This window comes from Alteromonas sp. KS69 (assembly GCF_003989595.1).
In the GTDB taxonomy this organism is placed as follows: Bacteria; Pseudomonadota; Gammaproteobacteria; order Enterobacterales; family Alteromonadaceae; genus Alteromonas; species Alteromonas naphthalenivorans.
The window spans coordinates 1-57,671 of sequence record NZ_PYHU01000031.1; the positions used below are offsets into that span (position 1 = coordinate 1).

Consider the following 57,671-nt stretch of genomic DNA (forward strand, 5'->3'; position numbering starts at 1 on the left):
CCATTCTGCATCGCCTTCAAGGGCTTTAAGTGCAGAACCTTGGATAACTGGAAGGTCATCGCCTGGGAATTCATATTCGCTAAGAAGTTCACGAACTTCCATTTCTACTAGCTCTAGAAGCTCTTCATCATCAACCATGTCACATTTGTTCATGAATACGATGATGTAAGGAACACCAACCTGACGACCAAGTAGGATGTGCTCACGAGTCTGAGGCATAGGGCCATCAGTCGCAGCTACTACTAGGATAGCTCCATCCATCTGTGCAGCACCGGTGATCATGTTTTTAACGTAATCAGCGTGTCCTGGGCAATCTACGTGAGCGTAGTGACGAGTAGGAGTGTCATACTCTACGTGTGAAGTAGAGATGGTGATACCACGAGCTTTTTCTTCAGGCGCGTTATCGATTTGATCGAAAGCCTGAGCTGAACCACCGTATGTCTTTGAAAGAACAGTAGTGATAGCTGCAGTAAGGGTTGTTTTTCCGTGGTCAACGTGGCCGATTGTACCCACGTTTACATGGGGTTTCGTACGTTCAAACTTTTCTTTTGCCATTTTTCTCGTTTCCTAAGTTAAAAGTCCGACCCAAACATAGACCGGACCGAACCTTCATTTAGATTAAATTCTAGATTCAATAATAGCCTGCGCCACATTGTTAGGCGCCTCAGAATAATTGAAGAACTCCATAGAGTATGATGCGCGACCCTGCGTTTGAGAACGCAAGTCGGTAGCATACCCGAACATTTCTGAAAGCGGCACCTTAGCACGTATTATTTTAATACCTGCTACGCCTTCTTCCATACCTTCGATCATGCCGCGACGACGATTTAGGTCACCAACCACATCACCCATCCAGTCTTCTGGAGTAGTTACTTCAACTTTCATCATGGGTTCAAGCAACACCGGATTTGCTTCTGCGGCGCCTTTTTTGAAACCCATAGAGCCGGCGATCTTAAACGCCATTTCAGAAGAGTCAACATCATGGTAAGAACCGTCGAACAAAGTAACCTTTACATCTAGTACCGGATACCCTGCTACAACACCACTTTGCAACTGCTCCTGAATTCCTTTATCAACCGCTGGTATGAACTCTTTTGGTACCACACCACCGACGATGTCATTAACAAATTCGTAGCCTGCGCCTTCTTCTGCTTGTGGCTCAATACGAAGCCACACGTGACCAAATTGACCACGGCCGCCAGACTGACGTACGAATTTACCTTCAACTTCTACTTTCTTGCGAATAGTCTCACGATAAGCAACCTGAGGTTTACCTACGTTACATTCAACTTTAAATTCGCGTTTCATACGATCAACAATGATATCAAGGTGAAGCTCACCCATACCAGAGATAATCGTTTGGCCCGACTCTTCATCAGTCTTCACCTTGAATGACGGGTCTTCAGCGGCTAGTTTACCTAACGCGAGTCCCATCTTTTCTTGGTCAGCCTGAGAGCGAGGCTCAACTGCGATAGAAATTACCGGGTCAGGAAATTCCATACGCTCTAGTGTAATGACATTATTCGGATCGCAAAGCGTATCACCTGTGGTCACATCTTTAAGACCAATAGCTGCGGCGATATCGCCTGCACGAACTTCTTTAATTTCTTCACGGTCTTTAGCGTGCATTTGAACGATACGTCCAAAACGCTCGCGTTTACCTTTCACTGGGTTGTATACCGTATCACCAGTATTAACAACGCCAGAGTAACAACGGAAGAAAGTTAGCGTTCCTACGAATGGGTCGGTAGCGATTTTAAATGCAAGGGCCGAGAATGGCTCGCTGTCGTCTGCATGACGCTCAGCTTCAGTTTCATCTTTATCGTCTAAAACACCCGTAATAGCTTTTACTTCACTTGGTGACGGTAAGTATTCTACTACCGCGTCTAGTACTGCCTGAACACCTTTGTTTTTGAAGGCACTGCCACAGGTGGCAAGAACAATTTCGTTGTTCAGTGTACGGGTACGTAAACCAAGTCGGATTTCAGCTTCAGTTAGCTCTTCGCCTTCTAAATACTTATCCATAAGCTCGTCAGAGGCTTCAGCAGCAGCTTCAATCATCTCTGTACGATACTTTTGTGCGTTGTCTAAATATTGCGCTGGAATATCTTCATAGGTAAACGTCATACCCATGTCTTCGGCATTCCAGTTTATGGCTTTCATCTTAATAAGATCGATTACGCCATGGAACTCTTCTTCAGCGCCCATGTTCAATTGAATAGGAACACAGTTTGCGCCTAAGCGTTTACGGATTTGACCCACAACACGCTCAAAATCGGCGCCAGCTCGGTCCATCTTATTGATGAACACGAGACGTGGCACCTCATATTTGTCAGCCTGTCGCCAGACTGTCTCTGATTGAGGTTCAACCCCAGAAGACCCGCAAAAAACCACTACAGCCCCGTCCAGTACCCGTAATGAACGTTCTACCTCAATGGTAAAGTCCACGTGTCCTGGCGTGTCTATAATGTTTATACGATGCTGATCGAACTGCTTTTCCATGCCTGACCAGAAACAAGTGGTTGCAGCAGACGTGATAGTAATACCACGCTCCTGCTCTTGTTCCATCCAGTCCATGGTTGCAGCACCATCATGCACTTCACCGATTTTATGAGACAACCCTGTATAAAACAGGACTCTCTCTGTGGTCGTGGTTTTACCCGCGTCCACATGAGCCACAATACCAATATTGCGGTAACGCTCAATCGAGGTCTTACGAGGCATACATCTCTCTCAGTTATATTACGTTTATTACCAACGGTAATGAGCAAACGCTTTGTTTGCTTCGGCCATACGGTGAACGTCTTCACGTTTCTTAACCGCAGAACCTTTGTTTTCTGATGCATCAATCATTTCAGCAGCCAGGCGTTGAGCCATTGACTTCTCGCCACGTTTACGAGCAGCATCTACCAACCAACGCATACCTAGGGCATTACGACGAACTGGACGAACTTCTACTGGTACTTGATAAGTTGAACCACCTACACGACGAGATTTAACCTCTACAGTAGGACGGATGTTATCAAGTGCTTCTTCGAATACATCTAGGTGAGCTTTGCTGGTTTTTTCAGCAACAATATCGAGCGCACCGTAAACGATTTTTTCAGCGACTGACTTCTTGCCGTCAAGCATTACGACATTCATGAATTTTGCAAGCAGTTGTGAGCTAAATTTTGGCTCTGGTAGGATTTTACGTTGACCTACGACTCTTCTTCTTGGCATTTCTATTCTCCGTATGAATTCAGGAATTACCCAAAACTCTTAAACTTCAGTTTGGCCTTACTAACGGAGAACCGTTAAGACTTAGGCTTCTTCGCACCGTACTTAGAACGGGCTTGCTTACGATCGTTTACACCTGCGCAGTCTAATGTACCGCGAACTGTGTGATAACGAACACCTGGTAGATCTTTAACACGACCACCACGGATAAGTACTACACTGTGCTCTTGTAGGTTGTGACCTTCACCACCGATGTATGAAGAAACTTCAAAACCGTTAGTTAGACGTACACGACATACTTTACGTAGTGCAGAGTTTGGTTTCTTAGGCGTAGTAGTATATACACGAGTACATACACCGCGTCTTTGAGGACAAGCTTGCAATGCAGCTACGTTGCTTTTTTCAACGGGCTTTTTGCGCGGCTTGCGGACTAACTGGTTAACTGTTGCCATTAACTAGCTCCTGATTAAAAACTACAAAAACCCAATCACTCTGATTGGGTCCATTAAAGCGACTTTTCTAACGTCACTCATTTAATGTTAATACTGTGCTTGTCAGCATTAACTGAGCTCTGATACAAAAAACCGCGCCCATTTTCTTCTGCCTTTTAGAGGTCATCCAAAATCGGGTCGCGGAATATTAATGATCATAGCTCGGCGTGTCAAGCTGTACAAAGGTTAAGCAGGCATTTAACTGCAATCTGTCAGCTTAACATGCCAATTTGTTAGGAGTACGTTAACGTACTCCTACGATCATGCCTTATTCGGCTGAGTCGTCACCGGCGTTAAGTGCTTCGGTTAGTGCCTGTTCTGCATCAGCAGCAGAAACTGACATTTCTTCGATTTCTTCTTTACGACGTTGTGCACGACGTTCATGGTAAGCGAAACCTGTACCCGCTGGAATCAATCGACCCACGATTACGTTTTCTTTCAGACCGCGAAGGTCATCTTCTTTACCTTGAACTGCAGCTTCGGTAAGAACACGTGTTGTTTCTTGGAACGATGCAGCTGAGATGAACGACTCAGTAGATAGCGACGCTTTAGTGATACCAAGCAGTTGTGTTTCATACTGCGCTGGGATCTTACCGTGTTTTTCAACTTCACGGTTGGTCACTTTCACGTTAGACACTTCAACTTGTTCGCCTTCAAGGAACTGAGTATCACCTGAATGGGTAATAACGCACTTACGCAACATCTGACGAATAACAACTTCGATGTGCTTATCGTTAATTTTTACACCCTGTAGACGGTAAACTTCCTGAACTTCGTTCACGATGTAGTTTGCTACAGCAGAGATACCACGTAGACGCAAGATGTCATGCGGTGACTCAGGGCCATCTGCAATAACTTCACCACGTTCCACTTTCTCACCTTCGAACACGTTAAGCTGACGCCATTTTGGAATCATCTCTTCGTATGCATCACCCTCTGGCGGCGTGATAACCAAACGTTTCTTACCTTTGGTTTCTTTACCGAAACCAATAGTACCTGAAACTTCAGCAAGGATAGCTGGCTCTTTAGGCTTACGTGCTTCAAACAAGTCGGCTACGCGAGGTAGACCACCCGTGATATCACGTGTCTTCGAGCTTTCTTGAGGTATACGTGCTAACACGTCACCTTCGTTAGCAACCTTACCTTCTTTCGCTTCGATAGTCGTAAAGCTTGGCAGGCGAATCTCTTGAAGACCGAACTCATCACTTTCTAGGATAAGTTTAGGTTCTTTAGAGTTACTCTTCGCAAGATCTTTAACTACGATACGCGTAAGACCAGTTAGTTCGTCTTGTTGCATCTCGGTGTTAGAGTCGTCGATGTCGGCGAAGCTAATCTTAGCTGCACGTTCAGTAACGATTGGGTGACTATGCGGATCCCAGTTAGCAACAACGTCGCCAGCTGCAATAGTTGCACCGTCATCCACGCTAAGTACAGCACCGTAAGGTACTTTATAGCGCTCTTTCTCACGACCTTGTTCATCGATAACAGTAAGTTCTGTTGAACGAGAAACAATAACCACTTTGCCGTCTGAGTTACGTACTGATTTTTCATTGTGTAGCTTAAGGCTACCCGCAGTTTTAACCTGAACGCTGTTCTCAGCAGAAGCTCGTGATGCCGCACCACCGATGTGGAACGTACGCATGGTAAGCTGTGTACCTGGTTCACCGATTGACTGTGCGGCAATAACACCCACAGACTCACCGCTTCCAACCATATGTCCGCGAGCAAGGTCACGACCATAACAGTTTGCACACACACCGAAGTCGTTATCACAGGTGATAACCGAGCGTACTTGAATTTGGTCAACAGAGTTAGCTTCAAGCATGTCTACTAGCGCTTCGTCTAGTAACACATTACGCTCAACCAATACTTCTGTAGTACCTGGTTTAACTACATCTTCTGCAACTACACGACCTAGTACACGCTCACGAAGTGGTTCTACAACGTCACCACCTTCAATTAGCGGTGTCATCTGAACACCACCGAAGGTGCCACAGTCGTCGTTAGTAATAACCAAATCTTGTGCAACATCTACTAGACGACGAGTTAGGTAACCCGAGTTCGCAGTCTTAAGTGCTGTATCGGCTAGACCTTTACGCGCACCGTGAGTAGAGATGAAGTACTGAAGTACGTTAAGACCTTCACGGAAGTTAGCCGTGATTGGCGTTTCGATGATTGAGCCATCTGGCTTAGCCATCAGACCACGCATACCCGCTAGCTGACGAATCTGAGCGGCACTACCACGAGCACCAGAGTCGGCCATCATATAAACAGAGTTAAATGAGGTTTGCTCTTCTTCTTCGCCATCGCGGTTAATTACGATGTCAGTCTTAAGGTTATCCATCATGGCCTTGGCAACTTTTTCGTTGGCATTTGACCAGATATCGATAACTTTGTTGTAGCGCTCACCGGCGGTTACAAGACCATTTTGGAACTGTTCCTGGATCTCGATAACTTCGGCTTCTGCAGCGTCGATAATATCTTTCTTCGCAGCTGGGATTACCATGTCATCGATACCAACAGATGCACCCGCAATCATTGCGTAGTGGAAACCGGTATACATGATTTGGTCAGCAGCGATTACTGTGTCTTTAAGACCCAGTGTACGGTAACAAGCGTTAAGCAAACGTGAAATCTGCTTTTTGCCCATTGCCTGGTTGATAATTTCAAACGGCAAACCTTTAGGTAGCATCAATGAGAAAATTGCACGACCAACAGTAGTATCTGTTAGCGTTACTTTCTCAGTTTTCACGCCATCTTCGTCAATGTCGTATTCAGTGATACGTACTTTAACGCGTGAGTGAAGTTCTGCGTTACCTGTGCGGTATGCTTTTTCTGCTTCATTCGGGCTGGTAAATACCATTGCCTCGCCTAAGCCGTTCACTTTGTCACGGGTTAGGTAATAAAGACCCAATACAACGTCCTGTGAAGGAACGATGATAGGTTCACCATTTGCAGGTGACAGAATGTTGTTGGTCGACATCATCAACGCACGTGCTTCAAGCTGAGCTTCAATAGTCAGCGGCACGTGTACAGCCATTTGGTCACCATCGAAATCGGCGTTGTAGGCCGCACATACTAGTGGGTGAAGCTGAATCGCTTTACCTTCGATAAGGGTTGGTTCAAATGCCTGGATACCCAAACGGTGAAGTGTTGGTGCACGGTTAAGCATAACAGGGTGTTCACGGATAACGTCATCTAGTACGTCCCATACCTCTGGTGCTTCACGTTCAACCAGCTTCTTCGCTGCCTTGATAGTTGTTGCTAAACCACGACCTTCAAGTTTTCCATAGATAAACGGCTTGAATAACTCAAGTGCCATTTTCTTAGGAAGACCACATTGGTGAAGACGTAATGTAGGACCAACGGTAATTACAGAACGACCAGAGTAGTCAACACGCTTACCAAGTAGGTTCTGACGGAAACGACCTTGCTTACCTTTAATCATATCGGCAAGTGATTTAAGAGGACGTTTGTTAGAACCTGTGATAGCGCGGCCACGACGACCGTTATCTAGTAGTGCATCTACCGCTTCCTGAAGCATACGTTTTTCGTTACGCACGATAATGTCAGGCGCCGCAAGGTCTAGAAGACGCTTAAGACGGTTGTTACGGTTGATAACACGACGGTATAAATCGTTCAGGTCAGACGTTGCAAATCGACCACCATCCAGAGGTACCAACGGACGAAGATCCGGCGGAAGTACTGGAAGTACAGTCAAGATCATCCACTCTGGCTTGTTGCCAGACTGTTGGAATGATTCAAGCAACTTAAGACGCTTGGTGATTTTCTTACGCTTAGTTTCAGAGTTGATTGAAGGCAACTCTTCACGCATGGAAGCTACGTCAGCATCTACATCTAACACTTTTAAAAGGTCAAATACGGCTTCAGCACCCATTTTTGCGTCAAACTCGTCACCGTGCTCTTCAAGTGCATCCAAGTAATCTTCTTCGTTAAGAAGTTGGCTGCGCTCAAGGGTAGTCATACCCGGCTCGGTTACTACGTAAGATTCAAAATATAGTACACGTTCAATATCACGAAGTGTCATATCAAGCATTAAGCCGATACGAGACGGAAGTGATTTAAGGAACCAGATGTGTGCAACTGGGCTTGCCAGTTCAATGTGACCCATACGCTCACGACGTACTTTAGTTAGGGTTACTTCAACACCACATTTTTCACAGATAACACCACGGTGCTTCAGACGCTTATACTTACCACAAAGACATTCGTAGTCTTTAACTGGTCCGAAAATACGCGCACAAAACAGGCCGTCACGTTCTGGTTTGAACGTACGGTAGTTAATTGTTTCTGGCTTCTTAACTTCACCAAAAGACCATGAACGAATCATGTCAGGTGAAGCAAGACCGATTCGAATATTATCGAATTCTTCAGTCTTGTTTTGTTGCTTTAGAAACTTTAATAAGTCTTTCACATTACTCTCCCAGCGGAGTCAGTCTCTAGAACCCGGCGCAAGCGCCGGGCCATCTCTTGTCATAACGTGGCGATTGCCGTGTTACTTCTCTTCCAACTCGATGTTGATACCCAACGAGCGGATTTCTTTAAGTAATACGTTGAATGATTCTGGCATGCCAGGTTCCATTCTGTGGTCACCATCGACGATGTTCTTGTACATCTTAGTACGGCCGTTAACATCATCCGACTTAACAGTAAGCATTTCCTGAAGGGTATATGCTGCACCGTAAGCTTCAAGGGCCCACACTTCCATCTCTCCGAAGCGCTGACCACCGAACTGAGCTTTACCACCCAGCGGCTGTTGTGTAACAAGGCTGTACGAACCAGTTGAACGAGCGTGCATTTTGTCGTCAACCAAGTGGTTCAGTTTCAGCATGTACATGTAACCAACCGTAACAGGACGCTCAAACTCGCGACCAGTACGACCGTCGAACAACGAAATCTGACCGCTTTCAGGAATGTCAGCTAACTTCAACATTTCCTTAATTTCAGATTCACGTGCACCGTCGAATACAGGTGTTGCAATTGGAACACCCTTACGTAGGTTGTTTGCAAGACGTGTAATTTCGTGGTCGGTGAAGTTATCGATGTCCACTTCTTGGTGATTCTCGCCAAGCTCATAAATTTCTTTCAAGAAATTACGAAGCTTCTGCATCTCTTCATGCTCTTTGAGCATGCGGTCGATTTTCACACCAAGACCGTGAGCAGCCATACCCATATGTGTTTCTAGGATCTGACCGATGTTCATCCGCGATGGTACACCTAGTGGGTTCAATACGATGTCTACCGGCGTACCGTTAGCATCATATGGCATGTCTTCCACAGGCTGAATCGTTGAAATTACACCTTTGTTACCGTGACGACCGGCCATCTTATCACCAGGCTGGATGTGACGCTTAACAGCTAGGTAAACCTTAACAATCTTAAGGACACCAGGTGCTAGGTCATCGCCTTGTGTGATCTTGCGACGCTTAGTTTCAAACTTCTTATCGAAGTCTTCTTTGATTTCTGCGTGCTGATCAGCAATTTGGTCGATCTCAAGCTGAACGTCTTCGTCGTTTAATGCAATTTCAAACCACTTCTCACGCGGTAGGCTGTCAAGCTTAGCTTGTTCAACACCAGAGCGTAGTAATGCGTTTTGTGCACGAGCAAAGATACCGTCTGCAAGAATTTCAAATTCGTCAGTAAGGTCTTTCTTAACCTGACGAAGTTGCATGTCTTCAATTTCAAGCGCACGTTTGTCTTTCTCTACGCCGTCACGGGTAAAGACTTGAACGTCGATAACCGTACCGTGAACAGAGTTAGGCACACGTAGTGACGTATCTTTTACGTCAGACGCTTTTTCACCGAAGATTGCTCTTAATAGTTTTTCTTCTGGCGTAAGTTGAGTTTCACCTTTAGGTGTTACTTTACCTACCAGAATGTCGCCGCCTTTCACTTCCGCACCAATGTAAACAACACCTGATTCATCAAGTTTGCTTAGTGCAGATTCGCCAACATTCGGAATATCAGAAGAAATCTCTTCTGGCCCAAGCTTAGTATCACGAGCAATACAGCTTAGTTCTTGAATGTGGATAGTGGTGAAACGGTCTTCCTGAGCTACACGCTCAGAGATAAGGATTGAATCCTCGAAGTTATAACCGTTCCAAGGCATGAACGCGATACGCATGTTCTGACCAAGCGCAAGATCGCCCAAGTCAGTAGATGGACCGTCAGCCAATACATCGCCAGCAACAATCGGGTCGCCCACACTACAAGTAGGACGCTGATTGATACAGGTGTTCTGGTTAGAACGTGTGTATTTAGTCAGGTTGTAGATGTCGATACCTGCTTCACCAGGAAGCATTTCATCTTCTTCTACTTTAATAACGATACGGCTAGCGTCAACATAGTCAACTCTACCACCACGCTTAGCAACTACAGTAACACCTGAGTCAACAGCAATGGTTCTTTCCATACCGGTACCAACAAGCGGCTTATCAGCACGTAATGTAGGTACAGCCTGACGTTGCATGTTCGCACCCATCAATGCGCGGTTAGCATCATCGTGTTCTAGGAACGGAATGATACTCGCAGCGATTGAAACGATTTGCTGTGGAGAAACGTCCATGTACTTGATGTCTTCTTTCGGCATCAAGGTGGTTTCACCACGGTGACGACATGGAATAAGGTCGTCTACTAGCTCACCGTTTGCGGTTAAAACAATGTTTGCCTGTGCAATTGCGAATTGACCTTCTTCAATTGCAGACAAGTAATCGATTTCTTCACTTACCACACCATCAACAATGCGACGGAACGGCGTTTCAAGGAAACCAAAGTCATTGGTACGCGCGAAGCTTGCCAATGAGTTGATCAAACCGATGTTTGGACCTTCAGGCGTCTCGATAGGACACAGACGACCGTAGTGCGTAGGGTGTACGTCACGTACTTCGAAGCCTGCACGCTCACGCGTAAGACCACCCGGGCCTAATGCAGAAATACGACGCTTATGCGTTACTTCTGATAACGGGTTGTTTTGGTCCATGAACTGAGAAAGCTGTGATGAACCGAAGAACTCTTTAACCGCAGCCGAAATAGGCTTAGCGTTAATAAGGTCTTGCGGCATAATGCTATCAAGGTCGCCTAAGCTTAGACGCTCTTTAACAGCACGCTCAACACGTACTAAACCAACACGGAATTGGTTTTCAGCCATTTCACCCACAGAACGGATACGGCGGTTACCCAAGTGGTCGATATCGTCCACTTCATCTTTACCGTCACGAATCTCGATAAGTTGCTTCATTACTGAAACAATATCGTCTTTATCTAGGGTGCCTGAACCAATCAATTCTTCACGGCCTAAACGGCGGTTGAACTTCATACGACCTACAGAAGATAGGTCATAACGCTCATCTGAGAAGAAAAGGTTTTGGAATAAGGTTTCTGCTGCGTCTTTTGTTGGTGGCTCACCAGGACGCATCATGCGGTAAATTTCAACAAGCGCTTCTAGGCGGTTTGTTGAAGAGTCGATACGCAATGTGTCAGAAATGTATGAACCATGGTCCAATTCATTAATGTACAAAGTTTCGAACTCTTTAATACCAGCTTGGCTTAGTGCCGCTAAGTTCTCAAGCGTTAACTCTTCGTTAGCGCTAACGATAACTTCGCCAGTATCTTCATTTACGTATGTTGCCGCGAATACGCGACCAATTAGGTAATCTGCTGGAACTTCAAGTTCAGATAAACCCGCTTTTTCAAGCGCACGGGTATGACGTGCAGATACACGACGACCGGTTTCAACAACAACATTACCTTCACCGTCAATGATATCGAATGCTGCGGTTTCGCCACGAAGACGATCTGGCACCACTTCCATCATTAACTTGTCTTTATCGATACGTACACTGACTTTCTCGAAGAACGTATCCAAGATTTCTTCTGATGTCATTTCAAGCGCGCGTAAGATGATTGTTGCTGGCAACTTACGACGACGGTCAATACGAACAAACAGGTTATCTTTTGGATCGAACTCGAAGTCAAGCCAAGAACCACGGTAAGGAATTACACGTGCATTATAAAGCACTTTACCTGACGAGTGAGTTTTGCCTTTATCGTGATCGAAGAACACACCAGGTGAACGGTGTAGCTGTGACACGATAACACGCTCTGTACCATTGATAACGAACGTACCGTTCTGAGTCATCAATGGGATTTCGCCCATGTACACTTCTTGTTCTTTAATGTCTTTTACGGTACCTGGCGCAGCGTCTTTATCAAACAATACTAACCGTAGTTTTACTCTTAATGGAGCAGAGAATGTGACGCCACGAATTTGACATTCTTTAACGTCGAATACTGGCTCTCCCAAACGGTAGCTAACATATTGAAGCTCCGAGTTACCTGAGTAGCTTTTTATCGGAAAAACGGAACGAAATGCTGCTTCCAAGCCGTATTGAGCATCGGCGTCGATCTCAATAAACTTTTTGAAAGAATCAAGCTGAATTGAAAGAAGGTATGGAATTTCCAATACCTGTGGGCGTTTGCCAAAATCCTTACGGATACGTTTCTTTTCGCTATAAGAGTAAACCATGGGTTCCTCAGCCTGCTGATTTATGACCCAACCTGCTGCATTATGCATCGCGACGAGTGCTTCAAGCTATGAGCTTCGTGTTGAATTGCGCATAAGCAACAAACTTCCACAACCCTTTTTCGGGGCAATTCCACAGCATACAACAAAATTTAACCAATTATTAGTTAACTTGTTGGTTTTATGCTTTTATGTGTCATTTCCGAGGTGCGCATTTAGTAGTGTAGTCAAGGGTTAGAATCTACACACTGTACAGCGCAAAAAGGCTGGTGGTTTAAAAAACCACCAGCCTTGCCGTCTCAGGCAAATAATCTAAACAAATAGATTACTTAACTTCAACTTCAGCACCAGCTTCAGTTAGCTGTGCTTTAAGTTCTTCAGCTTCTTCTTTGCTTACGCCTTCTTTGATAGCTTTAGGAGCAGATTCAACTACTTCTTTAGCTTCTTTAAGACCTAGGCCAGTCGCTGCGCGAACTGCTTTGATTACTGCAACTTTGTTTGCGCCGAATGAAGTCATTACAACGTCAAACTCAGTCTTTTCTTCAACTGCTGCTGCTTCGCCCGCTGCTGGACCAGCTACAGCTACTGCTGCAGATGCGTCAACACCGAATTTTTCTTCAGCTGCTTCGATAAGCTCAACCAATTCCATAACTGGCATTTCAGCAATCGCGTTTAAGATATCTTCTTTAGTTAGAGCCATGTGGTCTAAACTCCTGGGTTTTTAAAATGTTAAAAAAATCAATATGCCAAAAACGGGAATTACTTCTCGTCTTTGATCGCCGCCAATACGCGCACAAACTTGGTAGGTACTTCGTTGATAGTACGAACGAATTTCCCAACCGGTGCTTTGAAGGTTGCAAGAAGTTTTGCAAGCGCTTCGTCGCGAGTAGGAAGTGAAGCAACTGCGTCCAATTTATCTGGACCAAGAAGACCACTACCAATAGATAGAGCGGTTACGTTCAACTTATCGTTTTGCTTCGCAAAGTCTTTGAAAAGACGTGCTGCACCACCAGGTGCCTCAACTGAGAAGCCGTAGATAAGAGGACCAGTAAGGGCGCTATCTAAGTCTGCAAATTTACTGTCTGCCAATGCACGCTTAGCTAGAGTGTTACGTATAACCTTAAGGTATACGCCTTGCTCACGAGCTTTTACGCGAAGGTCAGTCAGTTCTGCAACTTCCATCCCACGGTATTCAGCGACGGCAACGGATAGAGCGCGAGACGCAACTTCAGAAACTTCTGCTACGATCTCTTTTTTTGCTGCTAAACCTAGTGCCACTGAGTTCACCTCTTTGTATCTGACTTTGTATACAGTTACCTGTTTACGCCATCAGGGTTCACAGATTGATATCAACATAATTGATGATACCGCTCTACGGTGTTTGTTACCCCAGAGAGTCTGAGTCAAACCACCGTCTGCGCAGGTTGTTCTATTAAGCGATATGTTTAATGTGAAAGTTCTCTTACCTCAATCACCACATCGCACCTGCGGTCTTGGACGGGAGTTGCCAATCAGCACTGCTGTATTGACGACTCCAACCCATTACCTTTACAGAGAAGCCGAGTTGCCTCGGCAGGCTATTAAAGACCTACTGAAGCTTTATCTAGAGATACGCCAGCGCCCATAGTGGTGCTTAGGCTGATCTTCTGGATATAAGTACCTTTAGCAGAAGAAGGCTTAGCTTTCTTCAATGCTTCTAGTAATGCTTCAAGGTTCTCTTGAATTTGGTTTGTTTCGAACGCAATCTTACCAATGCTAGCATGGATGATACCGTTCTTATCGTTACGGTAGCGAACCTGACCAGCTTTAGCGTTCTTAACAGCAGTAGAAACGTCTGGCGTTACTGTACCCGTTTTAGGGTTAGGCATTAGGCCACGTGGACCTAAGATTTGACCCAGTTGACCAACAACACGCATAGCGTCTGGGCTGGCAACAACAACGTCAAAGTTCATTTCGCCTTTCTTCACTTGCTCAGCAAGGTCTTCCATACCAACGATATCAGCACCAGCTTCTTTAGCGGCTTCAGCGTTAGCACCTTGAGTAAATACTGCAACGCGAACGTCTTTACCAGTACCGTTAGGTAGTACAGTAGCACCACGAACGTTTTGGTCAGATTTCTTAGCGTCGATACCAAGGTTTACTGCAACATCAACGCTTTCAGCGAATTTAGCTGTCGCTAATTCTTTAAGCAAAGCAACTGCTTCGTTGATTTCGTATTCTTTAGTCGCGTCTGTTTTTTCGCGGATAATGCGAGCGCGTTTAGATAATTTAGCCATTCGATTAGTCCTCTACGTTCAAGCCCATTGAGCGAGCAGAACCCGCGATAGTGCGAACCGCTGCATCTAGGTCAGCTGCAGTTAAGTCTGGTTCTTTAGTTTTGGCGATTTCTTCCAACTGAGCGCGAGTAACAGTACCCACTTTTTCAGTGTTAGGACGGCCAGAACCGCTCTTGATGCCCGCTGCTTTCTTAAGCAGGTAAGACGCAGGAGGAGTCTTAGTTTCGAATGTGAAAGAACGATCTTCATAAACCGTAATTTCTACAGGTACCGGAGCACCTTTCTCAAGGCTATCTGTTTTTGCGTTAAACGCTTTACAGAATTCCATGATGTTCACACCGTGTTGACCTAGTGCAGGACCAACTGGTGGACTTGGGTTAGCAGCGCCTGCTGCAACCTGAAGCTTAATAATACCGCTTACTTTTTTAGCCATTTTAAATGCTCTCTTGTTTGGGTATAGCGCCTTGCAAGTACAGAGATTACCTGCTCAATCGGCTTCCCGTTTCCGTTTAAAAGGGCGCGCATTATATAAGGTGTTCAAATGGTATGCAAGCATAAATGTGACTAAAAAACGATCTCATGGCCAGTTTTATTAAATATTCAGGGTTGTCAAAATTAACGCGGCTTTGGTGTAAGTTGCACTAAGCCTTAATTTTAACAAATAAGGCTTATTTAATACTATGAGAGAACTAATCGAATTAAACAAAGAAGAAGTGTCCCAAGTGTCTGGAGCGTTGTGGGGAGTTGGAGGGGGTGTGGCTTCAGGTGCAATTGTCAACGTACTTTCAGACGCCGAAGATGCAGCAACAACAGATGAATAAAAAAAATGGAACATGCCACTAAATTTCTAGTCTGGATGGTTTGCCTTATCATAGTCAACTGCATTTTAAAGCGCGCTTTAAATGTCGGATTTTGGGACTCTTTTAGTAGTAGCAAAAAAATATCCCAAAACACGAGCCTAATTCTGCAATTTATATTTTCATTTTTTGCTTTTTTGAGCGTGTTTGTGTGGGTGAATTAACAACCTATTTTTTACAAAAAAAGAAGTAATGATGTTTCACCCATTACTATCTGAATAACACAAAAGCTCCTCATACAAAAAAGCCCCTATTAAGGGGCTTTTTTATATGAATTTAGAGATAGATAAAAAGACCTAGCCTTTTTCTACCTGTCCGAATTCTAGATCTACCGGTGTAGAACGACCGAAGATAAGTACCGACACTTTTACGCGGCTCTTTTCGTAGTCTACTTCTTCTACCACACCATTGAAGTCTGCAAATGGACCGTCTGTAACGCGAACCACTTCGCCTGGCTCGAACAATGTCTTCGGCTTAGGCTTATCAACTGATTCTTCAAGACGGTTAAGAATGGCGTCTGCTTCTTTTTGGGTAATTGGCATTGGGCGGTCAGAAGTACCACCGATGAAACCAAGTACACGAGGAACGCTTTTCACTAAGTGCCAAGATTCTTCGTTCATTGCCATTTCTACCAATACGTAACCTGGGTAGAACTTACGCTCAGATTTACGCTTTTGGCCAGCACGCATTTCAACAACTTCTTCAGTCGGAACTAGAATCTGACCGAAGTGCTCTTCCATACCGTGCATCTTGATATATTCAAGTAGCGTTTTTTGAACGCGACCTTCGTACTGAGAATATGCTTGTACTACGTACCATCTTTTTTTAATTTCTTCTTCAGACATACGTTATGCTCCTATTCCAGTAATGTATCCAACAACACGAACGATAATACCATCTAATCCCCAAAGGATTAATGCCATTACCAACGTAGCCGCTAGTACGATGATAGTAGTTTGGTTTGCTTCTTGACGGGTCGGCCATACTACTTTGCGAACTTCAGTGCGCGACTCTTTAGCAAAGCTAAGGAAAGTGCTGCCTTTAACCGTTGATGCTGCAATAAAACCAGCAACAACCACTACCACTACTGCGGTAACTGCACGGTATAATACTGAAATTTCACCGAACACTGTGTTGGCCGTAACCAATCCAGCAAGTAGGGCAAATACCACTACCCATTTAAACATGTCCAATGCATTGGACTGATTTTCCGTCTTTTCGCTCATGTCACGATCCTAGCACTACAGCGTCGTTTTGCTCGCGCTAATACGCGAACTTGTAATTTGGCAGGGGTGGAGGGACTCGAACCCCCAACCATCGGTTTTGGAGACCGCTGTTCTACCAATTCGAACTACACCCCTGTGGTGTTTAACTCACAAATTTTACTTACACTACCCTTGGGAATTCAGCGTCATTTCAATGGAAAGTGCGGTATCGCAAGGGAGGGAGGCGTATTATACTCAAGATAACAAGCGGCACAAGGTTTTTGTTAACCATGTTGGTGGTAATTCCCTCAGTGCAAGTTGTTCTGCAACTTACTGTGCCGTTAAACTCGTTATCTCAGTGAAAAACTATTCCACGCCAATAAAGCCGCCTGTTTGATGTGCCCATAACTTGGCGTAAATACCATTATGTGCAATCAATTCGGCATGTGTCCCCTGCTCTACTATCTGCCCTTTTTCTAACACTAATAATCGGTCCATTTGCGCAATCGTTGAAAGCCTATGCGCGATAGCCAATACGGTTTTACCTTCCATCACTTTATCTAGACTTGCTTGAATAGCGGCTTCAGCTTCTGAGTCTAAGGCAGAAGTGGCTTCATCTAAGATTAATACTGGCGCGTCTTTCAGTAGCACGCGAGCAATCGCAATACGTTGTCGTTGCCCGCCCGATAGCTTCACGCCTCGCTCCCCAACATGGGCGTCGTAGCCTGTTCTTCCTTGGCTGTCAGTGAGCGTGAGAATAAACTCGTGAGCTTCTGATAGCTTGGCGGCGTTTATCATTTCTTCTTCGCTGGCATTGGTGCGCCCGTAAAGAATGTTGTCACGTACTGACCTGTGCATAAGCGAGGTATCTTGCGTCACCATGCTAATTTTAGCCCGCAGGGTTTCTTGGCCAACTTGGGTTATATCTTGCCCATCAATAATAATGCGCCCCGATTGGGTATCGTAAAATCGCATCAGCAAATTAACCAATGTTGATTTACCCGAACCTGAACGCCCTACCAAGCCCACTTTTTCACCCGGGTGTATGGCAAGCTCTAGATTAGAAAATACATCGATGGGTTGGTTATCTGCACCTGCGTAGGCAAAGTCCACGTTATCAAACTTAATACCACCACCCTGCACACTTAGCGCTGTGGCTTTAGGCTTATCTTTCACTGCGATAGGTTGGGCTAGGGTATTCATACCATCTTGCACCGTGCCTAGGTTTTCAAACAAGCCCGATACTTCCCACATGATCCAATGCGACATTCCATTTAGGCGAAGAGATAAACTAATCGCAATGGCAATATCGCCAGGTGTGGCCAAATTTTCCATCCATAAATACACAGACAATGCGCCAATGGTAAACACCAATATGGCATTCGACATTTCAACGCAAAACTCTAGTACCGTCACTAAACGCATTTGTGGATAAACAGTTTTTAAGAAGCCATCCATGCTTTCTCTGGCGTAGTCAGCTTCCCGGCGGCTATGAGAAAATAACTTTACTGTCGTGATATTAGTGTAACTATCTACAATTCGACCCGTCATCATAGAGCGCGCGTCGGCCTGCTTTTGTGACACTTCTTTAAGCTTGGGTACCAACATGCGCAAGATGAACATGTACACAAAAAACCACACCACAAGCGGCACCGCTAAGCGCCAATCAGTACTGAACACCAGTACCACCATAGAAATAAAGTAGACGCTGATATACACCAGTAAATCGAGGACTTTGGTTACGGTTTCACGTACCGATAGCGCGGTTTGCATGACTTTTGTAGCCACGCGACCCGCAAATTCATCGTGGAAAAAGGTTAAGCTTTGGCCGAGTAAATAGCGGTGGGCTTGCCAGCGAATACGCATGGGGAAATTTCCCATAAGCGACTGGCGTGAAAACAATGAACGTAACAGGATAAAGCCTGGAATCAGCACTAGCACGGTAACGGCCATGCCAATTAAGGTCCATTTTTGCTCGGCTAAAAAAGTTTCTCGGTTTTGTTCTGAAAACCAATCTACTAATTGGCCCAAGAAACCAAACAGCGCCACTTCTAGCACCGCAACAATGGCACTTAAAATAGAGACGGTGGCAATAACACCCCACATTCCTTGGGTGTAGTACTTACAAAAGGCAACAATACCTGTTGGAGGTTGCCCTGGTGGGGCTTTTGGGAAAGGCTGTGTTAATCGTTCAAAAAATGAAAACATGCAACAAAACTCGTGTCGTTCTACATCAACTTCGTTTAATTACGTCATTCTACACGATATGTTCAATGCTCGGGTTTAAAACATCGGCTTACTCATCGTTGTAGCCTAAGTTTCTCAGAATACTCTCTACCTTTTCGCTATGCTGCGCTTGCCACTGCTGAAGTGTCATGGCTGCATCTTTTTCACCACGGGCAAAGGCTATATCAAAAGCTTCTTGTGCTTGTGCTTGCGGAATTACCACAATACCTTCTTCGTCAGCCACGATGATGTCACCGGCATTCACCGTCACGCCACCACATTGAATAGGCTGATTGAGGGGCGATATACACTTTTTAGCGCCCGGCTTAGGAATTACACCGCGAGCAAAGACAGGGAATTGATTTTCTCGGGTTTCAGCCAAGTCTCTTATGACACCGTCAATAATAAACCCTTTAATACCTCTAGACTGTGCAATTGCACACACGTTACCGCCCGCCACCGCGAATTTCTCATCCGCCTCAACCACGATGATATCGCCAGCGTTAGCGCGATAAATAGCCGCATGAAGCATAAGGTGATCTCCTGCCTCGCATTTCACTGTAAAAGCAGGCCCAGCAATACGGGGGATCGGTTGCCACAATGGCTTAATTCTATAATCCATAAACTGCTTGCGAGGCAATGCGTCGGCGTACTCGCAAGGTGACACGGTATCGAATTGAATCATGTTAATTCCTTCAATATTAAGTGAAGTGCAAAAGTGATTTTGCCAGCCCAATGTAGTCAATATATCGAAATTAGACACAGAAGTTGTTACAAGCTATGTATTTTCACTATAAGTGCTTTTTCTAATGGAAGGAGCGTGATAAATATTAGGGTAAGAAAATACTGTCTTTTGCGCCTTATTTTTAAAGACACTTATTTTAAAGGCTCTAATTTTAGAGAGCATACACTCACCCGTGCATCACCAAATAGCAATAAAGGCCATAGTCGGTATTCAGCCAACGAGATATGCACTTAACGACACAATTTAATCACGACTTGGTTCACACCAGCTTATAAAAATAGGAATTACAATCAATGTTGAAAAGCGTAGTTAGCTTAAGCGTTGCATTAGCACTCACTGCATGTAGCCCACAAAATACACAACCTGAAAGCCAAGCCCCAACCGCGGTAACGCAACAAAAAGAATTAAAGTCTGGCGTGAACAAAGAAAACATGGATTTAACGGCCGATCCAGGCAACGACTTCTTCCAATACGTGAATGGCACGTGGGTGGATAACCTTGAAATCCCAGCCGATAAATCGAGTTACGGCGCTTTCACCATTTTGCGTGATGAATCTCAAGATCATGTGATGAAGATTATTAAAAGTTCTGCCGAAGGCGACTTTGCAGATGGCACCGATGAACAAAAAGTGGGCGACTTCTATCGTGCTTACATGGATACGGATACGCTAAATGAGTTGGGTATAAGCCCAATTAATGCCGACATTGAAAAAATTGAAGCTATCACAAATTACGATGAATTAGCGGCATACTTTGCCTATGCCATTCGGTACGGCTATGTGACCCCATTCAACGTTGGCCAAAATGCAGATTTCAAATCGCCAGAGTCTTATATGATTTATACATGGCAGTCTGGCCTTGGTCTGCCTGAGCGAGATTACTACTTTAAAGACGACGCAAAATCACAAGAAATTCGCGATGCCTACGTTAAACATATTGAAACTATGTTTACCCTCGCTGAATTTGATGCGCCATCAGATAACGCACAAATGTTGTTTGATATGGAAAGCCGTATTGCCGAGCTTCATATGAAGAAAGAAGAAGTACGTAATTGGGCGGCTAACTACAATAAAGTGCCTGTGTCAGACCTAAGCACTCTTATGCCTAACTTCCCGTGGTCACTTTTTCTTAATGAAATGGAATTGGACGACGTAGACAGCATTGTGTTTTTACAAACTGATTTCATGAAGCAAATGGATACGTTCATCACTGAAACCTCTCTGGAAGATTGGAAAGTATTTCTAAAATGGGGCTTACTTAATGCCTCAGCCAGTCGTTTGAGTGAAGATTTTGACACCGCTAATTTCAACTTTTACAGCAAAACACTCCGCGGTGTCGAAGAGCCTGAGCCACGCTGGCGCAGGGCTGTTAGCCTTTCTAATGCGCATGTTGGCGAAGTTATCGGTAAAGTTTATGTGAAACAATACTTCCCGCCTGAAGCCAAAGAGCGTATGACCGACATGGTGAGCAATCTTTTACTTGCCTACAAGGACAGTATTGAAAAGCTAGATTGGATGACAGATGAAACCCGTGAGCAGGCGTTAGATAAGCTCTCTAAATTCACGGTTAAAATTGGTTACCCCGATACGTGGAAAGACTATTCTCAGCTGGTAGTGAAAGGCAGCGATTTATTTGGCAACTTAAAGCGTTCAGCCGATGTTGCTTACGAAGAAATGCTTAAGAAACAAGGCGGCCCAGTGTGGAAGCATGAGTGGGGTATGACGCCTCAAACCGTTAATGCTTACTACAACCCAACGGCGAATGAAATTGTTTTCCCAGCAGCCATACTTCAACCGCCATTTTTCGATATGAATGCTGAAGACGCAGTAAACTACGGTGGTATTGGTGCCGTTATCGGACATGAAATTGGTCATGGTTTTGATGATGCAGGTTCGACGTTTGATGGCGATGGCGCGTTACGAAACTGGTGGACTGATACTGACCGACAAGAATTTGAAGCGAGAACGGCGAAACTTGTCGAGCAATTCAATGAATTCGAAGCCCTGCCAGAACTCTTCGTTAATGGTGAATATACCCTGGGTGAAAACATTGGAGACTTGGGCGGCATTAGTATTGCGCTTAAAGCCTATCACTTAACCTTAGAGGGTGAAGAAGCCCCTGTTATTGACGGTTACACTGGCGATCAGCGCGTATTTATTGGTTACGGCCAAGTATGGGCAAGCAAGTATCGTGATGAAGCCTTACGCAACCAAATTCAGACCGACACCCACTCGCCAACTAAATTCCGTACTAACGGTGCACTGCGCAACGTTCCTGAATTTTACGAGGCGTTTGATGTTACCGAGGAAAATGATTTGTATTTACCGCCAGAAGAGCGCGTTAAAATTTGGTAATAGGTATTTGCTAATGTCATTAACGAGGCGACAATTCATTGTCGCCTTTTTTATATCTGCATTGAATGTGTGAATCGTTTGGAAATTGATAGCCTAATTCGCTAGCCACGTTTATGTACTTAGACAGAGTGCATTAGGCTTATGAAGGGTTGGCCAATTCAAACAATACAGCAATGGCTTCGTCGGCTCGGCCAGCCGGAACGAAAATATGGTCATGATAATAACCGGCTACCACATTCGCGCTAATATTAGCCTGCGTAAGTGCAGCGGACATTACTGCGGTCATACCTACTGCATCTAAACTTGAATGGACATTACATGTAATACGCTTAAAGGTGCTATCTACTGCAAAACCTTCGTTACTTGCAAAAGATGATTCAAGAATAAGAGTTGTACCTTCATCTTCTTTATACACCATTAATGCATTGGCCAATTGAGTTGGCGAAACAGCGTACGGCACACTAACAAATACAAACGCTTCAGCGCTTAGCTCTGGCTATAGTGTTTGTAATAAGGTAGTTAAATCTGTTTCGCCTGACATCTAATCGCCTTTGCTCTGCCTATCCAACTCGTTAAACATATTGACACAATCTTTGTGTAATGCGCTTAAGCTGTTATAGGTGATACCACCTATAACTTACGTGCTCTCACACGTTTGCCTTTAATTTTACCTTCGCGGAAGTGATTCATAGCACGCTTTACACTACGCAATTTAACCGCAATAAAGCTTTGGCTATTTTGCACAGCAATTTTGCCTACATCATCACCTGGTATGCCTGCGTCTTTAGTCAGCGCACCAACTAAGTCCCCAGGACGAAGCTTTTGCTTTTTACCCGCACTCAGTGAAATACAGCTAAATTCAGGTTCGATGATGCGGTTTTTATGGAAACGTAAGCCTTGTGCGCCTTTTAGCGGAATATCAGTGCCTTGTAGCACTTCAATTTTACGCAAGAAATGCTCTTCCTCGTCGCCCACTAACGTTATTGCTGTACCTTCAGCGCCCGCACGAGCAGTACGACCAATACGGTGAATATGCGTTTCCGGCTCTTCGCTCACGGTGTAGTTAATCACACATGGAATATCATCAATATCAAGCCCACGTGCAGCTACATCGGTAGCAACCAGCACTTGTAGTGCGTCACTAGCAAACTGGTTAAGTACAGCTGTACGCTCGTACTGCTCCATTTCTCCCTGTAAACCTGCAGCACTAAAGCCATCTTCAAGTAACGACGCGACCACTTCAGTCACCTGTACCCGGCGGTTACAAAACACGATAGCTGTTTTAGGCTGAGAATCGGTCAGAATGGCTTTCAGCGTTTGTATTCGTGTGTGCGGAAGTACGTTGTAACCGATTTGAGTAATCGACGGTTTGTTCGACTCATCACTTTCAACCTTACAAATTACAGGTTCGGTTAAATACTGATCGGCAATACGCTCAATTTCTTCTGTATAGGTAGCAGAAAACAGTAAGGTTTGTACGCCCTTCTTCATCGGTGAAAAAATGACTTTTAAGTCATCTTCAAAGCCCATGTCTAGCATTCGGTCGGCTTCATCAAGCACGCGTAAACGTACATCTTTTAACATCAGCCTGCGTTTCTCTACGTGCTCCATCACGCGACCAGGCGTGCCCACTACAATATGAGCGCCGTGCTTAAGCGATTGAATTTGAGGGCCCATAGGTTGACCGCCGCAGATGGTCATCACTTTAATATTGCCAATTTGCTTTGCGGCGTTTCTATACTGCACGGCCACTTGGTCTGCCAACTCTCGCGTAGGGCACAATACCAGTACTTGAGTGGCAAATAATGTCGGGTCAATCTTTTCAAGCGCCGGTATTACAAAGCAAAGCGTTTTACCACTGCCTGTTTGCGCTTGTCCAATAATGTCGCTACCTGCTAATGCATGAGGTAAAGACTGTGCTTGAATGGGCGATAAGGCAAAAATACCCTGTGCATCTAACGCTTTTGTGATAGCTGGATTTATTTCCAACTGCTTTACAGTTTCAATTGTCATTTCTGTTTTTTCCAAAGATGCATATACGTAGCGTTAGTCAGCCGAGCGTGTTTGGAAAGTATCTTGTAGTTTCCATTGAAGCGTCTGCCCTGCATAGAAAGGCACCATATCGGTACCATCAGCCAACGTGACCTGTTCAGGTACTGTCCACGCTTCTTTTACTAACGTCATTGTTGTGTTGTTTCTTGGTAGTCCGTAAAAGTCTGCGCCGTAGTTACTGGCGAACCCTTCTAGCTTGTCTAATGCGCCCAACTGCTCGAACACTTCAGCATAAAGCTCGATGGCAGACCATGCGCTATAGCAACCGGCACAACCACACGCGTTCTCTTTTTTGTGTTTGGCATGAGGTGCTGAATCAGTCCCTAAGAAGAATTTAGTATTGCCGCTGGCTACCACATCTTGCAGAGCTTTTTGATGTGTATTTCGCTTTAATACAGGTAGGCAGTAATTGTGTGGTCGAACCCCACCAACCAGCAAATCATTGCGATTTAACAATAAATGCTGCGGCGTAATTGTCGCGCCCACGTTGGCGCTAGCATCTACCACAAAAGCTGCTGCGTCTGCGGTAGTAATATGTTCAAACACCACTTTTAAGTTCGGAAAAGCCGCCACGATAGGTGACAAATGCGTATCGATGAACACTTTTTCACGGTCGAAGATATCAATATGCGATTCGGTAACTTCACCATGGATAAGTAGTAATAACCCGTGAGCCTCCATGGCTTCAAAAACAGGGTATAACGCCTCGATACCTTTTACAGCAGCATCTGAATTGGTCGTTACGCCAGCCGGGTATAGCTTACACGCCGTTACGCCAGCGGCCTTCGCATCAGCAATATCTTGTACTGATGTGGTGTTAGTCAAAAAGAGAGTCATTAGAGGTTCAAAGCTGCTACCCGTAGGGCGAGCCGCTTCTATCCGCTGTTTGTAAGCAACCGCCATACTTGCATTCACCACAGGTGGAACCAAGTTAGGCATTACGATGGCTCGCTGGAAACAACGGGCTGTAGCGGGAACAGTTTCTGCTAACATTTCGTTGTCACGAAAATGTAAGTGCCAATCATCGGGGGTTCTAATCGTTAGCGTTTGCATAACCGAAAGCTCTCTTCTTTAAGACCAATTAAGATTTTTTTGTATATGCCGCAATAATAACAATGCGGGTACCATTCACTTTACCTTCAATATGCAAAGGGTTATCGCTTAGGCTAATGCCTCTTACTGGTGTGCCGCGCTTCGCTGTGAAGTTAGCCCCTTTCACAGTAAGGTCTTTAACTAGGTGTACATTATCGCCAGGTTGCAGCGCAGTGCCGTTACAATCAAGCGTCGCTTCTTGCTCGATAAGTCCCGCTTCAGCCCACTGTTTAACATCGTCTTCTAAATAGGCCATGTCTAACAAATCTTGTGCCCAGCTTTCACCGCTTATTTTATTAAGCATACGATAAGCCACCACTTGAACGGCGGGTGTGGGTGACCACATGGCGTCGTTAAGACAACGCCAGTGGTTGGTGTCTATGTCGGCTTCACTGTTAAGTTGCATGCGGCAGGTTTGGCAAGTAAGTACCGCGCAGCCAGCAGTTTCATCTGGTGACTCGGGTACCATGTAAACGTCTAAATTTTCGGTGTTCTTACACAACTCGCAAGCGTTATCCGCTCGATTGAAAACAGCTTCTTGAAGCACAGCAAATGTCCCTACAATATTTTGCCGCAAAGTATACCACAATTCGGCTAAATAGGGGCTGGCAAAAAAGTCTGCTTATCACTGTTAAGGCGTGTCTTGAGACACCCAAATCAATTTACTGGTATCGTAGCCGCTTTGTGTAGCTTGGGCTAAAAGCGCGTCGATAGTTTCTTGAGGTAAGGATTTTTCTCTCGCTAAGATCCACAAATAATCTCTATCAGGCCCTGTTATCATGGCATATTGATAGCCTTCTTTGTCTAATGCCATCACCACATAACTGGCATAGAAAGGACCAAAGAATGATACTTTTAAATGCGCCGTATCGGCAGTCGATACAAAATAAGCTTTACCTTCGGCTTCATCCCATTTTGCTTCTTCTTGAGAGTAACCTCGGTTGATAACCTTTACGCCACCGTCGTCACGCATAGTATAGGTGGCCGTTACATTAGATAGCCCTTCTTCAAAGCTGTGATCGTAGCGCGCTACTTCGTACCACTGACCTAAATAACGGTCTAACTCAAATCCTTCCACCGGCTTGACGCCGTCTGGCACGGATGTACATCCAACCAAGATAAATAACATGGTTACACTGAACCATTTTTTACTATGCTGGCTAAACAATCGGCGAAAAATACCTTCATACGTATTCAATGTGTTAAACATCGACTAATCCCCTAGCTTCATCTATATATGGCTTACTTTAGCAAAATAGCACGTTATTGTGACTGCCAACGCAGTTGCACATTTATTCGGAGTATAAGATGCAAAACTATTTCCCAGACGCAAGCAGACTCGTTTATGGCTGCATGGGCCTTGGTGGTGGCTGGAACAACGAAGCAGCAACAAAAGAACATGTGTTACAAGCACACCAGGTAATAGAACAAGCATTGGCTCTTGATATAAATGTGTTCGATCATGCAGATATCTATACTTTTGGCAAAGCTGAAACAGTGTTTGGCAAGGTTTTAAAAGAAAACCCTTCGTTAAAAGAACGTATGATTCTGCAGTCTAAGTGTGCGATACGGTTCGAAGATGATTTAGGACCAAAGCGCTACGATTTCTCTACAAAATGGATTGAATCTTCGGTAGAAGGTATCTTGCAGCGTTTGAACATAGACCAACTTGATATTTTATTGCTTCATCGCCCCGATCCATTAATGGAGCTGGATGAAGTGGCTACCACGCTCTCTTCCTTACAGCAGCAAGGCAAGATAAAGCACGTTGGCGTATCAAACATGCATGGACATCAAATGGCGTACCTCCAATCGGCGCTTTCGAGCCCAATTGTGGCGAACCAATTGGAAATGAGCTTAGCGTTTCGAGACTGGTTAGAAGACGGTGTTACCACTAATAGCCCAGCAAACCGTAACTCTGGTTATGCTCCAGGTACCCTTGAGTATTGCATGATGAACAAGGTGCAACTTCAAGCTTGGGGCAGCTTGGCACAAGGCAAGTATACGGGTGCCAGTACCCAAAACGATACTGATGCCGCCACGGCAGCGCTAGTTAATTCTCTGGCCGCCGAATACGAGACTAGCCCAGAAGCCATCGTATTAGCGTGGTTAATGCGCCATCCTGCCAATATTCAGCCAGTACTTGGTACAACCAATATCGAGCGGATAAAAGCCTGCCATAAATCGATGGATATACAACTGACTCGCGAACATTGGTACTTATTACTTGAAACCGCTCGTGGACAAGAGATGCCATAAGGTATGGTTGTATACAGCACCCTGGGTTCATGTTTTAACGGAGTTTACCTATGTTAAAAGGAATTCATCACGTCGCGCTAATTTGTAGCGACTACCTGGCGTCTAAACATTTTTATACTGACATTCTTGGTCTTAGCGTTATTGCGGAAAATTATCGCGAAGCGAGAAAGTCATACAAGTGCGATTTGGCATTACCCGATGGCGGACAACTCGAACTATTTTCGTTTCCGGGTGCACCTGCTAGACCTTCAAGGCCAGAAGCGCAAGGGTTGCGTCACTTGGCGTTCAGGGTAGATGACATTGATGAGGTGATTGCGCATTTAACTGCAAATAAGGTGGAGTGCGAGCCCATTCGTGTAGATGAATACACGGGGAAACGGTTTACCTTTTTCGCAGACCCCGACGGTTTACCGCTTGAGCTCTATGAAATGTAGTTTTGTATGAACAGTTCAAATGCGTCGTCTTTCATGCATATCTTAATGTAACAGCGTACCGTTCAACTTAATCGTTTGCGCTTTCGGCGGGTTTTCGCTGAAGTCATCGAACTCATACCGTGTTTGCTTTATCACGCTGTTTGCTTACCGAGTTTAGATGCACTTCGGCGACTTATTTCGATAGATGCATTGCGTTATACGGCAGCGAAGCAAGAATCTCTCTTGCTTCGTTTCAACGGCTTTAGCTAGAGTGATAATCGCCCATTCAGCCCCTATTATTATTGGTAGCCAGTAACGGAAAATCTATTTTCTGTTACTCCGCCGTAACTTAGCGTGATTTTGGCGTATTGCACAGGCAACCTAATAATTTGCGACTATAATTTAGTAAGAGTAATCGATTTGCTAGAACGCATCGTATTACTGTGCGAATAGACTCCGTCATTTAACACTGAAGCTTAAAATATGCAGTCACCATATGGATATGGATGAAGCTTAAAAGAACAACATATGAAGACCGATACACCTCTAGAGTACATGTGCCCCTATTGCGGCGCTTTCAATGAATTTTCTGAAGACACCATTCGCGATATGTATCAAGAGCAAGTTGAAACTTGTGGGTGTTGCAAAAAGAATTTGAGCCTTACCGCAGCAAATGGGGTAGAAGGTCGTATTAACCTTGTCATCAGCGAACTATAAATAAAACCTATTCATAATAAAAAACCGCTTTAAAAGCGGTTTTTTGTTGGCCAAAGTAGTTAGCATTTTTCTTAAGTAACTAACTAAAAAATGCTCTTCGCAATTCCACATCAGACAGAAATTTTCCACCTAGCGCGGATGTCTTAGTGTACGAATTAGTATCGCGTATACCTCTGGCTTTTACACAGTAATGCGTAGCATTAATGCTTACCGCTACATCTTCGGTAGAGGCTAATGTCTGAATGGCAACTAGCACTTGCTGTGTTAGCCGCTCTTGCACTTGAGGGCGCTGTGCAAAGAAACTCACTAAACGGTTTAATTTCGACAAACCGATAATAGTATCTTTAGGAATATAAGATACGGTAGCGAGACCATCAATAGTCACAAAGTGGTGTTCGCACGTACTCGTTAAACTAATATCAGACACTTGAACAGGCTGATCAAGACGCATCTTATTTTCGATTTGGGTTATTTTAGGAAAATTACGATAATCCAAACCGCCAAACACTTCGTTCACGTACATTTTCGCAATACGGGTTGGCGTGTCGTGCAAACTATCATCGTTAAGATCGAGCCCAAGCGTATTCATCACATCACGCATTGCAATTTCAATCTTCTGACGTTTTTGCTCGTCGGACAAACCGTTCGCCACCATAGGTGTTTCCAGCCCTTTTTCTTCAAGCGCTGCTCTAACACGTTGTGCCGATTCAGAAATTGATGGCTCTAGTGCATCACGCACAATGACCGCTTCTTTTGCTAACATTAACCCTATCCGTAAATACTTCTTTACCCTTAAACGTAATCGACACGATTAAGGCTAACTTGATACCAAGATGCAAATGACAATACCGCCTGAAAGCCAACGCAAGACTACTGAATAGCATGATTACGGCCAAGGCATATAACTACGCTTTGGCAAAGGTTTGGCGACTTCTAATGGTTATATTTTAGCATTCTAGCGGCTATTGATCGAGCAAATGCTGAGATTAGCCTAATCTGAAAATGCTATTAAAGGCATGTTTTATTTTTATTGAGATAAAACGGTCATTAAAGTAAATGAGATCAAAAAATAAACGTTAAATACCGCTACTACAAATCGCGCCTCTTCTATCACGTCGTCATTCTAATTGTGACACTGTTCGTGACAAGAAAAGAATTTCATCAAGTTTGCTATTGGTTGGCGTGAGTAGGATAGTTATAATCAACGCATTATTTATTTCTATCGAGAATAAACATGCAAGGTAGTCGTAAACTGGTTCCTGAATGGGAAACCGTTGATGCTGTAATGCTGGCGTGGCCGCATGCAGAAACCGACTGGGCGCCATGGCTAGAAGAAGCCCGTGAAACCTATTTGAACGTGATTGCAGCGGTCAACCGTTATCATGCGGGTGTGATAATGCTATGCGCCCCTGACGATGTTGATAATGTGCAATCGCGTTTAGGCGATCACGCACGTGTGCTTATTGTGCCTGCGTCTTATAATGACACTTGGGTGCGTGACTACGGTTTTTTGACCTGTCGTGATTCAGAAGGTTTTGGGGCGCCAGTAGAGTTTCGCTTCAATGGTTGGGGTGAAAAGTTTGATGCCAGTGAAGACAATATGGCCAACCAACGCTACCTTGCTTCATTGTGTAAATTGCCCCTTCGAAGTAGCCCAGTGGTGGCTGAGGGTGGCGCGTTAGAAATTGATGACCTAGGCCACTTGCTTAGCACCTCTCAGTGTCTATTAAACCCTAAGCGCAACGGTGATATGACTATCAATGATTACGCTGAAACCTTTAATGACATGTTAGGTTGCAATACGTTTACGGTGCTAGAACATGGTCACCTTGAAGGTGACGATACTGACGGGCATGTAGATACCCTTGTGCGTTTCACGCCCAATAAAGGCTTGGTTATCCAAGCAGCTGATAATCGCAAAGACGACAGTCATTATGCAGGGTTAAGTGCACTTTGCGATGAGTGCGCCAGTGCAATGCCTGAGCACGAACAATATCGATTACCACTACCTAATATTGTTAACGACGAGGGCGAGCGTTTGCCCGCATCGTACGCCAATTTTTTGATCTGTAATCGTGCGGTGCTCTTACCTATTTATGGGCAACCTGAAGATGAAGCGGCGATTAGCCAAATGCAGCTGGCTTACCCCGACCATATTATCGAGCCTATAGATTGCTCGGTGTTGGTAAAGCAATTTGGCAGCTTGCATTGTATTTCCATGCAGGTACCCACAAATACGTTGAAAGAATCTGTTATTTCCACCTTCTCAAAAGGAGTGTCTGTACATGCAACGAACTAAGCTAAAGATAGGCTTGGTACAACAGTCTGTTGCTGATAACGACAAAGCAACTAACTGGAATAAAAGTGCTGAGCAAGTTGCAAAACTCGCCGCCGAAGGCTGTGAGTGTATTTTGCTGCAAGAACTTCATAGCACCCTTTACTTTTGTCAGCAGGAAGATACAGACGCCTTTGATTTAGCCGAACCTATTCCAGGTCCTGCAACAGATTTCTTTGGCGAACTGGCTGAGAAACACAATATTGTGTTAGTGACCTCTTTATTTGAAAAGCGTGGCTCTGGCCTTTATCACAATACCGCTGTGGTATTTGATAGAAGCAAAGAGATTGCCGGTAAATATCGCAAAATGCATATTCCTGACGACCCAGGCTTTTACGAGAAGTTTTACTTCACACCGGGCGACATGGGCTTTACACCAATTGAAACTAGCGTGGGTAAATTGGGCGTATTAGTATGTTGGGATCAATGGTATCCAGAAGCGGCACGCTTAATGGCAATGGCAGGGGCTGACTTACTGTTTTATCCTACGGCAATTGGTTGGGATAGCACAGATACCGAAGAAGAGCGTAGCCGTCAACATGGCGCATGGGAAACCATTCAGCGCTCACATGCGGTAGCAAACTCGGTACCGGTTATCGTAGCAAATCGCACAGGCTTTGAAGCATCGCCAGTGGCGGGCGACCCAGGTATTCAGTTTTGGGGGCAAAGTTTTATAGCAGGCCCACAAGGTGAAATTTTAGCGAAAGCAGAAGCTGAAGGTGAAACTACCCTTTCGGTTGAGATAGATTTAACCCGCACTGAAAAAGTAAAACGCATTTGGCCTTATTTCCGTGACCGTCGCATTGATGCTTACGAAGACTTAACTAAGCGCTGGCGCGATTAGGCTAGCGCCTCATGCCCTTGTACAAGGGCTTATCAAAGTTTAAAACGGGCAACTAAAATGCCCGTTTTTTTTTGGCGCTCAGCATTATGAAAATTTGCCGATTAAGCTTTAAAAATCGTTCCGTCATACAACATATAACAAGCACGGGATTTTTTAGATGCTAACGCTAGCATAACCTCTTCATCCACATCTAAGCCCCCTGTGAATTGCCCAAAAGCTGGCATGATAAATAGGTCTTCTGTGACAACGAAGCACTTGCCTGAAAATCGCCGACGAGAAATAGTCTTACGTATTTTAGGGTGGTAATGGCCAATAACTTGCTGCTTGATTTGAACCTTGCCCTTCGTACTTAGCTCGATTCCGTGCATCTCTGGCTCATGGCGAAACACCACATTATTTTGCACTATTTCATGGCATGGATTACCGGGAATTCCTTCGGGTAAATCAGGGTCATGATTACCTTCCACCCAATCCCAATCAGGAACGCTATTTATAATCTCACATAAGAGGTTTCTGTCTTCATCGGTCATACGAGACATACTGTATTTATCGTGGAAACTGTCACCTAAGCTAATCACCCGAGCAGGATTATAATCGTGAATAATGTGCTGCAGGCGTTTAAGCGTAGCAACAGAATCAACACTTGGCAGCGGATTACCATAACTACGTAAATAACTGCCTTTTTCAAGGTGTAAATCAGATACCACCAGCCAATCAAGCGCAGGCAAATACGCCACACCTCTGGCATCTAGCAACCAAAGCAGCTCTGCAAACTTCACAATACTAATACTACGCAACGCCACCTGTGAAGATAGCCACTGCTCACTTATTGCCACTGATTAACCTCTTTCATAATATTTAACGCCATCCCACCACCTCCAAACTCCCAAACGAACTCTCCTATAGCGGTGGAGTGCGGTTGGGTATGGAACCTTATGCAGCATGGATGCTGCATCAGAGCCTACATGGATGTATTCAATTCATATTCACTCACTTTAACACCAATAGAATTAGACTGGGTGAGCAGTATTGGCACTGGAAACCTTCCGCAGCATGGATGCTGCGGCAGAGCCTACATGGATGTATTTACGGCGTGTTTCTGGGGCTAATACTGCTCGACCAAACTTAATATTCTCAAGACAACAATGCCCGTACTTCATCTAGCATATTTTCTGCTTCAGCATATAAATCGGCTTGCTCGAGTATCGCTTGCGCCCCCGCTCCTTTTATTTGTTCACTTCGCATGTTCAGCACGATAGGGATGGCCATGGGCGATACTTTTTCTAAGTTTACTAACGTGGTTTTATCAACAAAGCGGATGAGCAAATTCGCCAAGCGCTGCAAGTCCAACAACTCCCGCTCAGCATCCGCCCGCGCGACCGCTAAAAGGATATGATCTGGGTCGTGCTCACGCAGCGTGTCGTAAATTAAATCAGTTGAAAACGTTACCTGCTTCATGGTTTTCTGACTAGCATGATAACGCTGTTCCGTTAAGCCGCTTACTACTGCCACCTGCCTGAAAGAACGCTTTAACATAGGCGCTTGTAGCATCCAGTCTTGTAGTTCATCGCCTAATATATCTGGCTGAAACAGTTGCTGCAGTTGAGTATCGGTAATTTGTTTAACCGCACTTATCGATAAACCATAGTCGGTAACGCTGAAACTCAATGGCTTTATTCCTATTTTTTCCATTCTACGGGTAACCAGCATGCCCAAGGTTTGGTTCGCTTTTCGTCCTTCAAAGGTGTAGTACAACGTATGGTTTACATTACGAAAAGGAAACTGCTCCACCAATACCTTTTCGGGCTCAGGAAGCTGTGAGAACTGTTGTTGTAAATTCAACCATTCTCGTACTTGCGCGGGTAATTTACGCCAACTCTTGGGATTCGCTAATATTGCTCGAACCCCATCAGCCAGATACGTCGACAGTGGCATTTGGCCACCGGAATAACTGGGTATTTTTGGCTCTTTTGCTTTCGCGGGGCGAGCATGTAGTTGCATATCGCGAATGGCTTCGTACTTAAGCACTTCACCGGCAAAATAAAAGGTGTCGCCTGGGGTAAGTTGCTGGGCAAAGTACTCTTCCACTTCACCAATAATTTTGCCCTGATTACCACGGCGAATACGTTTTACTTTTAGCCTACCCGCTTCAACAATAGTGCCTATGTTCTGCCGATGCCTTTGTATTACCCGCCTGTTGGCAGGCGAAAAAGTGCCGTCCTCGTTCTGCATTAGGCGCTGATAACGCTCGTAGGCATTAAGCGCACTCCCGCCATCCAATGCGAACTGCCATAACTTCTCAAAATCACTTTTATCCAGCCCTTGATAGGGCGATGCTAGAAGGATTTGCTCGTAAAGGGTATCTGGCGTGTCGGCATTACTGCAAAGGCAGTTCACAATAAACTGGGGGATAATATCCAATGCCCCCGGCTGTGGGGCATCGCCATCTAGTTCGCCTTTGTTAATTGCATTAATAGCGGCTTGGCATTCAAGGGCTTCAAAGCGATTAGCTGGCACCAGCAAAGCTTCGCTGGGTTCGTCTAACCTATGATTTGATCGCCCTATACGTTGCAGCAATCGACTTACCCCTTTTGGGGCTCCAACTTGTATTACCTTATCTACATCGCCCCAATCAATACCTAGTTCTAGCGCCGAGGTACACACTACTGCCCGTAACAATCCGCTAGACATCATGGCTTCTGTTTTACGCCGCTGCTCTTTACTTAAACTGCCGTGATATAAGGCTATGGGTAAGGCAGCGGTGTTATGTTCCCACAGCATTTGAAAAATCAGTTCGGATTGGGCCCGGGTATTCACGAACACCAAAGTGGTTTTTGCGTCTTCAATGGCCTTATATATATCGGTAATGGCATAGCGCGCCATAAAACCACCGAATGGCATGCGGTTTTCAGATTGCAGCATTTCTACTTTCGGTTTTTCACCCGCTTTCACGCTGATGATATTAGCGGTGCCTTCTGTGCCAGCTAGCCATGCACCTAGCGTTTCTGGGTAAGCTACCGTGGCCGACAACCCTACCCGCTTCATCTCGGGTGACAATACTGAAAGCCGTGCTAGCGCTAATGACAAAAAGTCTCCTCGCTTGTTTGCTACTAGGCTATGGGTTTCATCAATAATCACTCGCTTTAGTTTTCCAAATAGTTTGTCAGCATCAGCATAGCTCAGCATTAACATGAGTGATTCTGGGGTAGTAAGCAGCAAATTTGGCGGTTTTTTTCGTTGGCGCTGCCGTTTATGTGAAGGTGTATCGCCTGTACGGGTTTCCGCCGTTATCGGCAGGTCCATTTCTTCAATAGGTTGCAATAAGTTGCGATGAATATCTTGGGTTAGTGCTTTAAGTGGCGAAATGTATAAGGTGTGAAGCCCTTGCTGTGGCGATTGAGCTAACTCGACTAAGCTAGGTAGAAAGCCCGATAAAGTTTTACCTGCGCCTGTTGGGGCAATGAGCAAAGTGGTGTTGTAAGTTTTCCTTTTACGGCCAGCAGTTTGCTTAATACTCTGTTCAAGTATTTTCCTCTGGTAATCTCGTAGCTCCCACCCTTTATTTTTAAACCATTGAGTAAAAACCAAAGGTAGAATGTTACTTTCGGTTTGAGGCTTTTTCTTAGGTGCGGCTTTTTCTTCAGGCATAGAGGATGACAACTAAACCTTTAGCCGTTTTTGTAATCGCAATAAATTCTTCACCATAACTATCCCAACCGCCGCTAGTTCAATTGTAAGCAATAGTAGATATACGTTAATTCACCAGAAGGGTTTAATTTTCCTCTACGCTCAACCAATTGCGTAAAACCACCGTAGTCATATGAAACGCTAACTAACAGCATGTGGTTTTTTTATATGGTGGCTGAAAATGCAATACACCCCTCAAAGTGGATGAAAACGGACGACGCTGGTTTGTATTGTGTGCCGGGCGATTTTTATATAGACCCCATGCAGCCTGTAGCAACCGCGCTTGTTACCCACGGCCATGCTGACCATGCTAGAGCCGGCCACAAACGAGTGTTCGCCCACCCGCAAACCATGGCAATTATGACCACCCGTTATGGCGACGATATGGCTGAAGTACAAATACCAGTGCCCTATCGCGAGAGCGTAGAGTTTGATGAGGTAATCACTACTGATAGTAACAGTGCCTCAACTGAACAGGAGCAACGCAAGATAAAAGTCACTTTTTACCCTGCTGGCCATATACTAGGTTCGTCACAATTGCTTATTGAGTATGCGGGTTATCGGCTAGTGATATCTGGCGATTACAAACGTAGGCACGATCCCACTTGTCCGCCGTTTGAAGTAGTACCTTGCGATGTACTTATTACCGAGGCCACTTTCGGTTTACCGGTATTTGCCCACCCGCCAATCGAAAAAGAAATCCAAAAGCTTCTTCACTCCCTTGACGTGTTTCCTACACGTTGTCATTTAGTAGGAACCTACGCATTAGGCAAATGCCAACGGGTTATTTTAGCGCTTCGAGAAGCTGGCTATACCAAACCTATCTATTTACACGGTGCACTACTAAAACTGTGTGATTTGTACGAACGAGAAGGCATAGCTTTAGGCGATATTATTCCAGTTAGCGAGGTAGAAGATAAAGCATTATTAGCCGGTGAAATAGTGTTGGCTCCCCCCTCTGCATTAGCCGACAGGTGGTCGAGAAGCTTGCCACATGTTCGCGCTGTGTTGGCGTCTGGTTGGATGCAAATTCGCGCGCGAGCTAAGCAGCGCAACGCCGAGCTACCACTTATTATTTCAGATCACTGCGATTGGCCTGAGTTATTGCAAACCCTTACTGAAGTGAACCCTAGCGAGGTATGGGTGACCCATGGCCGTGAAGATGCCCTTATGTATCAAGCACAAAAGATGGGGTTTAAAGCGCGAGCATTATCGCTGGTAGGTTACGATGAAGCGGCGCAGGAGGAATAGCAATGCAGGCATTTAGTGACTTACTTGAACAGCTTTACTATACCGCCGGAACCAAAGCCAAAGCGCAGCTTATTCTGCATTACCTTGCTACTACGCCAGACCCCGATCGTGGCTGGGCCATTGCTGCTATGGCAGGCACGCTCAAGTTTGATTTTTTTAAGCGCAATACGGTAAAAAAACTGATTACCGAACGGGTAGACCCAGAACTATTTGCAATGAGCTATGATTATGTGGGGGAAGTGAGTGAAACGGTAGCCCACTTATGGCCCGAGTTTACGCCTGATAAAGCATTGCCTAGCTTGTCTGAAGTGGTAGATACATTTGCCAATATCAGTAAACCAAAAGTCGCAGTAACGTTAGCGAATTACCTCACCATAATGACCCCATCTCAGCGCTGGGCACTCTTAAAACTTGGTACTAGGGGGCTTAGAATTGGTGTGTCTGCTCGCTCTATCAAACAAATTTTGGCGGAATATGGCAATAAAGACATCACCGAAATAGAGAAACTGTGGCATGGCGTCGCGCCGCCTTATACCGACCTTCTCGAATGGCTTGAAGGTAACGGATCTAAACCGGATATCAGTAACGCGGTTACCTTTCATCCTGTCATGCTATCTCACCCCATCGCGCAAGATGATGTCGATGACTTTGCTCCAGAACAATGGCAAATAGAACATAAGTTTGACGGCATTCGGGTGCAGTTAGTGTGCAACACCACGAAAGAAGAGCCTGAAAAGGCGCTATTCTCTCGCACTGGGGATGACATCAGCCACGCTTTCCCCGACCTACTCGATAGTGTCAGCGGCAATATGGTGCTAGACGGTGAACTGTTGGTGATGCATAACCAAGAAGTAGATACTTTCAACGCACTACAACAAAGGCTTAATAAGAAAAAGCCTACTGCTGCATTAATGGCAACCAACCCTGCGGGGCTAATTGTTTACGATGCACTGGTGCTAGACGGTAAGCAATTAACCGACTACCCCCTTACTACCCGACGTGAAGCGCTAGAAACGTGGTTTGACAAAAATGGCATTCAGGAACACGACAATGATTCACGACTGCATTTATCTGAGTGCTTATCTGCCGATTCACCAAAAGGGCTTCGTACTCTACATAAAAACGTGTGTAAAAACCGTGCTGTAGAAGGGCTCATGATAAAACGTTTAAGCAGCCCTTATGTGCCAGGTAGACCAAAGGGACAATGGTATAAATGGAAACGCGACCCACTGGTGGTCGATGCGGTAATGATGTATGCCCAGCGAGGCCACGGTAAGCGCTCGAGTTTTTATTCCGACTACACCTTTGGTGCATGGCAAGATGAGCAATTGCTGCCTATTGGCAACGCTTATTCGGGCTTCACCGATGAAGAGCTTAAGAAGCTAGATAACTGGGTAAGACGAAACGCCATAGGCCGTTTCGGGCCAGTGCGTGAAGTTAAAAAAGAGCTGGTACTAGAAGTGGCTTTCGATGCAGTTCATCCCTCCAACCGTCATAAATCAGGCGTAGCGCTACGATTTCCTCGTATACACCGTATCCGCTGGGATAAGCCTGCGAACGAGGCAGATACACTTATCAACGTGAAGGCACTTATCGAATCATAATCTTAATGAAACATTTTTTTTACAAACCCTGTTTTTAGCTTACACTTAAAGTATATTAGCTTTTTCTGTTCCATCTAACCTACTGTTAGAAAAGAAATTACAGAAAAATTTTTAAGTGCGCCTGCATGAGTTAATGCTGCGCCAAGGACAAAAAAATGTTGTTTTCGCGATCGTTCAAACATTGCCTTATTGGTTTCCTTCTCCTTTTTTCCACAGCGAGTAATGCTGGCCTAATTACTAATATTGCGACTGAAACGGTCAGATACAGTATTTTATCTCAAAATCCTTGGGGTAACTTCGGGTGGACAGCTAGCTACGATATTAGCTTTGTCAATCAAGATTTACTTATTGATGTCGATGTTTATTTAAGGGGTGATGAACCCGGCAGTGCACTTAGAGACATTTGGGAAGATGGTATTGAATCCATTTGGAGTAATGCCTTTGACTTATCTGACGGCACCTATTTTTACGACACCGTATTTAATGTGGATTGGCTGAGCACTAGCGTGGGCGCTGACCATACAGTTACTGTCAATGAAGGTAATGGAAATGTGAACTTGACTCAATGGTACACGGGTAGGCCATCAGGTTATTCGTTTAATCGTCAGGGGACAATAGCTGCTCATGAATTTGGCCACATGATTGGCTTATTCGATGAATACAATGGCGGTGCACTCAATCCAGACGGGCTTATTAGGAATAACAGCATAATGGGCAGGAATCTATCCTCACCTCGCACCGATCACTTCGATGCTTTTTTAGAGTGGGCACAAGTTAATTCGGGCGTCGCTTCTCTAGCGTTAGTTGCCGACAGTGGCGTAGACAACTATTTCGTTCCTGAGCCAAATTCATTAGCCATTTTGCTACTTTCGATTTGTATGGCTCTTTCCATCAAAACTAAGTCTAGGCGAAACAGTATAGAGGTAAGAGGCCCTAGTCTCTTCGCATAAATTGTATCGCTATGTATTCTCAGCAATAAAAAAGCAAGGCATACTCGCCTTGCTTTCATTAATACACCTAAACTCATATCAATACAGGTTATGCGCCAATATATTGCCTATTTCGCAATATGCTTCATAGTAGGCAATGCACTAAACGCACCGTATTGCGTTACCGTGTATGCACCACAGCGAATAGCAAATTCAGTGGCTTCGCTTACGTTTTCAAAGCTACTTGCCCACTTGTCGAATTCCGCGCTGTTAGCCACTTTGGTAGATAAGAAATACAAAAATCCGCCAATGAATGAATCGCCTGCTGCAGTGGTATCTTTCACGCTTACTTTTGGCGAGGCCAAGGTACCGCTGAAATCTTTTGTTATGTACTGAATAGGTTCCCCGCCATCAGTCACTAACACCACTTTAACGCCGCTATCTAGCCACTGTTGTACATGAGCCTGAGCATTTTCTTCACCGTAAAGCTCTGCCAACTCTTCGCGGCTTGCTTTTAAGATACTCACTTTCTTAGCCACGTCGTCAATTCGGCCTGGGGCATTAGCGGTGTCATCCCAAAACGCTGGACGGTAGTTAATATCTAAACAGACAAGCATATTTTCTTGCTTGGCTTTATTTAGAATATAGTCGGTGCCAGGTAACAACTCTGGACCTGAAATAGACCCAGAGCAAAAATGCAGCACGCTAGTATCATCACAAGCAACCTTGGCTAAGTCTTCTTCACCAATGTGCTTATGTGCAGCGTTATCAACATAGAAGTCGAAAGAACGCTCACCGTCTTTATCTAGGTTAACAAATGCTAGTGCCGTATTGGCGTCTTTCGTACTCCAAACATAATCAGTGTTTACCTTGTGATAGCTAAGCATGTCTTGAAGAAAACGGCCAAAGGTATCGTCACCTACTTTAGACACCATAGCGCCTTGACCACCAAGCTTAGCAACAGCAACCGCTACATTCGCCGGCGCACCACCAGCATAAGGCTGAAATGAATTCATTGCTGGCATTTCACTTTGGTCCGCCGCACCCGCACTTAACATATCGATAAGTACTTCGCCTAAACATAAAATTTTCATAAACACCTCTGGCTGAAGCTAACAGCGATAACTTCGTATTTATACCGCTGTAGTCATGGATAATAAGCGTAGCCGAAGGACCTTCCGTCGGGCACGTTAAATTATAGTTAATTAATTGGGGCACAGTATTAACTAGCAAAACAAATAAATCAACCTTGTTGATTTAATATTTTATCATCATTAAAGACTGACTATTGAATATGTAATCTATCGGCTTGATTGGTAGAGAGAAACTGCTCTTGGTTAATTATGTTAAATATATTGAATTAGTATCTATCCATGACTTAGTGGTGCTGTTTGTTATAACATTCATTTCATAATGATTCAGGTACACTGTAAATGACAAAATCCCACGAGCACTCGGTTTCATCACAGAGCGCATCAGAAATAGACTCGCACCACGGTGCAACTGCCTTACTAGATAACCGTACTCAAAATGAACGGGATATCCTCACCCTGATTCGTCATGATGGCGCTATTCCGAAAGCAGATATTGCTCAACGTACGGGTTTATCTGCACAGTCGGCCACGGTCATTATTAAGAAACTAGAGTCCGAAGCCCTTGTTAAGCGACTGCCGCCAGTTCGCGGTGGTGTGGGGCAGCCTAAAGTTCCTTTTGGCTTGAATGCAGATGGTGCATTTGGGTTAGGCTTAAAAATTGGCCGCCGCAGTTTTGATATGACCTTGCTAGATTTGGCTGGTAATGTGAAAGCTTCGCTTCACGAAAAAGTAGCCTACCCCACCGTTGATCATTTATTGTCATTTACACAGCGCGGTGTGTCTGTACTAACACAACAACTCAGTAACGAGCAGCGCACTCGTATTCGCGGACTAGGCATCGCCATGCCGTTTGAAATTTGGAATTGGGTAGAAGAAGCTGGGGCCCCTGCTGCTGCGTTAGAAGCATGGAAAAACCTTGATATTCAGGCTGCGCTATTTGAACTACTAGACCTACCCATCTACGTGAGTAACGATGCAACGGCGGCGTGCAGTGCAGAAATGGCCTTTGGTAATCCACATCGATTTAACCACTTCCTCTATGTTTTTGTTGGCACTTTTCTTGGCGGTGGCTTGGTTATTAACAATCAGCTATTTACAGGAAAATCGGGTAATGCCGGTGCAATTGGTTCCTTGCCTTTCTTGTCTAACGCCCATAACCAACAGCAACAACTCATCACCCAATCATCGCTATACTTGCTAGAAAAGCAGCTGAATGATGCGGGGCTTGATGGTAATAAATTGTATGAAGCTCCTGAACACTGGTCTGGCTTAAAAACTAATCCAGAATTTATGCGCATCGTTCAAGTGTGGATGGAACAGGCCGCCCAGGGGATTGCCTTTGCCACACACTGCGCATTTAGCATGCTCGACCTCGATGGCATTATCATCGACGGTGCCATGCCGCAGAATATAAAGCATGAATTGGTTACCTGCGTGCAAAACGCGTTAAAAGATGCTGATTTTCGGGGCATTACTCAAGGTAGTATTAGTGCCGGTAACGTAGGGAGTAAAGCGCAGTCTATCGGCAGCGCTAATTTGTCACTTATCGCGAACTACTATTAGTTTATATATGTTAAATAAAAGCAGGGGTAACGTGGTTACAACTACACTCACAGGCAAGACCGCTAGCGCTTCATCAACTACCGCATCGTCAAATGTTTTAATTCTTGATGGTGGGTTAGGCAGAGAATTAGAACGAGTTGGGGCTCCCTTCCGGCAACCTGAATGGTCTGCTTTGTCTTTAATGGAAGCGCCCGATTTAGTAGCCCAAGTGCATCAAAACTTCGTGGATGCGGGTGCAAAAATTATTACCACCAACACTTACGCGTTAGTGCCTTTTCATATAGGGCAAAAACAGTTTGATGAACAAGCATTTTCGCTTGCCGCGCGCGCGGCCAGTATTGCCAGTACTGTGGCTAAAAAGAATGATATCTCAGTTGCTGGCTGTATTCCTCCAGCTTTTGGCTCTTACAAACCTGAGCTATTCTGTGCCGAGCAACTCTCTTCTATTTTGCTGCCGTTGATTGAAGCACAAACACCCTACATCGATTTTTGGCTTGTAGAAACTGTTTCTTCGGTAGAAGAAGCCAGCGCGGTAACCTCTTTAATAAAAGAACACTCATCTAAACCAATTTGGCTTTCTTACTCGCTCAGTAATCGTCATAACTTTTCAAACCCGGTGACCTTGCGGTCTGGTGAGTCACTTAATGCTATACTGCCCACACTAGACAACTTGGATGCCGTGTTGTTTAACTGCTCGCAACCTGAAGAGATGGAAGCAGCCATTAAGTTCACACACCTGCATAATACCGATATGAACATCGGTGTTTATGCCAATAGCTTTTCAGAGCATGTTAGAAAGCATGATGCTAACGAAATGCTGTCGACGTTGCGTGAGGACGTCACCCCTGAGAAATACCTAGCGTACGCACAAACGTGGGTGAACGCTGGCGCTACAATTGTAGGTGGATGTTGCGGCATAGGCCCTGACCATATAAAAGCCTTGGCGAAAGGGTTAGCTAACCATTCAAAAATAGCAGACTGATTTGCAATCAATCACCTGCTATTTTGCCCGTACCAGCGACTAACGCGTGACCACGTTTTTAGCGCCTTTTATTAACGCTTCTTTATCGATTTTATTGGGTACTTCAACACCACGGCGCGCCGCAGGCCGTGCTTCGATACTGTTTTTCCAGCGAGTTAAGTTGTCTAGTCCTTCTATGCTCACGCCCGACCATTCGTAGGTTCGCACCCAGCACCAGTTCGCCATATCGGCAATGCTGTAATCGCCGGCTAAATATTCGTTGTCTTCTAATCGCCCATCTAGCACTGTAAACAATCGGCGTACTTCATTTTGATAGCGGTCGATAGCAATAGGGATTTTTTCTTCTAAATAGCGATGGAATACATTCGCCTGCCCCATCATTGGCCCAATACCGCCCATTTGAAACATAACCCATTGCATTACTTGGCTTCGGCCTTTGACATCTGTGGGTAAAAACTTGCCTGTCTTTTCAGCTAAATAAAGCATGATGGCGCCAGATTCGAAAACCACATGGTCGCCTTCGCTTTTGTCCACAATAACGGGAATCCTGCCATTTGGGTTCATGGCGAGGAACTCAGCGGTTTTTTGCTCGCCTTTCATTAAGTTTACCCCGTGCACGGTATAGTCGAGTTCCATTTCTTCTAGTGCTACTGAGGCTTTCCAGCCATTGGGGGTTGCTGCAGTGTATAAATCAATCATTAGGCTTTTGCACTCGCTCTGCTGCTAACATTGTCGTACCAACGCTGAAGATTCGTTTGTTCATCTTTAATTCGAATATCGACCACCCGTGCAAAATCGATGGCACATAGCGCAGTAATATCCGCAATAGAAAAGGTGTCTCCCGCTATAAACTCGTTTAGTTCGAGTCGGCGTTCGAGAATATTAAAGTACTTCGAAGCATTGATACCGGCTTCTTTGCCGTATTCTGGCACAGGTACCATTCTGTCTTTGAAGTAACCTGTGGTGTGTTGAAAGCACATGCCTACTTGTAACATTAGCGCCATTTCAACTTGCCGCTGCCACATCGAGATGGTGGCTTTTTCAATAGGCGTAGTGCCTAACAAGGAAGGTTCTGGATGAATGGCTTCAAAGTAAGTACAAATCGCGTCGGTTTCAGCAATGCAGGTACCGTCGTCCAACTCTAAAATAGGAATTTTACCTAGTGGGTTTTTCGCACGCATTTCAGCGCTTAAATTTTCACCCTTTTGAATATCTACTTGTACATACTCTACTTGTGACTTTTCAATCCCTTTTTCGGCAAGGAACATGCGAACACGGCGAGGATTAGGCGCTGTTTTGGTCTCGTAAATTTTCATAGGCAATATTGTATTGTTGGAATGTTAACAGCCAGATTAGTGCTGCTTGCGCGTGGGTTCAAATCATATTCCATTGGGGTACAACTATTAAAAGGTTGAATGGTTATACCTGTTCACGAATTTGTATCGACTAACACACGCAGCCGCTTTTGTTCGGTACTCGAGAAGTGAGTGTGCCTGTACGTTGACAAGGCATCTTGCCGTGCATCCTCTTTCATCCCACTAGCGCTTATATGTTGCTGGTATTTGCGGTAGGCATCTATACGTTGTTGCCATAGTGCCTGCGCCTCCCATAATGCCGAAAAACGCTCAGCTACTTGATGACCAAACTCAGCGGCAATAGCCTGGTAACGAGACTCTGAATCTGCATATCTTTGCTTAATTTGGTTAATTTTTTCCATGTCTAAGGTAGGTTGAAAAGCCGCTTTTTCCTGTTCATCTAGTGCATTTAATTGACCAAAGATCTCATTTCGTTTTTGCTCCCGTGAAAGGTCGCGATCGTTAGCAATAGCAAGGCGGGCAAGAGCCCTTGCGTCAATAGCCGCATCAGCAGAAAACAAGTACTCATACTCTTCTTGAGAAAAGTAACTAAGACGCAGCGTATCTCTTGTTGCTAGCTTTTGTTCAACGTCACTTAGCGAAATACCGGCATACGTTACATCAGTGATAGTGCTCTCGTTTGATACTGTGAGCACCTTGTCAATTTCAGCATCGGTATTTGTCAATGCTACTTTATATTCAACATATCGGGTGAATACATCAGCGGCGTACATAGCCGTTGTAGCCTCATACATGTCTGTAGCATTCACACTAAACCGTGCAGTAACTTCGTTATCTGAAGCGCCTTCATTAGCAAAAATAAAGCGATCGAAATTGTCTTTCACGCCAAAATATAAGGTGAATACTGGCAATTTCGAACCGTGGTCATTGACTTTCTTGACTGGCTGAACCGCTTTTTTAATTTCAGTTTCTGTCGCATCTTTATTGGGTAATGCTGACGTTGAAAGTTGGCGATTTTCACGTATCTCCCCCTCACCGACAATCCGACTCTCGCTTAATGGAATAATAACTACGAATACGAAAAAGAGGGCAACGCCCCCTCCCATTAATACCCACCGGCTCATTATAAGCCTTGGTTTTTCAGACGGTTGGCTTGGTCAATAAATACATCCACTGGATTGGTTTCAAACCAATGGGTGATGCCAAAGCTTTGGTTAACTTCATCAAGGTGATTCATCTTGTAGTTATCTTTAAGCACTTTACCTAAATGAGAGCTACAAGAAGACACCAGCCCATCATTGGTTTCACCAAATGCTATTCCAGTGATGGCAAGAAAAGGGTCGACCACGTCCAGCGCATTTGTGTAAGTTCTACCACCACTCCAAGAATAATAGTACACACCATTCTCACCTAACTGTTTGCCGTCATTGCGGCAGTAGGCCGAGGGCATGCCTTCGGGGTAGCGTGCGTTGAACGCAATTGAACCAGAAGTTGATAGCGAGGTTAGCGCAGCCACAGAGTCGGTAGGTTTATCTCGAGGGTCTGAGCCTGAAGCAAGTTCGATAAGATTAGCAAAAGCGTCGGTGATCAACCCCACAGTTCCTTCTTGTACAGACCCTTCCGTAAGCCCACTTTTCAATACATCTGCCACAGCGCTTCCCCAGTTCACACCGGCTACGGAGGTAACCGAGGCTACTTTGTTGGGCGCTACGCTTGCGGCATACCTCGCCGTAGGGCCCCCATGGCTATGGCCGATAAGGTTAACCTTATCGGCGCCTGAAAGTGCAAGTACCTCATCAATATAGTTAAGTAACTGCTCTCCCCTCACTTCAGTAGAGTTAGAAGGAGACACTTCTGCGATATAAACTACTGCGCCGTTTCGAGATAGTTTTTGTGGCACCTTGTAAAAGTAATCTACAAACAGGATGTCATCAAAACCGAAGAGACCGTGAACCAGTACAATAGGATATTGTGTTTTAGCATAGTTGCCTGCCCAAGATTGAGCTGGCAATACTGCGACAAGCAAAAACAGCATGAGCGTTGTTATTTTCGTTCTTAGTTTCATTGCATGTTCCCTGAATTATAAACATTAGTGGTCTGAGGCCAGACCTGAGTTATTTTTATGTTAATTTAATGTAAATAGCAAGATAAATAAGAGAACGACGCCCTATGCAATTACTTAGAGGCTTTACACATAGTCAGGGTTATTAAGGAAAGAAAAACGTAAAATGCTTTATATTCAGAAGGCTACCCTGAAAATAGGGTATAAGCCTTTATACTATTTAATAAACGAATAAAGAGAATAGGGAGAGGTTATAGCTAGGGAAAATGTTAACCGCCCTATGCAATCGAGAGTCATATGCTCCGGCTATTTGGCTTAATTACTTCCGATGGTAAACCTGTAGGTAATTGACGCTTAGGCTGGGAGTAAGTTTCCATACTTTGGTGAATGGATTTAATGCCATGCCTGTCTCATGATTAAGCGTAAACTCTTCACCTACCCATTGGTTGAGTTCAGTGGGTTTAACAAATTTTTGCCAGTCGTGAGTACCGACAGGTAAATATCGCATGACATATTCAGCGCCTACAATCGCGATAATATAACTCTTTATAGTTCTATTTAATGTAGCAAGCACCAATAAGCCGCCGGGCTTCACTAAGCTTGCACACTCTTTTATTAACTGCACTTGATCAGGTACATGTTCAACGACTTCCGCATTAATCACTATATCAAATTGACGCTCTTGGCTTACTAAATCGGACGAAAGCCCATGCATGTAGTTCACTTCCACATTGCTTTGCTTTGCATGCCGCTTTGCTACTTCAATACTCATAGCACTTGCATCTATGCCGGTAACATCCGCCCCCTTCAACGCCAGCGGTTCACTGATTAGTCCTCCCCCGCAACCAATATCTACGATTGAGAGCCCAGAGAAAGGCTTGGTTTTATCCATAGGGTTCGCTTGGAAGTTTGTTTTAGACGCCTTTTGAACAACGCGCTGCGCTTGCTCGCTTTTCATAAAGTGGCTGGTTATTTGAGATTCAATGACAGATAACCGTGCACGATTGAAATCTAATGCCGTTTTATAATTTCCATTGGGATCCCACCAGCTTTCAGCCAGCGCATCAAAGCGGTCGATTTCCTGTTTTGAAAAATTAATGGGCGCTGATTTTTGGCTTTTATCTAACATGCACTAACACCAGTTTATAAAAAAGGTAAGTCATTCAAATCTATCTACGCTGGCTTTCCGTAAGTAAAGCTTATGGGGTATTGTGCTGCCCACGGCTAACAGATGCCTGAGTTTTATGAATAATAGGTATACAATCAATGCTTATACGCGCAAAAAGAGGTATTCGTTTTGGCCAATGCTAAAAATGTCTATGGAAGACCACTACAACTATGTTGTGGTAACACAGGTTACACCCGGGAAGGCTTTTGCTACGTGCCCGATGCAGATGTAGGAAACCACAGTGTGTGTGCGGTAGTTACCGATGAATTTCTACAATTTTCATTACGTCAAGGCAACGACTTGATTACACCTTGGCCTAGTATGGACTTTGCTGGCTTACTGGCGGGCGACAGGTGGTGCTTATGTGCCGCCAGATGGTTGCAAGCTTATGAAGCAGGCGTTGCTCCCAAAGTGCGATTAGAAGCGACTCATGAACGGGCGCTAGATATTATCCCTCTGGCCACCCTTGAAGCTTTTGCTGCAGAATAAAAAAAACGGGTGACTTCCATTGGAAGTACCCGCCTTTGAACTGTCTAGTCTATTTGAACGCTAGGTCGTTTTAAGCCCTAAGGCGTTCGAATAACCATAAGTCGTGTTTCAGTCATGTCTTCTATGGCATAACGAATGCCTTCACGGCCAAGCCCTGAATCTTTTACGCCGCCATAGGGCATGTTATCTACACGCCAGCTAGGAACGTCGCCGATGACTACACCACCTACTTCAAGCACATCCCATGCTTTATGTGCTTTATAGATATCACGAGTGAAGATACCGGCTTGCAGCCCATAACGACTGTTATTCACTTCCTCTAATGCACTATCGTAATCGTCGAACGGCTGTAATATAGATAGCGGCCCAAATGCTTCCTCAGCACTTGCATCACAATCTTTTGATACGTTTTCCATTACCGTCGCTTGCAGCATGGCACCGTCTCTTTCGCCGCCGCATAGCACACTTGCGCCAGCCTCTTTGGCATCTTTAATCCAACCTTCCAAACGCTTGGCCTCACCTTCTGAAATCATGGGGCCAATGAAAGTATCTTCATCGCTAGGATCGCCAGACACTAATGCTTCAACTCGTTCTACATAGCGAGACTTAAATTCATCGTAAATAGCAGAATGCACCAATAAGCGCTGCACAGAAATACAGCTTTGCCCTGATTGGTAGTAGGCTCCAACGATAATTCGGTCGATAGCGTCACTAATGTCAGCGTCTTCATCTACTATACAAGCGGCGTTACCACCAAGTTCCAACACCACAGGTTTTTTGCCAGCTTTCGCTTTTAACGCCCAGCCCACATCAGGCGAGCCAGTAAAGCTTAGTAGCTTCAATCGCTCATCGGTGGTAAATAAATCGGCGCCATCGCGGCTACAAGGAAGAATTGAAAATGCGCCTTTTGGCATTAGCTCGCATTCTGCTAACACTTCACCAATAATCAACGCACCGATAGGCGTGCGAGAAGCAGGCTTAAGTACAAACGTGCAACCCGCGGCAATAGCCGGTGCCACTTTGTGTGCAGCTAGGTTCAGCGGGAAGTTAAACGGTGAGATAAACGAACAAGGGCCAATAGGCACTTTTTTCGTCATACCTTGGTATCCTTTGGCGCGGGCAGAAATTTCTAAATTAACCACTTCACCATTAATTCTTACCGATTCTTCTGCCGCAATTTTAAACGTATCAATCAACCGGCCTACTTCGCCTTTAGCGTCCTTAATAGGCTTACCCGCCTCAATACACAACGCCTTACCTAATTCGTCTGCACGCTCTGTAAAGCGCTTAACGCAATGCTCTAATATTGCTTGGCGCTCGTAAGGTGCGAGCGCTGTCATTGCAGGTTGTGCCTTTTCAGCAGCTTCAATAGCTTTATCAATAACTTGTGCATCGGCCAACGCCACTTTTGTGGCCACTTCACCAGTGTACTTATTGGTCACTTCTAAATCGGTATTGGCAAAACAAGATTCGCTTGCAAGGTAATAGGGATAGCTGTCTTTTAACATGTTCACTCCTTATAATTTTGCGCTTAGTTCGGCAATCGTATGGTTAAGTGTTTCGTCATTCATGCTGTAGTCTACGGGGCAGTCGATAACGTGAACGCCTGGCGTATTTAAACAACTTTCTACCATAGGGATTAGCAACTCGGTACTGTCTACGCGCCAACCATGGGCACCGTAGCTTTTTGCGTACTTCACAAAATCTGGATTACCGTAATCCAAACCGAACTCGTCAAACTGCATATTGGCTTGTTTCCATTTAATCATTCCATACGCATCGTCACGCAGTATGATCACAATAAGGTCAAGCTTGAGACGAACCGCCGTTTCAATCTCTTGACTGTTCATCATGAAACCGCCATCTCCGCACACACTCATTACCGGCACATCCGGCTTCACTAGTTTTGCAGCTATTGCCGAGGGTAAACCTGCACCCATCGACGCCAGCGCATTGTCTAGCAGCAAGGTATTAGGATGATAAGCGGGATAATTTCGCGCAAACCAAATTTTATATACACCGTTATCTAAGGTGACTATGCCATCATCTGGCATAACTTTTCGAATATCGCGAACAAATCGTTCTGGCAATATCGGGAATCGGTTGTCGTTTTCCGCTTCCGCTCTGTGTTTTTCATAGGCATCGTGTACGTCCTTATAGAAATCGAGTTTCCAACCCTCTTGCGGCGTAATGCCTTCTTTTATTTGCCAAATACTATTGGCAATGTCTCCTACTACCTCAAGTTGTGGAAAGTACACGGGGTCGACAGCAGCTGACTCAAAGTTCATGTGAATGACTTTTTTGCCATTGTCATGCATAAAGAAAGGTGGCTTTTCCACCACGTCATGCCCAACATTAATAATAAGGTCGGCTCTTTCTATCGCTCTATGAACAAAGTCGTTATCTGATAAAGCGGTATTTCCCGCAAACCTTGGGTCGCTTTCGTTCAGCACCCCTTTACCCATCTGTGTGGTCACAAAGGGTATGCAGGTTTTATCAACAAATTCCCGCAACATTTTTGCGGTTAGTTTTCTATTTGCTCCCGCGCCAATTAGCAACAACGGAGAGGTGGCCTCTTCAATCATTGAAATGGCTGATGAAATCGCTTTGTATTCTGCAATAGGCCGTCTTGACGTACTTGGTGTTAATAAGGGTACTGAGGTGTGCTCATCAGCAATATCCTCAGGCAACTCTATATGGACAGCACCTGGGCGCTCTTCCGATGCTAACCGAAATGCTTCGCGTACGACTGAGGGAATACGATCGCCGCTGACCACTTGCGTGGTAAATTTAGTAATGGGGCGCATCATATCGACAATGTCGATAACCTGAAATCGGCCTTGTTTGCTGGTTTTAATGGGCTTTTGCCCTGTGATCATTAACATGGGCATAGCCCCAAGTTGCGCATACGCAGCAGGGGTAACTAGATTGGTCGCACCTGGGCCAAGGGTAGATAGACACACGCCAACTTTACCGGTTAGTCTTCCGTAAGTGGCTGCCATAAAACCCGCACCTTGTTCATGGCGGGTAAGTACAAGTTTAATTGAGGAGGTTCTTAACGACTCAAGCAAGTCGAGGTTTTCTTCGCCAGGAATGCCAAAGATGTATTCTACACCTTCAGCCTCCAACGCTTTTACGAAAAGGTCAGACGCTTTCATTAATCCTACACTCCATTTTACGTTAGTATTCACGCGGCAAACGCGTATTAGTAAAGGTTGCTACGCAAAGAGTATAGATAACGATTAATGTGGTTTTGTGAAACTATTCAACAACACCTACCTATTGGCGCTTATTGCTGGTCCAGTTTCTTTTCCCATTCCGTTAACTTTTTCTGAGTTTGGGCATCTACGTCGGCTTTATTTTCGCTTATCCACCACTTTTCCATCAAGCGCACATTTTTCTGATTGGCTTTATAAAATACATCAACAATATCACCGATAAAGGGAACAAAGCCTAAGCCAAAGTCGATGGCGGAATTCTTTACCATCTGAGCCACAAGCGAGCTGGGCATGCCTAGCGATTTCCCTAGCCAGACAATACGAAGTGAAACGAGCAACATTATTGCATCACCAGCTCCCGGAATTAGACCTACCAGAGAATCGAGGCCCACCCGAATAGGGATAAAGGGTAACTTAACCGCAGTATCAAGCAAGTTTGCTAACTTTTGTGCCTTTAAAAGCGCCTTGGGGGCTTTACTATCCATGTTTAGCTACCTTATTAATCTAATAACAATTACTGGCTATTTATCTGCGCCTAGCGCGCGAGCTAAGCCAGCCCGAAGTGCAGTATCTTTATTTACCGTCCAGCCGTGTAAATTTTCCTTCACTAAACCAAACAGCATATCAATGTGTTCTTCATCACTGTTAAGTGCAGGAATATACTCATACTTCTCGCCACCTGCTTCCATGAAGTATTCACGGTTCTCTTCGCCAATCTCTTCAATGGTTTCCAAGCAGTCCGCTGAGAAACCAGGACACATAACCTGAATGGACTTCACACCATTGCCAGGCAGTGACTTCATTGTTTCATCAGTGTAGGGCTTCAACCATTCAGCTTTACCGAAACGAGACTGAAAGGTAGTCATATACTCATCATGAGTTAAACCCAATTCTTCAGCCAACAAACGAGATGTTTTATGACATTCGCAGTGGTACGGATCACCGTTTAATAGATAGCGCTTCGGAATACCGTGATAAGACAGGATAAGCTTATCCGCTTTACCGTGTTCTTCCCAGTATGCCCGTACTTTATTTGCCAGGGCTTTAATGTAATCTGGCCTGTCGTTGTAATGATTCACAAAACGTAGTTCTGGTAACCAGCGGCGTTTAGTAAAGTCTTTAGCAATAGCATCAAAAGTAGACGCCGTAGTAGAGGCGCTATACTGAGGGTACAAAGGCAAGACTACTAACTTTCTCACGCCTTGGGACAACATGCGTTCAATTGCATCGCTGATAGCAGGGTTGCCGTATCGCATAGCGAAATCTACCATAACGTCGTCGCCATATTCAGCTTTGCAACGCGTTTCTATCGCCAATGCTTGTGATTTTGTGATAGTAAGTAAGGGCGAGCCTTCTTCTGTCCATACCGTTTTATACGCTTCTGCACTGCGTTTCGGACGCGTGTTCAGAATAATAAGGTTTAGGATAAACCACCAAAGCGCTCGTGGAATCTCGACCACGCGAGGATCTGAAAGAAACTCTTTTAAATAAGGACGCAGCGCGCCGGCAGTTGGGCTGTCTGGCGTACCTAGGTTAGTTACTAACACACCGATTTTGTCTGATTGGCTGTGAGTAAAACCCTGATTGCTTTTGAACTTCATCAATTATTCCGTGCTAAAAAAACAATATAACTAGTATACTGAATTTACGGAAATTTTGGGTGAATAGACCACAAATTTACCACGATTAGTGTAATTAAATTTAGCGATTAAAAAAGGCGGCCTTAGCCACCTTTTTAGTCTTTCCGTTTTCAACCGTTATGGTTGATAGTAGGTTGCGGCACCGGGCCCTACTGGCATGCTCAATACAAACACCCACAAATAAAATAAGATTGTCCAACCCACAATAAATACCATAGAGTACGGTAACATCATGGCAATCAAGGTTCCCATCCCCAAGTCCTTCTTGTAGCGCGCCGCCATAGCTAAGATAAGCCCAAAGTAGCTCATCATTGGAGCGATAACATTCGTTACCGAATCACCAATACGGTAAGCCGCCTGAATCACCTCTGGTGAATAGCCTATCAACATCAGCATAGGCACAAAAATAGGCGCAGTTACTGCCCACTGCGCCGAGGCGCTACCTAACGATAAGTTAACCACACCACACATTAAGATGAACAAAATAAACACTGACGGGCCATCTAGGCCAGCCGCTTGTAGAAGCGCTGCGCCTTTAACGGCTAACACTGTGCCCAGGTTAGTCCATTTAAAGAACGCTACAAACTGCGCAGCGAAGAAGACTAGGGTGATATACAGCCCCATTGCGCCCATGCTTTTTGACATCGCATCAATTACGTCACGATCATTTTTCATCGACCCTGTTACGCGGCCATAAACAAACCCGGGAACGGCAAAGGAAACAAAGATGAACGCAACAATACCTTTTAAGAAAGGGGAACCCGCTACCGCCCCAGTTTCCGGATGACGCAAAATTCCGTTTTCAGGTACGATAGTTAACGCCAGAATACCGCATACCACTACAAAGGCGATACCCGCCCAACGAAGCCCTTTCTTTTCAATATCCGAAGGCGCGTCCATTGATTGCTTGCTTAAGTCTACAGAAGCTTCTGATTCGTCGAATTTGCCTAATCGAGGCTCTACCACCTTTTCAGTCACCAGAGCACCCATAGTGGCCACCACAAAGGTACTGATAAACATAAAGTACCAATTAACTTCTGGGCCTACCATGTAATCAGGATCAATCATATGAGCAGCGGCTTCGGTAATGCCTGAGAGTAAGGGGTCAACCGTGCCAAGTAACAAGTTAGCACTGTAACCTGCGGATACACCGGCAAAGGCGGCTGCAAGTCCTGCAAGAGGGTGGCGACCTAACGAATGAAATATCATAGCGGCAAGCGGTATTAACACCACATACCCAAGCTCTGAGGCGGTATTTGAGATAATACCTGCAAACACAACAGCAAAAGTAACCGTACGTTTTGAAGCATTCATCACTAATGAACGCATGGTGGCTGACAACAAGCCTGAGTGCTCTGCAACTGATACACCAAGTAATGCAACCAATACGGTGCCAAGAGGGGCAAAGCCGGTAAAGTTAGTTACTAGGCCAGTAACAATACGCTGCAAGCCTTCCGCGCTCATTAGCGAGATAACTTCGATCATGCCATCAGCTTCGCGACCTTTTGCACCTTCAGGGCGAGGGTCAACTACCGCTAAATCGAAATAGCCAAGAATACCGCTTAACACCACGATAAAGCAGGCTAACATCGCGAATAAAGTCACGGGGTGTGGCAGTAAATTTCCAAGAAATTCCACAGTAGCAAGGAATCGGGAGAATAAACCACCCTGTCCGCCCTGGTTTTGGGCAGATTTATCTTTTGTATTTTCCGGAATCAAAACATTCCCTCTGTCGTTTTTATTACCCAGTCATTACCCACTAAACAGCAGTGATATCTGCCATGTAGTTCAATAATGCTGCGTTTTATAATAATAAATTCGCGCTTATTTTAACGTATTTTGAGCAATTTTGGCAGTAGGTGGGTAAATTGAACAATTTAAAACCTTTGTAAAGCGCCGAAAAAATTCAGTAAACCGCATAACTTTCAGATAATTACGCACTTTACAGCAGGTACAAAAAAGCCAGTCTAAAGACTGGCTTTTTAACAGAAAAACGATGTTAGGTATTAATTACCTTTAGATGCGTTCATGTAGCGGAAAAAGTCGCTATCAGGCGCGATCACCATCACATCTTGCTTATTATTGAAGCTGGCTTTATATGCATCCATACTTCTTAAGAAGCTGTAAAAATCAGCATTTTTAGAATAAACATCTGCATAGATTTCTGCTGCTAAGGCATCACCTTCACCTTTAAGCTGACGAGCATTACGTTCAGCATCAGCAAGCATTACCGTTACCTTTGCGTCTATATCAGCGCGGATAACTTCAGCTTGCTCTTGACCTTCTGAACGGTGTTCTCTTGCCACTGCAGCACGCTCAGCACGCATACGTTGGAAGATTGAGTTACTCACTTCCGTAGGCAGGTTGATTTGCTTAACACGTACATCAACAATTTCGATACCAAGCTCATCAGAAGACGTTGAAGCCTGCTCCATTGCTTGGTTCATTAATGCTGAACGCTCACCAGATACAATCTGTGCAATAGTACGCGTACCAAATTCAGAACGTAATCCGTTATTCACTTTTTGTTTCAATAGCGCTTCGGCTTGCAACTTATTACCACCTGTTGAAAGGTAATAACGGGCAAAGTCATCAATGCGCCACTTCACGTATGAATCAACTATTAAGTCTTTCTTTTCGCTGGTAACGAAACGGTCAGGCGTGTCATCCAATGTTTGTACACGTGCGTCTAGGTGACGCACAGAGTCAATGAATGGCAATTTGAAATGAAGACCAGGTTCGAATACTTTTGTATCGCCTGTGGCATCATCTCGTTGAACCTTACCAAATTGAATAACGATGGCACGTTCGCCTTCAGTTACTACGAACAAAGAGCCCGAAGCAAGAACCACTAGAAGTACTAATACTGCAATAGCTAAATTCTTCATCATGATTATCTCCCCTCTCTGTAGCTGTCACCACGCACACCAGAGGTGGATGATGAATTACGGCTGTTTTGGCCTTCGTCAGCCACTGGCATTTGTAAGCCTTCTAAGGTGCTGCGTGAACGAGGCGTTGAACTGCCTTGCTGGCGTTCCATGATCTTATCTAAAGGAAGATACATCATGTTGTTGCCACCTTTACTATCCACAAGGATTTTACTGGTACTACCCAATACTTCTTCCATTGTCTCTATGTAAATACGCTCCCGTGTTACCACAGGCGCTTTTTCGTATTGAGGCAATAACGCTTCAAAGCGAGCAACTTCACCCTGCGCTTCAAGCGTTACACGCTCTTTATATGCCTGCGCTTCTTCGTTCATACGATTAACTTGACCACGAGCACGAGGTTCAATCTCACGTGCGTAGGCTTCGGCTTCTCGAATGAAACGCTGTTCATCTTCCTGTGCTGAAATTGCATCATCAAATGCGTCTTTCACTTGCTCAGGTGGACGTGCATCACGGAAGTTCATGTCGATAATCGACACCCCCATGTTGTACGGTTCAATAATAGCTTGAAGCTCTTCCCAAACACGTTGGCGAGCCACTTCACGACCGTCGGTAAGCACATCATCCATTGTTGAATGACCTACCACGTAGCGAATTGCACTGTCTAAAGACTGGCTTAAGCTCGTTTCTGGGCTTTCAACAGCAAACGTCCAGCGGTACGGATCTACAACGCGAAATTGCATTTCCATCTGTACGCTAACCACGTTCTCGTCTTCCGTTAGCATAGAGCCTGACGATGATTGGTCGCGAATAGATTGCACATCAACAGGAATAACTCTGTCGATAAACGTTGGTGCCCAACGTAATCCAGGTTCAACTTGCTTAGCGTACTCACCGAAACGTAATACTACGCCTCGCTCAGCTTCACGAATGGTGTAAAAACCGCTTACAGCCCAAATGATCACTACCAAGCCAATTAAAATACCAGCACCGATACCGCCCAAGCTCTTACCTGAGCCTCCGCTACCGCCGCCAGATTTTCCGAACTTACCGAATAAGTTCTTGAATACATCATCTAAATCGGGTGGACCTTGATCACGTCCGCCGCGATTTTTCCACGGGTCGTTATTATTGCCACCCGGCTCATTCCAAGCCATGCTGATACTCCATAGATTACAGTTTTATTTTTGAAATTCGCATGCATTGCCGTGCTAAAAATTAGCAGCGGTTAATGTCGCACAACATACTCTGATATTCCGTTTTCTAAACGCTTTTCAAGTCTGTTCCAATCTGCCATTGGCATTCGAACATCTACCACCCAATCACCTTGATTGTCGTATTCTTCACTAGATATACAATTTAATTCAAATAGTACACCACGCAGACTACTTTGTGCTGGGGGTATTTTAAGCGTGTAGTTAACCATACTTTTACTCAAGCACTCTGTTAACGCTTGCCCAAGCAATTCGGTGCCTTCGCCGGTTTGTGCTGATAGCCATACACGGGTTGGAACACCTTCCTCGTTTCTTTCAATACGAGGTTTTATGTCATCTAGTTTATCAATCTTATTACATATTAGTAATTGTTGAATCTCATTAGCGTCGATTTCTTCCAACACATCGTTAACTTCATCGATGGTTTCACGATATTTCGCGTCTGCAATATCCACTACATGGAGCAAAAGATCTGCTTCTTGAGTTTCCTGAAGCGTGGCTTTAAATGCCGCCACAAGGTCGTGTGGGAGATGCCTAATAAAGCCTACCGTATCGGCTAAAATAGCAGGACCTACATCTTTCAAATCTATTTTTCTAAGCGTAGGGTCTAACGTAGCAAACAATTGGTCTGCCGCATATACGTGCGCATCGGTAATAGTATTGAAAAGGGTAGACTTACCAGCATTGGTATAGCCCACTAAGGATACTGTGGGAATTTCAGCACGCTTTCTAGACCTACGTCCTTGTTCGCGCTGCTTTTGTACTTTTTCTAAACGACGAAGAATAGCTTTTATGCGCCCACGAAGTAATCGGCGGTCAGTTTCAAGCTGAGTTTCACCCGGCCCACGTAAACCTATTCCACCTTTTTGGCGCTCTAAGTGAGTCCAACCTCGAATAAGGCGGGTAGAGATGTGACGCAATTGAGCGAGTTCAACCTGA

General features: G+C 44.9%; 50 protein-coding genes, 1 tRNA gene and 1 pseudogene (1 of these 52 running past the window's edge). 14 read left to right on the plus strand and 38 right to left on the minus strand.

Going from position 1 to position 57,671, the window contains the following annotated elements; translation table 11 throughout:
* From C7Y69_RS15150 to rplK, 10 genes are all read right to left on the minus strand, one after another.
* A partial coding sequence (locus tag C7Y69_RS15150) for a GTP-binding protein (protein WP_126873267.1) occupies positions 1–555 on the minus strand: 555 nt, incomplete at its 3' end.
* 63 nt (positions 556–618) lie between these two features.
* A complete protein-coding gene (fusA, locus tag C7Y69_RS15155) occupies positions 619–2,724 on the minus strand; it encodes an elongation factor G (protein WP_126873275.1) in 2,106 nt (701 codons plus the stop codon).
* Between the two features lie 27 nt (positions 2,725–2,751).
* Complete coding sequence (gene rpsG, locus C7Y69_RS15160; protein ID WP_013786325.1) at positions 2,752–3,222, minus strand: 30S ribosomal protein S7; 471 nt, start codon at positions 3,220–3,222, stop codon at positions 2,752–2,754.
* Positions 3,223–3,296: 74 nt separating this feature from the next.
* On the minus strand, positions 3,297–3,671 hold the full coding sequence (rpsL, locus tag C7Y69_RS15165; RefSeq protein ID WP_013786326.1) for a 30S ribosomal protein S12: 375 nt from the start codon (positions 3,669–3,671) through the stop codon (positions 3,297–3,299).
* Between the two features lie 307 nt (positions 3,672–3,978).
* Positions 3,979–8,145, minus strand: a complete 4,167-nt coding sequence (gene rpoC, locus C7Y69_RS15170) for a DNA-directed RNA polymerase subunit beta' (protein WP_013786327.1) — start codon at positions 8,143–8,145, stop codon at positions 3,979–3,981.
* Positions 8,146–8,226: 81 nt separating this feature from the next.
* Complete coding sequence (rpoB, locus tag C7Y69_RS15175; RefSeq protein WP_013786328.1) at positions 8,227–12,255, minus strand: DNA-directed RNA polymerase subunit beta; 4,029 nt, start codon at positions 12,253–12,255, stop codon at positions 8,227–8,229.
* Positions 12,256–12,577: 322 nt separating this feature from the next.
* On the minus strand, positions 12,578–12,952 hold the full coding sequence (gene rplL, locus C7Y69_RS15180) for a 50S ribosomal protein L7/L12 (RefSeq protein ID WP_013786329.1): 375 nt from the start codon (positions 12,950–12,952) through the stop codon (positions 12,578–12,580).
* A gap of 59 nt (positions 12,953–13,011) precedes the next feature.
* Positions 13,012–13,530, minus strand: coding sequence for a 50S ribosomal protein L10 (gene rplJ / locus C7Y69_RS15185; protein WP_013786330.1), 519 nt, complete (start codon positions 13,528–13,530; stop codon positions 13,012–13,014).
* A gap of 302 nt (positions 13,531–13,832) precedes the next feature.
* The gene (gene rplA / locus C7Y69_RS15190) at positions 13,833–14,528 is read right to left on the minus strand and encodes a 50S ribosomal protein L1 (protein ID WP_126873276.1); all 696 of its coding nucleotides are present in this window, start codon (positions 14,526–14,528) and stop codon (positions 13,833–13,835) included.
* 4 nt (positions 14,529–14,532) lie between these two features.
* Positions 14,533–14,961, minus strand: coding sequence for a 50S ribosomal protein L11 (rplK, locus tag C7Y69_RS15195; protein ID WP_013786332.1), 429 nt, complete (start codon positions 14,959–14,961; stop codon positions 14,533–14,535).
* Positions 14,962–15,208: 247 nt separating this feature from the next.
* Here rplK and C7Y69_RS21610 point away from each other — a divergent pair, with 247 nt between their 5' ends.
* On the plus strand, positions 15,209–15,349 hold the full coding sequence (locus C7Y69_RS21610; RefSeq protein WP_013786333.1) for a hypothetical protein: 141 nt from the start codon (positions 15,209–15,211) through the stop codon (positions 15,347–15,349).
* 332 nt (positions 15,350–15,681) lie between these two features.
* Here C7Y69_RS21610 and nusG read toward each other — a convergent pair whose 3' ends face one another.
* The 5 genes from nusG to C7Y69_RS15220 form a co-directional block, all read right to left on the minus strand.
* On the minus strand, positions 15,682–16,230 hold the full coding sequence (nusG, locus tag C7Y69_RS15200) for a transcription termination/antitermination protein NusG (protein ID WP_013786334.1): 549 nt from the start codon (positions 16,228–16,230) through the stop codon (positions 15,682–15,684).
* 3 nt (positions 16,231–16,233) lie between these two features.
* The gene (gene secE, locus C7Y69_RS15205) at positions 16,234–16,611 is read right to left on the minus strand and encodes a preprotein translocase subunit SecE (protein ID WP_126873277.1); all 378 of its coding nucleotides are present in this window, start codon (positions 16,609–16,611) and stop codon (positions 16,234–16,236) included.
* Between the two features lie 58 nt (positions 16,612–16,669).
* Positions 16,670–16,746 (minus strand) — tRNA-Trp (locus C7Y69_RS15210).
* A gap of 210 nt (positions 16,747–16,956) precedes the next feature.
* Positions 16,957–18,798, minus strand: coding sequence for an ABC transporter ATP-binding protein (locus C7Y69_RS15215; protein WP_126873278.1), 1,842 nt, complete (start codon positions 18,796–18,798; stop codon positions 16,957–16,959).
* Between the two features lie 88 nt (positions 18,799–18,886).
* Positions 18,887–19,501, minus strand: a complete 615-nt coding sequence (locus C7Y69_RS15220; protein ID WP_126873279.1) for an RraA family protein — start codon at positions 19,499–19,501, stop codon at positions 18,887–18,889.
* Positions 19,502–19,854: 353 nt separating this feature from the next.
* Between C7Y69_RS15220 and C7Y69_RS15225 the strand changes: the two genes are divergently transcribed.
* The gene (locus C7Y69_RS15225; RefSeq protein ID WP_126873280.1) at positions 19,855–21,915 is read left to right on the plus strand and encodes a M13 family metallopeptidase; all 2,061 of its coding nucleotides are present in this window, start codon (positions 19,855–19,857) and stop codon (positions 21,913–21,915) included.
* Between the two features lie 139 nt (positions 21,916–22,054).
* Here C7Y69_RS15225 and C7Y69_RS21930 read toward each other — a convergent pair whose 3' ends face one another.
* The 6 genes and pseudogenes from C7Y69_RS21930 to C7Y69_RS15250 form a co-directional block, all read right to left on the minus strand.
* On the minus strand, positions 22,055–22,240 hold the full coding sequence (locus tag C7Y69_RS21930) for an ACT domain-containing protein (protein WP_260563531.1): 186 nt from the start codon (positions 22,238–22,240) through the stop codon (positions 22,055–22,057).
* Between the two features lie 18 nt (positions 22,241–22,258).
* Positions 22,259–22,399: pseudogene (locus tag C7Y69_RS21935) on the minus strand (ACT domain-containing protein); the annotation flags it as partial.
* A 146-nt stretch (positions 22,400–22,545) separates the two neighbouring features.
* Positions 22,546–23,928, minus strand: coding sequence for an ATP-dependent RNA helicase DbpA (gene dbpA, locus C7Y69_RS15235; RefSeq protein ID WP_126873281.1), 1,383 nt, complete (start codon positions 23,926–23,928; stop codon positions 22,546–22,548).
* Positions 23,929–23,961: 33 nt separating this feature from the next.
* A complete protein-coding gene (gene pyrC, locus C7Y69_RS15240; RefSeq protein ID WP_126873282.1) occupies positions 23,962–25,020 on the minus strand; it encodes a dihydroorotase in 1,059 nt (352 codons plus the stop codon).
* A gap of 28 nt (positions 25,021–25,048) precedes the next feature.
* Positions 25,049–25,606 carry a PhnA domain-containing protein gene (locus C7Y69_RS15245; protein ID WP_126873283.1) on the minus strand — a complete coding sequence of 186 codons (558 nt, stop codon included), beginning with the start codon at positions 25,604–25,606 and terminating at the stop codon, positions 25,049–25,051.
* Positions 25,607–25,690: 84 nt separating this feature from the next.
* Positions 25,691–26,188 carry a lipocalin family protein gene (locus C7Y69_RS15250; protein WP_126873318.1) on the minus strand — a complete coding sequence of 166 codons (498 nt, stop codon included), beginning with the start codon at positions 26,186–26,188 and terminating at the stop codon, positions 25,691–25,693.
* Between the two features lie 179 nt (positions 26,189–26,367).
* On the opposite strand from C7Y69_RS15250, the gene C7Y69_RS15255 reads away from it, so the two are divergent.
* The 3 genes from C7Y69_RS15255 to C7Y69_RS15265 all read left to right on the plus strand — a co-directional run bounded on the left by C7Y69_RS15255 (position 26,368) and on the right by C7Y69_RS15265 (position 28,448).
* The gene (locus tag C7Y69_RS15255; protein WP_126873284.1) at positions 26,368–27,318 is read left to right on the plus strand and encodes an aldo/keto reductase family oxidoreductase; all 951 of its coding nucleotides are present in this window, start codon (positions 26,368–26,370) and stop codon (positions 27,316–27,318) included.
* A 50-nt stretch (positions 27,319–27,368) separates the two neighbouring features.
* On the plus strand, positions 27,369–27,752 hold the full coding sequence (locus tag C7Y69_RS15260) for a VOC family protein (RefSeq protein WP_126873285.1): 384 nt from the start codon (positions 27,369–27,371) through the stop codon (positions 27,750–27,752).
* A 507-nt stretch (positions 27,753–28,259) separates the two neighbouring features.
* Positions 28,260–28,448, plus strand: a complete 189-nt coding sequence (locus tag C7Y69_RS15265) for a CPXCG motif-containing cysteine-rich protein (protein ID WP_013786347.1) — start codon at positions 28,260–28,262, stop codon at positions 28,446–28,448.
* Positions 28,449–28,527: 79 nt separating this feature from the next.
* Here C7Y69_RS15265 and folE read toward each other — a convergent pair whose 3' ends face one another.
* Positions 28,528–29,211 carry a GTP cyclohydrolase I FolE gene (folE, locus tag C7Y69_RS15270; protein WP_126873286.1) on the minus strand — a complete coding sequence of 228 codons (684 nt, stop codon included), beginning with the start codon at positions 29,209–29,211 and terminating at the stop codon, positions 28,528–28,530.
* Positions 29,212–29,682: 471 nt separating this feature from the next.
* On the opposite strand from folE, the gene C7Y69_RS15275 reads away from it, so the two are divergent.
* Positions 29,683–30,747 (plus strand): agmatine deiminase family protein, encoded by a 1,065-nt coding sequence (locus tag C7Y69_RS15275; protein WP_126873287.1) that lies wholly within the window; start codon positions 29,683–29,685, stop codon positions 30,745–30,747.
* Positions 30,734–31,627 carry a carbon-nitrogen hydrolase gene (locus tag C7Y69_RS15280; RefSeq protein ID WP_126873288.1) on the plus strand — a complete coding sequence of 298 codons (894 nt, stop codon included), beginning with the start codon at positions 30,734–30,736 and terminating at the stop codon, positions 31,625–31,627. Before C7Y69_RS15275 ends, C7Y69_RS15280 begins: the two co-directional genes overlap by 14 nt.
* A gap of 101 nt (positions 31,628–31,728) precedes the next feature.
* On the opposite strand, the gene pdeM is transcribed toward C7Y69_RS15280, so the two are convergent.
* A complete protein-coding gene (pdeM, locus tag C7Y69_RS15285; RefSeq protein ID WP_013786351.1) occupies positions 31,729–32,463 on the minus strand; it encodes a ligase-associated DNA damage response endonuclease PdeM in 735 nt (244 codons plus the stop codon).
* A gap of 89 nt (positions 32,464–32,552) precedes the next feature.
* Here pdeM and C7Y69_RS15290 point away from each other — a divergent pair, with 89 nt between their 5' ends.
* Positions 32,553–32,756, plus strand: coding sequence for a hypothetical protein (locus C7Y69_RS15290; protein ID WP_126873289.1), 204 nt, complete (start codon positions 32,553–32,555; stop codon positions 32,754–32,756).
* 5 nt (positions 32,757–32,761) lie between these two features.
* On the opposite strand, the gene C7Y69_RS15295 is transcribed toward C7Y69_RS15290, so the two are convergent.
* Positions 32,762–35,275 (minus strand): ligase-associated DNA damage response DEXH box helicase, encoded by a 2,514-nt coding sequence (locus C7Y69_RS15295; protein ID WP_013786352.1) that lies wholly within the window; start codon positions 35,273–35,275, stop codon positions 32,762–32,764.
* A gap of 207 nt (positions 35,276–35,482) precedes the next feature.
* Between C7Y69_RS15295 and C7Y69_RS15300 the strand changes: the two genes are divergently transcribed.
* The 3 genes from C7Y69_RS15300 (at position 35,483) to C7Y69_RS15310 (ending at position 39,119) form a co-directional block, all read left to right on the plus strand.
* Positions 35,483–36,565: a ligase-associated DNA damage response exonuclease gene (locus C7Y69_RS15300; RefSeq protein WP_185864184.1), complete on the plus strand. Its 1,083-nt coding sequence runs from the start codon at positions 35,483–35,485 to the stop codon at positions 36,563–36,565.
* 2 nt (positions 36,566–36,567) lie between these two features.
* Positions 36,568–38,169 carry a cisplatin damage response ATP-dependent DNA ligase gene (locus C7Y69_RS15305; protein ID WP_013786354.1) on the plus strand — a complete coding sequence of 534 codons (1,602 nt, stop codon included), beginning with the start codon at positions 36,568–36,570 and terminating at the stop codon, positions 38,167–38,169.
* A 155-nt stretch (positions 38,170–38,324) separates the two neighbouring features.
* Positions 38,325–39,119, plus strand: coding sequence for a hypothetical protein (locus C7Y69_RS15310; protein ID WP_013786355.1), 795 nt, complete (start codon positions 38,325–38,327; stop codon positions 39,117–39,119).
* Between the two features lie 107 nt (positions 39,120–39,226).
* On the opposite strand, the gene C7Y69_RS15315 is transcribed toward C7Y69_RS15310, so the two are convergent.
* On the minus strand, positions 39,227–40,192 hold the full coding sequence (locus tag C7Y69_RS15315) for a carbohydrate kinase family protein (protein ID WP_126873290.1): 966 nt from the start codon (positions 40,190–40,192) through the stop codon (positions 39,227–39,229).
* A gap of 339 nt (positions 40,193–40,531) precedes the next feature.
* Here C7Y69_RS15315 and C7Y69_RS15320 point away from each other — a divergent pair, with 339 nt between their 5' ends.
* Both C7Y69_RS15320 and C7Y69_RS15325 read left to right on the plus strand, forming a co-directional pair.
* Complete coding sequence (locus C7Y69_RS15320; protein WP_126873291.1) at positions 40,532–41,755, plus strand: ROK family transcriptional regulator; 1,224 nt, start codon at positions 40,532–40,534, stop codon at positions 41,753–41,755.
* Positions 41,756–41,786: 31 nt separating this feature from the next.
* Entirely contained in the window at positions 41,787–42,737 is a 951-nt protein-coding gene (locus tag C7Y69_RS15325; RefSeq protein WP_126873292.1) for a homocysteine S-methyltransferase family protein, read from the plus strand.
* A gap of 39 nt (positions 42,738–42,776) precedes the next feature.
* Here C7Y69_RS15325 and C7Y69_RS15330 read toward each other — a convergent pair whose 3' ends face one another.
* From C7Y69_RS15330 to ubiG, 5 genes are all read right to left on the minus strand, one after another.
* Positions 42,777–43,436, minus strand: a complete 660-nt coding sequence (locus tag C7Y69_RS15330; RefSeq protein WP_126873293.1) for a glutathione S-transferase family protein — start codon at positions 43,434–43,436, stop codon at positions 42,777–42,779.
* A complete protein-coding gene (locus C7Y69_RS15335) occupies positions 43,436–44,053 on the minus strand; it encodes a glutathione S-transferase family protein (RefSeq protein WP_126873294.1) in 618 nt (205 codons plus the stop codon). Before C7Y69_RS15335 ends, C7Y69_RS15330 begins: the two co-directional genes overlap by 1 nt.
* Positions 44,054–44,166: 113 nt before the next feature.
* A complete protein-coding gene (locus C7Y69_RS15340) occupies positions 44,167–45,177 on the minus strand; it encodes a lipase chaperone family protein (RefSeq protein ID WP_126873295.1) in 1,011 nt (336 codons plus the stop codon).
* Positions 45,177–46,088, minus strand: coding sequence for an esterase/lipase family protein (locus C7Y69_RS15345; protein WP_126873319.1), 912 nt, complete (start codon positions 46,086–46,088; stop codon positions 45,177–45,179). Before C7Y69_RS15345 ends, C7Y69_RS15340 begins: the two co-directional genes overlap by 1 nt.
* 346 nt (positions 46,089–46,434) lie before the next feature.
* On the minus strand, positions 46,435–47,244 hold the full coding sequence (gene ubiG, locus C7Y69_RS15350) for a bifunctional 2-polyprenyl-6-hydroxyphenol methylase/3-demethylubiquinol 3-O-methyltransferase UbiG (RefSeq protein WP_126873296.1): 810 nt from the start codon (positions 47,242–47,244) through the stop codon (positions 46,435–46,437).
* Between the two features lie 168 nt (positions 47,245–47,412).
* Between ubiG and C7Y69_RS15355 the strand changes: the two genes are divergently transcribed.
* The gene (locus C7Y69_RS15355) at positions 47,413–47,772 is read left to right on the plus strand and encodes a DUF2237 family protein (RefSeq protein ID WP_041452628.1); all 360 of its coding nucleotides are present in this window, start codon (positions 47,413–47,415) and stop codon (positions 47,770–47,772) included.
* 77 nt (positions 47,773–47,849) lie between these two features.
* On the opposite strand, the gene C7Y69_RS15360 is transcribed toward C7Y69_RS15355, so the two are convergent.
* The 8 genes from C7Y69_RS15360 to hflX all read right to left on the minus strand — a co-directional run.
* Positions 47,850–49,280, minus strand: a complete 1,431-nt coding sequence (locus tag C7Y69_RS15360) for an aldehyde dehydrogenase family protein (RefSeq protein ID WP_126873297.1) — start codon at positions 49,278–49,280, stop codon at positions 47,850–47,852.
* A gap of 9 nt (positions 49,281–49,289) precedes the next feature.
* Complete coding sequence (locus tag C7Y69_RS15365; protein ID WP_013786366.1) at positions 49,290–50,930, minus strand: acetolactate synthase large subunit; 1,641 nt, start codon at positions 50,928–50,930, stop codon at positions 49,290–49,292.
* 131 nt (positions 50,931–51,061) lie between these two features.
* Positions 51,062–51,475 carry a DUF4112 domain-containing protein gene (locus C7Y69_RS15370; protein WP_126873298.1) on the minus strand — a complete coding sequence of 138 codons (414 nt, stop codon included), beginning with the start codon at positions 51,473–51,475 and terminating at the stop codon, positions 51,062–51,064.
* A 36-nt stretch (positions 51,476–51,511) separates the two neighbouring features.
* Positions 51,512–52,591, minus strand: a complete 1,080-nt coding sequence (gene hemH, locus C7Y69_RS15375) for a ferrochelatase (protein WP_126873299.1) — start codon at positions 52,589–52,591, stop codon at positions 51,512–51,514.
* Between the two features lie 156 nt (positions 52,592–52,747).
* Positions 52,748–54,349 (minus strand): AbgT family transporter, encoded by a 1,602-nt coding sequence (locus tag C7Y69_RS15380; protein ID WP_260563530.1) that lies wholly within the window; start codon positions 54,347–54,349, stop codon positions 52,748–52,750.
* A 287-nt stretch (positions 54,350–54,636) separates the two neighbouring features.
* On the minus strand, positions 54,637–55,518 hold the full coding sequence (gene hflC / locus C7Y69_RS15385) for a protease modulator HflC (protein ID WP_013786370.1): 882 nt from the start codon (positions 55,516–55,518) through the stop codon (positions 54,637–54,639).
* A 5-nt stretch (positions 55,519–55,523) separates the two neighbouring features.
* Complete coding sequence (gene hflK, locus C7Y69_RS15390; RefSeq protein ID WP_013786371.1) at positions 55,524–56,675, minus strand: FtsH protease activity modulator HflK; 1,152 nt, start codon at positions 56,673–56,675, stop codon at positions 55,524–55,526.
* 71 nt (positions 56,676–56,746) lie between these two features.
* A protein-coding gene (gene hflX, locus C7Y69_RS15395) for a ribosome rescue GTPase HflX (protein ID WP_126873300.1) crosses the window boundary here: on the minus strand, positions 56,747–57,671 show its 3' portion. Its footprint extends 365 nt past the window's final position; 925 of the gene's 1,290 nt are visible here — the last part of the coding sequence; its start codon lies off the right edge, out of view; its stop codon occupies positions 56,747–56,749.

Coding starts and splice junctions, on each gene's coding strand:
- fusA (WP_126873275.1), bottom strand. CDS start 2,724: ATGCCTCGTAAGACCTCGATTGAGCGTTACCGCAATATTGGTATTGTG.
- rpsG (WP_013786325.1), bottom strand. CDS start 3,222: ATGCCAAGAAGAAGAGTCGTAGGTCAACGTAAAATCCTACCAGAGCCA.
- rpsL (WP_013786326.1), bottom strand. CDS start 3,671: ATGGCAACAGTTAACCAGTTAGTCCGCAAGCCGCGCAAAAAGCCCGTT.
- rpoB (WP_013786328.1), bottom strand. CDS start 12,255: ATGGTTTACTCTTATAGCGAAAAGAAACGTATCCGTAAGGATTTTGGC.
- rplL (WP_013786329.1), bottom strand. CDS start 12,952: ATGGCTCTAACTAAAGAAGATATCTTAAACGCGATTGCTGAAATGCCA.
- rplA (WP_126873276.1), bottom strand. CDS start 14,528: ATGGCTAAATTATCTAAACGCGCTCGCATTATCCGCGAAAAAACAGAC.
- rplK (WP_013786332.1), bottom strand. CDS start 14,961: ATGGCTAAAAAAGTAAGCGGTATTATTAAGCTTCAGGTTGCAGCAGGC.
- C7Y69_RS21610 (WP_013786333.1), top strand. CDS start 15,209: ATGAGAGAACTAATCGAATTAAACAAAGAAGAAGTGTCCCAAGTGTCT.
- nusG (WP_013786334.1), bottom strand. CDS start 16,230: ATGTCTGAAGAAGAAATTAAAAAAAGATGGTACGTAGTACAAGCATAT.
- secE (WP_126873277.1), bottom strand. CDS start 16,611: ATGAGCGAAAAGACGGAAAATCAGTCCAATGCATTGGACATGTTTAAA.
- C7Y69_RS15215 (WP_126873278.1), bottom strand. CDS start 18,798: ATGTTTTCATTTTTTGAACGATTAACACAGCCTTTCCCAAAAGCCCCA.
- C7Y69_RS15220 (WP_126873279.1), bottom strand. CDS start 19,501: ATGATTCAATTCGATACCGTGTCACCTTGCGAGTACGCCGACGCATTG.
- C7Y69_RS15225 (WP_126873280.1), top strand. CDS start 19,855: ATGTTGAAAAGCGTAGTTAGCTTAAGCGTTGCATTAGCACTCACTGCA.
- dbpA (WP_126873281.1), bottom strand. CDS start 23,928: ATGACAATTGAAACTGTAAAGCAGTTGGAAATAAATCCAGCTATCACA.
- pyrC (WP_126873282.1), bottom strand. CDS start 25,020: ATGCAAACGCTAACGATTAGAACCCCCGATGATTGGCACTTACATTTT.
- C7Y69_RS15250 (WP_126873318.1), bottom strand. CDS start 26,188: ATGTTATTTATCTTGGTTGGATGTACATCCGTGCCAGACGGCGTCAAG.
- C7Y69_RS15255 (WP_126873284.1), top strand. CDS start 26,368: ATGCAAAACTATTTCCCAGACGCAAGCAGACTCGTTTATGGCTGCATG.
- C7Y69_RS15260 (WP_126873285.1), top strand. CDS start 27,369: ATGTTAAAAGGAATTCATCACGTCGCGCTAATTTGTAGCGACTACCTG.
- C7Y69_RS15265 (WP_013786347.1), top strand. CDS start 28,260: ATGAAGACCGATACACCTCTAGAGTACATGTGCCCCTATTGCGGCGCT.
- folE (WP_126873286.1), bottom strand. CDS start 29,211: ATGTTAGCAAAAGAAGCGGTCATTGTGCGTGATGCACTAGAGCCATCA.
- C7Y69_RS15275 (WP_126873287.1), top strand. CDS start 29,683: ATGCAAGGTAGTCGTAAACTGGTTCCTGAATGGGAAACCGTTGATGCT.
- C7Y69_RS15280 (WP_126873288.1), top strand. CDS start 30,734: ATGCAACGAACTAAGCTAAAGATAGGCTTGGTACAACAGTCTGTTGCT.
- C7Y69_RS15290 (WP_126873289.1), top strand. CDS start 32,553: ATGGAACCTTATGCAGCATGGATGCTGCATCAGAGCCTACATGGATGT.
- C7Y69_RS15295 (WP_013786352.1), bottom strand. CDS start 35,275: ATGCCTGAAGAAAAAGCCGCACCTAAGAAAAAGCCTCAAACCGAAAGT.
- C7Y69_RS15300 (WP_185864184.1), top strand. CDS start 35,483: ATGGTGGCTGAAAATGCAATACACCCCTCAAAGTGGATGAAAACGGAC.
- C7Y69_RS15305 (WP_013786354.1), top strand. CDS start 36,568: ATGCAGGCATTTAGTGACTTACTTGAACAGCTTTACTATACCGCCGGA.
- C7Y69_RS15310 (WP_013786355.1), top strand. CDS start 38,325: ATGTTGTTTTCGCGATCGTTCAAACATTGCCTTATTGGTTTCCTTCTC.
- C7Y69_RS15315 (WP_126873290.1), bottom strand. CDS start 40,192: ATGAAAATTTTATGTTTAGGCGAAGTACTTATCGATATGTTAAGTGCG.
- C7Y69_RS15320 (WP_126873291.1), top strand. CDS start 40,532: ATGACAAAATCCCACGAGCACTCGGTTTCATCACAGAGCGCATCAGAA.
- C7Y69_RS15330 (WP_126873293.1), bottom strand. CDS start 43,436: ATGATTGATTTATACACTGCAGCAACCCCCAATGGCTGGAAAGCCTCA.
- C7Y69_RS15335 (WP_126873294.1), bottom strand. CDS start 44,053: ATGAAAATTTACGAGACCAAAACAGCGCCTAATCCTCGCCGTGTTCGC.
- C7Y69_RS15340 (WP_126873295.1), bottom strand. CDS start 45,177: ATGAGCCGGTGGGTATTAATGGGAGGGGGCGTTGCCCTCTTTTTCGTA.
- C7Y69_RS15345 (WP_126873319.1), bottom strand. CDS start 46,088: ATGCTGTTTTTGCTTGTCGCAGTATTGCCAGCTCAATCTTGGGCAGGC.
- ubiG (WP_126873296.1), bottom strand. CDS start 47,244: ATGTTAGATAAAAGCCAAAAATCAGCGCCCATTAATTTTTCAAAACAG.
- C7Y69_RS15360 (WP_126873297.1), bottom strand. CDS start 49,280: ATGTTAAAAGACAGCTATCCCTATTACCTTGCAAGCGAATCTTGTTTT.
- C7Y69_RS15365 (WP_013786366.1), bottom strand. CDS start 50,930: ATGAAAGCGTCTGACCTTTTCGTAAAAGCGTTGGAGGCTGAAGGTGTA.
- C7Y69_RS15370 (WP_126873298.1), bottom strand. CDS start 51,475: ATGGATAGTAAAGCCCCCAAGGCGCTTTTAAAGGCACAAAAGTTAGCA.
- hemH (WP_126873299.1), bottom strand. CDS start 52,591: ATGAAGTTCAAAAGCAATCAGGGTTTTACTCACAGCCAATCAGACAAA.
- hflC (WP_013786370.1), bottom strand. CDS start 55,518: ATGAAGAATTTAGCTATTGCAGTATTAGTACTTCTAGTGGTTCTTGCT.
- hflK (WP_013786371.1), bottom strand. CDS start 56,675: ATGGCTTGGAATGAGCCGGGTGGCAATAATAACGACCCGTGGAAAAAT.